The organism is Neobacillus bataviensis, assembly GCF_019969725.1.
This window is the reverse complement of record NZ_JAHXYW010000014.1, coordinates 57672-115342: the sequence shown is the minus strand read 5'-3', so window position 1 is coordinate 115342 and position 57671 is coordinate 57672. Positions and strand designations below refer to the sequence as shown.

At 40.2% G+C, this 57671-nt stretch carries 51 protein-coding genes, 4 tRNA genes and 1 pseudogene (1 of these 56 only partly in view); 45 read left to right on the top strand and 11 right to left on the bottom strand.

The window, feature by feature from the left end; all coding sequences use genetic code 11:
- Positions 1-488 precede the first annotated feature (488 nt).
- The 7 genes from mnmE to LC455_RS26030 all read left to right on the top strand — a co-directional run bounded on the left by mnmE (position 489) and on the right by LC455_RS26030 (position 8440).
- Entirely contained in the window at positions 489-1874 is a 1386-nt protein-coding gene (gene mnmE, locus LC455_RS26060; RefSeq protein ID WP_223595385.1) for a tRNA uridine-5-carboxymethylaminomethyl(34) synthesis GTPase MnmE, read from the top strand.
- A gap of 221 nt (positions 1875-2095) precedes the next feature.
- Positions 2096-3985 carry a tRNA uridine-5-carboxymethylaminomethyl(34) synthesis enzyme MnmG gene (gene mnmG / locus LC455_RS26055; protein ID WP_223595383.1) on the top strand — a complete coding sequence of 630 codons (1890 nt, stop codon included), beginning with the start codon at positions 2096-2098 and terminating at the stop codon, positions 3983-3985.
- 138 nt (positions 3986-4123) lie between these two features.
- Positions 4124-4840 (top strand): 16S rRNA (guanine(527)-N(7))-methyltransferase RsmG, encoded by a 717-nt coding sequence (gene rsmG, locus LC455_RS26050; RefSeq protein ID WP_223595381.1) that lies wholly within the window; start codon positions 4124-4126, stop codon positions 4838-4840.
- Positions 4841-4941: 101 nt separating this feature from the next.
- Positions 4942-5823: a nucleoid occlusion protein gene (gene noc, locus LC455_RS26045; RefSeq protein ID WP_223595379.1), complete on the top strand. Its 882-nt coding sequence runs from the start codon at positions 4942-4944 to the stop codon at positions 5821-5823.
- Positions 5824-6031: 208 nt separating this feature from the next.
- Complete coding sequence (locus LC455_RS26040; RefSeq protein WP_223595378.1) at positions 6032-6793, top strand: ParA family protein; 762 nt, start codon at positions 6032-6034, stop codon at positions 6791-6793.
- A complete protein-coding gene (locus LC455_RS26035; protein WP_223595376.1) occupies positions 6786-7634 on the top strand; it encodes a ParB/RepB/Spo0J family partition protein in 849 nt (282 codons plus the stop codon). Before LC455_RS26040 ends, LC455_RS26035 begins: the two co-directional genes overlap by 8 nt.
- Before the next feature lie 89 nt (positions 7635-7723).
- Entirely contained in the window at positions 7724-8440 is a 717-nt protein-coding gene (locus LC455_RS26030) for a DUF554 domain-containing protein (RefSeq protein WP_223595375.1), read from the top strand.
- A gap of 35 nt (positions 8441-8475) precedes the next feature.
- Here LC455_RS26030 and yyaC read toward each other — a convergent pair whose 3' ends face one another.
- The gene (yyaC, locus tag LC455_RS26025) at positions 8476-9090 is read right to left on the bottom strand and encodes a spore protease YyaC (RefSeq protein WP_223595373.1); all 615 of its coding nucleotides are present in this window, start codon (positions 9088-9090) and stop codon (positions 8476-8478) included.
- Positions 9091-9242: 152 nt separating this feature from the next.
- Here yyaC and LC455_RS26020 point away from each other — a divergent pair, with 152 nt between their 5' ends.
- The 25 genes from LC455_RS26020 to rlmH all read left to right on the top strand — a co-directional run bounded on the left by LC455_RS26020 (position 9243) and on the right by rlmH (position 31862).
- Entirely contained in the window at positions 9243-10127 is an 885-nt protein-coding gene (locus LC455_RS26020) for a mechanosensitive ion channel family protein (protein ID WP_223595372.1), read from the top strand.
- Positions 10128-10142: 15 nt separating this feature from the next.
- Positions 10143-10340 (top strand): DUF951 domain-containing protein, encoded by a 198-nt coding sequence (locus tag LC455_RS26015; protein ID WP_223595370.1) that lies wholly within the window; start codon positions 10143-10145, stop codon positions 10338-10340.
- Between the two features lie 68 nt (positions 10341-10408).
- Entirely contained in the window at positions 10409-12406 is a 1998-nt protein-coding gene (locus LC455_RS26010) for a molybdopterin-dependent oxidoreductase (protein WP_223595368.1), read from the top strand.
- 126 nt (positions 12407-12532) lie between these two features.
- Positions 12533-13633 carry a redox-regulated ATPase YchF gene (gene ychF / locus LC455_RS26005; RefSeq protein WP_223595366.1) on the top strand — a complete coding sequence of 367 codons (1101 nt, stop codon included), beginning with the start codon at positions 12533-12535 and terminating at the stop codon, positions 13631-13633.
- Between the two features lie 157 nt (positions 13634-13790).
- Positions 13791-14078: a 30S ribosomal protein S6 gene (rpsF, locus tag LC455_RS26000; RefSeq protein ID WP_223595416.1), complete on the top strand. Its 288-nt coding sequence runs from the start codon at positions 13791-13793 to the stop codon at positions 14076-14078.
- Between the two features lie 71 nt (positions 14079-14149).
- Positions 14150-14680, top strand: coding sequence for a single-stranded DNA-binding protein (ssb, locus tag LC455_RS25995; protein WP_223595364.1), 531 nt, complete (start codon positions 14150-14152; stop codon positions 14678-14680).
- Positions 14681-14730: 50 nt separating this feature from the next.
- A complete protein-coding gene (rpsR, locus tag LC455_RS25990; RefSeq protein WP_223595362.1) occupies positions 14731-14970 on the top strand; it encodes a 30S ribosomal protein S18 in 240 nt (79 codons plus the stop codon).
- 116 nt (positions 14971-15086) lie between these two features.
- Entirely contained in the window at positions 15087-16019 is a 933-nt protein-coding gene (locus LC455_RS25985; protein WP_223595360.1) for a YybS family protein, read from the top strand.
- A gap of 24 nt (positions 16020-16043) precedes the next feature.
- Positions 16044-18017: a DHH family phosphoesterase gene (locus LC455_RS25980; protein ID WP_223595358.1), complete on the top strand. Its 1974-nt coding sequence runs from the start codon at positions 16044-16046 to the stop codon at positions 18015-18017.
- Complete coding sequence (gene rplI / locus LC455_RS25975; RefSeq protein WP_223595357.1) at positions 18014-18463, top strand: 50S ribosomal protein L9; 450 nt, start codon at positions 18014-18016, stop codon at positions 18461-18463. The genes LC455_RS25980 and rplI overlap by 4 nt, the downstream gene beginning before the upstream one ends.
- Before the next feature lie 171 nt (positions 18464-18634).
- Entirely contained in the window at positions 18635-19993 is a 1359-nt protein-coding gene (dnaB, locus tag LC455_RS25970; protein ID WP_223595355.1) for a replicative DNA helicase, read from the top strand.
- A 227-nt stretch (positions 19994-20220) separates the two neighbouring features.
- The gene (locus LC455_RS25965) at positions 20221-21513 is read left to right on the top strand and encodes an adenylosuccinate synthase (protein ID WP_223595353.1); all 1293 of its coding nucleotides are present in this window, start codon (positions 20221-20223) and stop codon (positions 21511-21513) included.
- Positions 21514-21697: 184 nt separating this feature from the next.
- A tRNA-Lys gene (locus LC455_RS25960) sits at positions 21698-21773 on the top strand.
- A gap of 13 nt (positions 21774-21786) precedes the next feature.
- Positions 21787-21858, top strand: a tRNA-Glu gene (locus LC455_RS25955).
- Between the two features lie 69 nt (positions 21859-21927).
- Positions 21928-22004, top strand: a tRNA-Asp gene (locus LC455_RS25950).
- Between the two features lie 6 nt (positions 22005-22010).
- Positions 22011-22083, top strand: a tRNA-Phe gene (locus LC455_RS25945).
- Between the two features lie 393 nt (positions 22084-22476).
- Positions 22477-23916 (top strand): peptidoglycan DD-metalloendopeptidase family protein, encoded by a 1440-nt coding sequence (locus LC455_RS25940; RefSeq protein ID WP_223595351.1) that lies wholly within the window; start codon positions 22477-22479, stop codon positions 23914-23916.
- A gap of 184 nt (positions 23917-24100) precedes the next feature.
- Positions 24101-24811 (top strand): response regulator YycF, encoded by a 711-nt coding sequence (gene yycF, locus LC455_RS25935; protein WP_223595349.1) that lies wholly within the window; start codon positions 24101-24103, stop codon positions 24809-24811.
- A 7-nt stretch (positions 24812-24818) separates the two neighbouring features.
- Entirely contained in the window at positions 24819-26645 is a 1827-nt protein-coding gene (gene walK, locus LC455_RS25930; RefSeq protein WP_223595348.1) for a cell wall metabolism sensor histidine kinase WalK, read from the top strand.
- On the top strand, positions 26642-27964 hold the full coding sequence (locus tag LC455_RS25925; protein WP_223595347.1) for a YycH family regulatory protein: 1323 nt from the start codon (positions 26642-26644) through the stop codon (positions 27962-27964). The genes walK and LC455_RS25925 overlap by 4 nt, the downstream gene beginning before the upstream one ends.
- Entirely contained in the window at positions 27951-28748 is a 798-nt protein-coding gene (locus LC455_RS25920) for a two-component system regulatory protein YycI (RefSeq protein WP_223595346.1), read from the top strand. Before LC455_RS25925 ends, LC455_RS25920 begins: the two co-directional genes overlap by 14 nt.
- A 6-nt stretch (positions 28749-28754) precedes the next feature.
- A complete protein-coding gene (locus LC455_RS25915) occupies positions 28755-29549 on the top strand; it encodes an MBL fold metallo-hydrolase (RefSeq protein WP_223595344.1) in 795 nt (264 codons plus the stop codon).
- A gap of 187 nt (positions 29550-29736) precedes the next feature.
- The gene (locus LC455_RS25910) at positions 29737-30999 is read left to right on the top strand and encodes a S1C family serine protease (protein WP_223595342.1); all 1263 of its coding nucleotides are present in this window, start codon (positions 29737-29739) and stop codon (positions 30997-30999) included.
- Positions 31000-31122: 123 nt separating this feature from the next.
- Positions 31123-31281 (top strand): CxxH/CxxC protein, encoded by a 159-nt coding sequence (locus LC455_RS25905; RefSeq protein ID WP_223595340.1) that lies wholly within the window; start codon positions 31123-31125, stop codon positions 31279-31281.
- A 101-nt stretch (positions 31282-31382) separates the two neighbouring features.
- A complete protein-coding gene (gene rlmH / locus LC455_RS25900) occupies positions 31383-31862 on the top strand; it encodes a 23S rRNA (pseudouridine(1915)-N(3))-methyltransferase RlmH (RefSeq protein ID WP_223595339.1) in 480 nt (159 codons plus the stop codon).
- A gap of 105 nt (positions 31863-31967) precedes the next feature.
- Here the strand turns inward: rlmH and LC455_RS25895 are convergent, their stop codons facing one another.
- Together LC455_RS25895 and LC455_RS25890 are read right to left on the bottom strand one after the other, a co-directional pair.
- On the bottom strand, positions 31968-32825 hold the full coding sequence (locus tag LC455_RS25895) for a dimethylarginine dimethylaminohydrolase family protein (protein WP_223595337.1): 858 nt from the start codon (positions 32823-32825) through the stop codon (positions 31968-31970).
- A gap of 300 nt (positions 32826-33125) precedes the next feature.
- Positions 33126-35063 carry an electron transport protein gene (locus tag LC455_RS25890; protein WP_223595335.1) on the bottom strand — a complete coding sequence of 646 codons (1938 nt, stop codon included), beginning with the start codon at positions 35061-35063 and terminating at the stop codon, positions 33126-33128.
- Between the two features lie 191 nt (positions 35064-35254).
- Between LC455_RS25890 and LC455_RS25885 the strand changes: the two genes are divergently transcribed.
- Positions 35255-36145 carry an SDR family oxidoreductase gene (locus LC455_RS25885; protein WP_223595333.1) on the top strand — a complete coding sequence of 297 codons (891 nt, stop codon included), beginning with the start codon at positions 35255-35257 and terminating at the stop codon, positions 36143-36145.
- Positions 36146-36261: 116 nt separating this feature from the next.
- Positions 36262-36618 (top strand): nucleotide excision repair endonuclease, encoded by a 357-nt coding sequence (locus tag LC455_RS25880; protein ID WP_223595331.1) that lies wholly within the window; start codon positions 36262-36264, stop codon positions 36616-36618.
- Positions 36619-36774: 156 nt separating this feature from the next.
- Here LC455_RS25880 and rluF read toward each other — a convergent pair whose 3' ends face one another.
- Positions 36775-37551 carry a 23S rRNA pseudouridine(2604) synthase RluF gene (gene rluF / locus LC455_RS25875; protein WP_223595330.1) on the bottom strand — a complete coding sequence of 259 codons (777 nt, stop codon included), beginning with the start codon at positions 37549-37551 and terminating at the stop codon, positions 36775-36777.
- A 67-nt stretch (positions 37552-37618) separates the two neighbouring features.
- A complete protein-coding gene (locus LC455_RS25870) occupies positions 37619-38809 on the bottom strand; it encodes an MFS transporter (RefSeq protein WP_223595329.1) in 1191 nt (396 codons plus the stop codon).
- A gap of 224 nt (positions 38810-39033) precedes the next feature.
- On the opposite strand from LC455_RS25870, the gene LC455_RS25865 reads away from it, so the two are divergent.
- Positions 39034-39792 carry an amidohydrolase gene (locus LC455_RS25865; RefSeq protein WP_440446428.1) on the top strand — a complete coding sequence of 253 codons (759 nt, stop codon included), beginning with the start codon at positions 39034-39036 and terminating at the stop codon, positions 39790-39792.
- On the opposite strand, the pseudogene LC455_RS25860 reads toward LC455_RS25865, so the two are convergent.
- Both LC455_RS25860 and LC455_RS25855 read right to left on the bottom strand, forming a co-directional pair.
- Positions 39784-39906: pseudogene (locus LC455_RS25860) on the bottom strand (amidohydrolase); the annotation flags it as partial. The gene LC455_RS25865 and the pseudogene LC455_RS25860 overlap by 9 nt on opposite strands.
- Before the next feature lie 17 nt (positions 39907-39923).
- Positions 39924-41384: an aminotransferase-like domain-containing protein gene (locus LC455_RS25855; protein ID WP_223595328.1), complete on the bottom strand. Its 1461-nt coding sequence runs from the start codon at positions 41382-41384 to the stop codon at positions 39924-39926.
- 118 nt (positions 41385-41502) lie between these two features.
- Here LC455_RS25855 and LC455_RS25850 point away from each other — a divergent pair, with 118 nt between their 5' ends.
- On the top strand, positions 41503-42123 hold the full coding sequence (locus LC455_RS25850) for a LysE/ArgO family amino acid transporter (RefSeq protein ID WP_223595327.1): 621 nt from the start codon (positions 41503-41505) through the stop codon (positions 42121-42123).
- Positions 42124-42156: 33 nt separating this feature from the next.
- On the opposite strand, the gene LC455_RS31570 is transcribed toward LC455_RS25850, so the two are convergent.
- Both LC455_RS31570 and LC455_RS31565 read right to left on the bottom strand, forming a co-directional pair.
- Positions 42157-42588: a COX15/CtaA family protein gene (locus tag LC455_RS31570; RefSeq protein WP_317851482.1), complete on the bottom strand. Its 432-nt coding sequence runs from the start codon at positions 42586-42588 to the stop codon at positions 42157-42159.
- Positions 42589-42623: 35 nt separating this feature from the next.
- The gene (locus LC455_RS31565) at positions 42624-43094 is read right to left on the bottom strand and encodes a COX15/CtaA family protein (RefSeq protein WP_317851481.1); all 471 of its coding nucleotides are present in this window, start codon (positions 43092-43094) and stop codon (positions 42624-42626) included.
- Between the two features lie 246 nt (positions 43095-43340).
- Between LC455_RS31565 and LC455_RS25840 the strand changes: the two genes are divergently transcribed.
- The 3 genes from LC455_RS25840 (at position 43341) to LC455_RS25830 (ending at position 47864) form a co-directional block, all read left to right on the top strand.
- Complete coding sequence (locus tag LC455_RS25840; protein WP_223595326.1) at positions 43341-44891, top strand: flavin monoamine oxidase family protein; 1551 nt, start codon at positions 43341-43343, stop codon at positions 44889-44891.
- A gap of 136 nt (positions 44892-45027) precedes the next feature.
- The gene (locus tag LC455_RS25835) at positions 45028-46077 is read left to right on the top strand and encodes an LLM class flavin-dependent oxidoreductase (protein ID WP_223595325.1); all 1050 of its coding nucleotides are present in this window, start codon (positions 45028-45030) and stop codon (positions 46075-46077) included.
- 155 nt (positions 46078-46232) lie between these two features.
- Entirely contained in the window at positions 46233-47864 is a 1632-nt protein-coding gene (locus LC455_RS25830) for a sensor histidine kinase (protein ID WP_223595324.1), read from the top strand.
- 44 nt (positions 47865-47908) lie between these two features.
- Here LC455_RS25830 and LC455_RS25825 read toward each other — a convergent pair whose 3' ends face one another.
- Positions 47909-49228 (bottom strand): hypothetical protein, encoded by a 1320-nt coding sequence (locus LC455_RS25825; RefSeq protein WP_223595322.1) that lies wholly within the window; start codon positions 49226-49228, stop codon positions 47909-47911.
- Positions 49229-49508: 280 nt separating this feature from the next.
- Here LC455_RS25825 and LC455_RS25820 point away from each other — a divergent pair, with 280 nt between their 5' ends.
- The 4 genes from LC455_RS25820 (at position 49509) to LC455_RS25805 (ending at position 55096) form a co-directional block, all read left to right on the top strand.
- Positions 49509-51263 (top strand): L,D-transpeptidase family protein, encoded by a 1755-nt coding sequence (locus LC455_RS25820; RefSeq protein ID WP_223595320.1) that lies wholly within the window; start codon positions 49509-49511, stop codon positions 51261-51263.
- A 667-nt stretch (positions 51264-51930) separates the two neighbouring features.
- Entirely contained in the window at positions 51931-52155 is a 225-nt protein-coding gene (locus LC455_RS25815; RefSeq protein ID WP_223595318.1) for a hypothetical protein, read from the top strand.
- A gap of 1146 nt (positions 52156-53301) precedes the next feature.
- A complete protein-coding gene (locus LC455_RS25810) occupies positions 53302-54480 on the top strand; it encodes a ParM/StbA family protein (RefSeq protein ID WP_223595316.1) in 1179 nt (392 codons plus the stop codon).
- 13 nt (positions 54481-54493) lie between these two features.
- A complete protein-coding gene (locus LC455_RS25805; protein ID WP_223595315.1) occupies positions 54494-55096 on the top strand; it encodes a hypothetical protein in 603 nt (200 codons plus the stop codon).
- 40 nt (positions 55097-55136) lie between these two features.
- Here LC455_RS25805 and LC455_RS25800 read toward each other — a convergent pair whose 3' ends face one another.
- Entirely contained in the window at positions 55137-55262 is a 126-nt protein-coding gene (locus LC455_RS25800) for a DUF4023 domain-containing protein (protein WP_223595313.1), read from the bottom strand.
- A 144-nt stretch (positions 55263-55406) separates the two neighbouring features.
- Here LC455_RS25800 and LC455_RS25795 point away from each other — a divergent pair, with 144 nt between their 5' ends.
- Together LC455_RS25795 and LC455_RS25790 are read left to right on the top strand one after the other, a co-directional pair.
- Positions 55407-56984: an FMN-binding glutamate synthase family protein gene (locus LC455_RS25795; RefSeq protein ID WP_223595311.1), complete on the top strand. Its 1578-nt coding sequence runs from the start codon at positions 55407-55409 to the stop codon at positions 56982-56984.
- 88 nt (positions 56985-57072) lie between these two features.
- On the top strand, positions 57073-57671 hold the 5' portion of the coding sequence (locus LC455_RS25790; RefSeq protein WP_223595310.1) for a phosphotransferase. It continues 355 nt past the right edge of the window; only the first 599 of its 954 coding nucleotides appear in the window; it begins with the start codon at positions 57073-57075; its stop codon lies beyond the right edge, outside the window.

The window sequence follows — 57671 nt, the reverse complement described above, 5'->3', positions numbered from 1 at the left end:
CGAGTCTGCAATAAGAGCTATTGAGAACATGGGAGTCGAAAAGTAAAGGAGCCGAGTCCACTATAAGAGCAATAGAGGACAATGGAGTCGAAAAATCAGGGAATCAAGTCCGCAATTAAGCTTATAGAGGACTCGTAATTCGGAATAACAACCGTCCGAGTCCGTAATTCGAAACATTTTTTGTGGGGCTCTTTGTTTACACTCTAAACCAATCAATTTCCCCGAAATTTGTTTTTGATTTTCTCAAAAACGAAATTTCACTGATCTTTATAAAAATTTTTTAACTATACACAACAATGTTCCCTTATTTTTGTTTTATTGTTATTCACATGTGGATAAGTTAAAATAATAAATGGACAATACTGTACTGTGGATAATTTTTAACGAAGTGGTTTGCTTTTTTAACAGATATCGATGTGGTATTCTAATGTTTTGGATAAAAAAATAATTTTCATATATAAATATGGTTTTTAAGTGAGGTGAAGTAGATGGAGTTTGATACAATTGCGGCGATCTCGACGCCAATGGGTGAGGGAGCTATCGCCATCGTCCGGTTGAGCGGGGATGATGCCATAAAAATAGCTGATAAGCTTTTTAAAGGAATTGGCGGGAAGAAGCTGTCTGAACAACCGACCCATACAATTCATTATGGCCATCTAATTGTTGCAAAGAGTGGCGAAGTGGTTGAAGAGGTAATGGTTTCTGTGATGAAGGGGCCAAAAACCTTTACAAAAGAGGATGTAGTGGAAATTAACTGCCACGGCGGAATAGTGTCAGTCAATCGAGTCCTCCAGCATGTTTTAAAAAACGGAGCAAGATTAGCAGAGCCGGGTGAATTTACAAAACGGGCATTTTTAAATGGTCGGATCGATTTATCGCAGGCAGAGGCAGTCATGGATTTGATCAGAGCGAAAACAGACCGGGCCATGAATGTCGCCCTTGGGCAGATGGAAGGGCGCTTATCGAAGCTAATTAAACGACTGCGTCAGGAAATTCTAGAAATCCTGGCCCATATTGAAGTAAATATTGATTATCCGGAATATGACGATGTTGAAGAGATGACTCATAATATGCTGCTCCCAAAAGCTCACATTGTTAGAGAGGAAATAACCAAGCTTTTGCAAACATCTCAGCAAGGAAAAATTTTAAGAGAAGGCCTCTCCACTGTTATTGTCGGCCGGCCGAATGTTGGGAAATCCTCTTTATTAAACAGTCTGGTGCAAGAAAACAAGGCGATTGTCACTGATATACCAGGGACTACCCGCGATGTGATTGAAGAGTATGTCAATGTACGGGGTGTACCACTTCGACTATTGGATACGGCGGGAATCAGGGAAACAGAGGATATCGTAGAACGGATTGGTGTCGAGCGTTCGCGACAGGTATTAAAAGAGGCAGATTTAATTTTGCTCGTGTTGAATTACTCGGACAAGCTGACAAAAGAGGATGAAAATCTATTCGAAGCTGTTAAGGGAATGGATGTCATCGTCATCGTTAATAAAACAGATTTGCCGCAGCAAATTGATTTGGAACGGGTGGAGGAATTAGCGAAGGAATATAAGCTAGTAACAACTTCACTTTTAGAAGACCGCGGTGTGGATGAACTGGAAGAGGCAATTTCCTCTTTATTCTTTGCAGGTTCGCTTGAAGCGGGAGATATGACCTATGTTTCGAACAGCCGTCATATTGCGTTATTGAATCAAAGTTTAAACTCAATCGAAGAAGCTATTGAAGGTGTAGAATTGGGTACTCCGATTGATATTGTACAAATAGATTTAACAAGAACATGGGAACTGCTTGGGGAAATCATCGGCGACAGCGTCCATGAAAGCCTCATTGATCAGTTATTCTCACAGTTTTGTTTAGGAAAATAGAAAAGCGGAAGTGCCTTCGGAACAAGCGGAGCTTGTTCCTGCGATGATTATTCGAAGTAGAATTCCTTAGTGCTCAGGGGCGACAAGCATAAGACAACCGGCGGGAAGGTTGCTTTTTAACCTTCTCGACGGATTGGCTGTAGACCTGCGAGCCCCAAGGCGCTGGAGCTAGACAATTGTAGGAATGTTTCCGCTTTTACGAGTGGAAAAGGAGGATCAACATGCAATACGAAGCAGGCAGTTACGACGTTATTGTCGTCGGTGCCGGTCATGCTGGCTGTGAGGCTGGCCTCGCGGCGGCAAGACTTGGTGCAAAAACATTAATGATTACAATCAATCTCGATATGGTTGCCTTTATGCCATGTAACCCATCGGTAGGTGGTCCTGCCAAGGGCATTGTCGTAAGGGAAATCGATGCATTAGGTGGAGAAATGGGCAAAAACATCGATAAAACCCATATCCAAATGAGAATGCTGAACACAGGTAAAGGGCCAGCCGTACGGGCATTAAGAGCACAGGCGGATAAATTTGCCTATCAGCATGAAATGAAAAAAACAATTGAAGATGAGCCGAATATGACGTTAATCCAAGGCATGGTCGAGCGGTTAATTGTCGAAGACGGAAATTGCAAGGGTGTAATTACCAAAACAGGTGCCGTCTATCGTTCAAAAACGGTTGTCATTACGACGGGTACCTTCCTGCGCGGGGAAATCATCCTGGGTGAATTAAAATATTCGAGCGGTCCGAATAATCAGCAGCCCTCCATTAAGCTTTCAGAGCATTTAGAAGAGCTTGGCTTTGATTTAGTCCGATTTAAAACAGGAACGCCGCCAAGGGTAAACAGTCATACGATTGATTACAGCAAAACGGAAATTCAGCCTGGTGATGAAACGCCAAGGGCTTTTTCCTATGAAACAACGAAATATATTACCGATCAGCTGCCATGCTGGTTAACCTATACCAATGAACATACACATGAATTAATTGATAATAACCTGCACCGCTCCCCGATGTATTCCGGGATGATTAAAGGAACAGGACCGCGTTACTGCCCATCGATTGAAGATAAAGTCGTGCGTTTTAATGATAAGCCGCGCCACCAAATTTTCCTTGAACCAGAGGGCCGGAATACGCAGGAAGTATATGTTCAAGGTTTATCAACAAGTCTTCCTGAAGACGTACAGCAGCAAATTCTTAAAACCATTCCAGGTCTTGAAAACGTACAAATGATGCGATCCGGTTATGCGATTGAGTATGATGCGATTGTCCCTACACAATTATGGCCAACCCTTGAAACAAAGGTCGTGCAAAACTTGTATACGGCGGGGCAGATTAATGGTACATCTGGATATGAGGAAGCGGCAGGACAGGGCTTAATGGCCGGAATTAATGCAGGGCTTAATGCACTTGGCCGGGAACAGTTAGTGTTAAGTCGTTCCGATGCCTATATCGGAGTATTAATCGATGATTTGATTACAAAAGGAACAAATGAGCCTTACCGATTACTAACGTCAAGAGCGGAATACCGCTTGCTGCTGCGTCATGATAATGCCGATTTGCGTTTAACTGAAACCGGTCATGAAATTGGCTTAATTACCGATGAACGCTATCAGAAATTTTTAACGAAAAAAGACGCGATTGAGACAGAAAAGGAACGTTTACGCTCCATTATTTTAAAGCCTTCTGCTGAGGTACAAGAACTAATAAGAAGCATCGGCGGCAGTGAACTAAAGGATGGAATCCGTGCCTCTGATTTGTTAAAAAGACCAGAAATGACGTATGCATTGCTGGAGACTCTAACTAAATCTGATGCTCCGCTTGATGACGAAACAAAGGAACAGGTGGAAATTCAAATTAAGTATGAGGGATATATTGAAAAATCTCTGCAGCAAGTCGATCGCTTAAAGAAAATGGAGAATAAGAAAATCCCTGATAACATCGATTATGATGCGATAACAGGATTGGCAACAGAAGCAAGACAAAAACTAAAGCAAATCAAGCCGTTATCTCTTGCCCAAGCCTCTAGAATTTCCGGGGTAAACCCTGCGGATATCTCGATTCTTCTTGTATACTTAGAACAAGGCCGGGTAGCGAGAATCTCAAATGAATAACCAGAAGAGCGGAAGCGCCTTGATCAGCCCCGACAAGCATAAGACAAGCCGGTGAGAAGGTTGCCCTTAACCTTCTTGTCGGATTGGCTTAGACCAAAGAGGGGCTAGGCGCTGGAGCTGGACAGCGAGGATTTTTAAATGAATATTGAACAATTTAAAGAGAGTCTTCAGGAAAAGGGCATTACCCTTACCGACAGGCAGCTTAACCAGTTTGAAAAATACTATGAGACATTAGTGGAATGGAATGAAAAAATGAATTTAACGGCCATCACCGATAAGGAAGATGTCTATTTAAAGCATTTTTATGATTCCATTACAGCAGCATTTTATTTTGATTTTACTAAACCCTTCCATCTCTGTGATGTTGGGGCGGGAGCCGGATTCCCAAGCATCCCACTAAAAATAGTTTTCCCGGAAATAGAAGTAACGATCGTCGATTCATTGAATAAGCGAATTTCATTTTTAACCCATCTTGCAAACGTTTTGGAATTAGAGAATGTTCATTTTGTCCATGATCGCGCGGAAACCTTTGGGGTGAATCCGGAATATCGCGAAAACTTTGATGTTGTGACAGCAAGGGCCGTTGCAAGGATGTCAGTTCTGAGTGAGTTCTGTCTTCCGCTGGTCAAAGTCGGCGGAGACTTTATTGCCATGAAGGCAGCATCAGCCAAAGAAGAATTAGCAGTGGGTCAAAAAGCAATAACCACACTCGGCGGCAAGCTGGATAAAATGTTTACTTTTACATTGCCATTTGAAGAAAGCGAAAGAAGTATTTTAATTATTAAAAAAGAAAAACAGACGCCGAAGAAATATCCGCGAAAACCAGGGACACCAGGTAAAGCACCAATCGAGTAATGGAAGGCTCGCAAATTTTGTGAAAATTACCTCGTTAGGCAGGAAGATATTATTCGTTTATAGAATTAGTAATAGGGAGTTTCGTAAAGGTGGTGTTGGGGATGAAAAATTCATTTACACGCTTTTTTGGCTTTGGCGATAAAGGGGAACAAGAGGCAGCGGTGGGTCTTGAGGAAGAAATAGAAATAGAAATAGAAGTGGAAAGAAATGAAGAAATTAAAAAAATTCCAATTGACCAGATAGTGCCTAACCGTTTTCAGCCGCGAACAGTATTTGATGAAGATAAGATTGAAGAACTATCACGAACGATACACATACATGGTATCATTCAACCGATTGTAGTTAGAGAATTTGCAATTGGCAAATATGAGATCATTGCCGGTGAGCGCCGCTGGCGGGCCATGAAAAAACTAGACTGGACAGAAGTGCCAGCAATTGTAAAAAATTTATCAGATACCGAAACGGCTTCTGTGGCATTGATTGAAAATTTGCAGCGGGAAGAGCTATCGCCGATTGAAGAAGCGATTGCGTACGGAAAACTGCTCGAACTGCACAACCTGACGCAAGAGGCACTAGCACAGCGGCTTGGCAAAGGCCAATCGACTGTCGCCAATAAATTGCGGCTTTTAAAATTACCGCAGCCGGTACAGGAAGCCTTATTAAATAAAATCATTACTGAGCGCCATGCACGTGCCCTGATTCCACTTAAGGATCCAGAAAAACAGGTGGCCCTCATGGCTGAGGTCATTGAAAGGAATTTGAATGTTAAGCAGACCGAGGATCGCGTTGTCAGGATGCTTGAACAAAAAAATGAGAAACCAAAGCCGAAACGTAAAGCATTTAGCAAGGATATGAGAATCGCCGTCAATACCATTCGTCAATCGCTGACAATGGTAACCGACAGCGGGATTAATCTTGACGCTGAGGAAGAAGAATTTGATGAATTTTACCAATTCACAATTCGGATACCAAAGAAAAAATAGCCCTCTTAAAGAACCAAACAAAAATATTGTTTGGTTCTATTTTTTTGGAAAAATTAACTCATTGGAATATTTTTAGAAAAAAAACAAAAACCTATCAATTTCATGTTAAAATATAGGAATGAAATTTTACTTTCTTTCTTTTATAGAGGATAATTTTTAATAGATTCTGAGAATAAAATTTTTCAAGATATAAAGGGTAGGTGACATCGTGGGCAAAGTTCTTGCGATCGCGAATCAAAAAGGTGGAGTTGGCAAAACGACTACCTCTGTCAACCTAGGCGCCTGCTTAGCACACATAGGGAAACGTGTCTTATTGGTAGACATTGACCCGCAGGGAAATGCAACAAGCGGGATTGGAATTGAAAAGGCAGAAGTTGAACAGTGTATCTATGATGTTTTAGTAGACGATGTCGAAGTAAAAGAAGTTATTAAACCATCATCTGTTGAAAATTTATACGCACTTCCAGCAACCATCCAGCTGGCTGGAGCAGAAATTGAACTCGTTCCGACGATTTCCAGAGAGGTCCGTTTAAAACGCGCTCTCGGAGAGGTGAAGGATCAATTTGACTATATCATTATAGATTGTCCGCCATCTTTAGGTTTATTAACCATCAATGCTTTAACAGCTTCCGATGCAGTTTTAATCCCAGTACAATGTGAATATTATGCGCTTGAAGGCTTAAGTCAGCTCTTGAATACCGTAAGACTGGTGCAAAAGCATTTAAATCAAGAATTAAAAATTGAAGGAGTATTACTAACAATGCTTGATGCAAGGACTAATCTTGGCATTCAAGTCATTGAAGAAGTAAAAAAATACTTCCAAGATAAGGTTTATAAAACAATTATTCCTAGAAATGTGCGTCTAAGTGAAGCTCCAAGTCATGGGGAACCGATCATTACCTATGATGCAAAATCCCGCGGAGCAGAAGTCTATTTAGATTTAGCGAAGGAAGTGGTCTCAAATGGCTAAAGGATTAGGAAAAGGCCTTAATGCATTTTTTGCGGATGTCGGCAAAGAAGAAACAGTCCAAGAAATTAAACTTAAGGAGCTGCGGCCGAATCCCTACCAGCCACGTAAAACCTTCCACCAAGATACGATCGATGAATTAAAAGAGTCGATTTTAGAGCATGGAATCCTACAGCCGCTTGTTGTCAGAAAAACGATTAAAGGCTATGAAATTGTTGTCGGTGAACGCCGTTTCCGAGCTGCTAAAGAAGCGAAGCTTGAAACGGTCCCAGCGGTTATTCGCGAGCTTTCTGAACAGCAAATGATGGAATTGGCCGTCCTCGAAAATCTCCAACGAGAAGATTTAAATCCGATTGAAGAGGGACTTGCCTACCAAACATTAATGGAAAAGCTGAAGCTGACACAGGAGGAAGTAGCGAAACGTTTAGGCAAAAGCCGCCCGCATATCGCCAATCATATCAGGCTGCTTTCCCTTCCTCCCCATATTCAAGAGTTAATTTCAACAGGGAAAATATCAATGGGTCACGGCCGTGCCTTATTAGGACTAAGACAAAAAGCTAAGCTGCCTGTTTTAATCGAAAAAATTATCAATGAAGCGTTAAACGTCCGCCAGTTGGAAAAATTAATTCAACAATTAAATGAAAATGTTTCACGTGAAACAAAAAAGCCTGAGAAGAAAAAGGATGTTTTCATTCAGGAACGCGAGCATTCGTTGCGTGAGCGTTTTGGTACGACAGTGAATATTAAGCAAAATAACAATAAGGGGAAAATAGAAATTGAATTTTTCTCGCAGGAAGATTTGGAACGGATTCTTGAAATGCTTGGCCAGGAAGAATCATTTTAAAACCATCCAAAGGATGGTTTATTTTTTTATCTTAATATGATAGTTTAGTAATATTAATTATTTCGAAAGGCTAAATAAGGTGAAACATCATGTTTTTACTAGGAACAATAGTTAACGGACTATTAATAGTGATTGGTACTCTTCTCGGTAAGCTGTTAAACCGAATTCCAGAGGGAATGAAAGTTACGGTCATGTATGCCATTGGCTTGTCCGTTATGGTTTTAGGATTGCAAATGGGCTTAAAAAGCGAAAATTTCCTAATTGTCATTATAAGTCTAGTAGTTGGTGCGGTAGTCGGTGAGCTGTTAAGACTCGAGGATAAATTAAATGATTTGGGCGGCTGGCTGGAAAAAAAGGTCGGTTCCAATGGGAAAGGCAGTATTTCAGAGGGTTTTGTCACGGCGACTCTAATCTTTGTGATTGGTGCCATGGCAATTATCGGAGCCCTTGACAGTGGTATTCGCGGCGATCATGATGTATTGTATACGAAATCTTTGATTGACGGATTCACTGCGTTAATTTTAACGACGACACTTGGAATTGGCGTCATTTTTTCAGCGATTCCTGTTGTGCTTTATGAAGGTTTGATTGCCTTATTTGCCACACAAATTGACCGTTTTGTCCCCCAAGCCTTAATGGATCAATTTATCGTGGAAATGACAGCGACAGGCGGTATTATGATTTTTGCCATCGGTCTTAATCTTACCGGAATGGTGAAAATAAAGGTCGCAAACCTCCTCCCTGGCATCGTAATCACGGGAATCATTGTCACTGGTATGTATCTTTATCATTCCTCCTTACAATAAATGGAATTGCAAAAAGAGCACCTATGTGCTCTTTTTTAATTTGTTTTCTCTTCATCTAACCATTTTAAATCATTCCAGCGTTGCTTTGGATACAAGAGGCTGGCTTCGTAAATTCCGCCGGCAATCGTTTTCGCCATTTTCATCACTAGATTTAACCGTGTATTTTGTAATACAAAGAATTCCATAAACCCGCTGACATTGACAATCCCAGTGATATGGATGTCGCCTACAGCAGGAAGCTCCTTGTTCACCCCGGCGCCTGGCTTGACTGGACCATGCCCAAGCTGAATCACGCCGACATTTTTCATCCTTCCCAGACAAGCATCGATTCCGATAATAAACGGGTCTACATGCTTAATATGAATTTCCTTTAGCTTTTCTGCTAAATTTACTGCATGGATCGGCTCATCTAATGTCCCATATACATAAAAGGATTTCAGGTTTTTTTCTTCAAGCAATGTTCCGACAAGTGGTCCTAATGAATCTCCGGTGGAGCGGTCTGTACCAATACAAACAAATACGATCGGGCGGCTAGTCACTTTTGGAATGGTGGCCAGCAATTCCTCCGCTAAATTTTCGGATGCCTGATCATCATCATGAATGATGCGGGTCTTGCCCCTCCTGTCAAAAAAATTCGTTTTTAGACTCATTAATCCCACTCCCTACTCTAAGTTTTATTAGTATACGGAAAATTCAGTAAATCTATACATGAAGTGGATAGAAAATGAAAAAATCATAATGCTACAATGTAAGGAAGAAAATTGTTAAAATAGATGTGGTTTAGATAAAGGAAGGTGGATATATGAGTCTAACTGAAAAAGGCATGGAAAAATTGATTAATAAATTTCAAAATGAAGATACGTGGTTAAACCTTGGCGAAGGACTGTTAAAGATTATCGCCATTATTGTCATTGCCAATATATTAATCCGCATTGGAAAATTGGCCATTCATAACATATTTAAAATTAGAAACCTCTCTCCGCTCAGTACTTCCGAACGACGCGAAGAGACCCTCTCAAAACTTTTAGATAATATCCTTTCGTACGTGGTTTATTTTATTGCCTTTATGATGATTCTTTCCGTATTAGGAATCGATGTGAAGGCCCTTCTTGCCGGTGCAGGGATTGTCGGCTTGGCTGTAGGTTTTGGCGCCCAAAGTTTGGTTAAAGATGTGATTACAGGATTCTTTATCATTTTTGAAGACCAATTTTCGGTCGGTGACCATGTCCGTATCGGACAATTTGAGGGAACGGTTGAGACAATTGGTTTACGGACGACCAAATTAAAAAGCTGGACTGGGGAAGTCCATATTCTGCCAAATGGCAGTATTATGGAAGTAACCAACTTTTCCCTTAATAATAGCATTGCAATAATCGATGTCGGAATTGCTTATGAAGAAGATATTGATAAGGCTGAGACAGTCATTAAAGATTTACTTGAAAAAATGCCGGAACAATATGAGGAATTAGTAAAAGCTCCGGAGTATTTGGGTATTCAAAATTTTGGACCATCAGAAGTAATAATTAGAATTATTGCTGAAACACAGCCAATGAAGCATGCTGCAGTTACGAGGAAAATAAGAAAAGATATCAAACTTGAACTAGATGCCCATGGAATTGAAATTCCATATCCACGCATGGTGATGTTCTCGAAGGATTCAAATAATGTAAAAGAACCAAGTGTTTAAAGGATGGTGAGTCGGGTGGAGGAAAAAGAATTTGCTTTAAACGATGTGGTTGAAATGAAGAAGCAGCATCCGTGCGGGACGAACCGCTGGAAGATTATCCGCATGGGGATGGATGTCCGCATTAAATGTGAAGGCTGCGGCCACAGTGTTCTTATTCCAAGAAGAGAGTTTTCAAGAAAAATGAAGAAAATTTTGGTTAAGCATGAAGAATAATTTTCATGCTTCTTTTTTTGGGATGCTGTATTATTTTTATTAGATAAAAAGATTTGGGGGGAGTTCGTGTGGCAAAGATTATACAGTCGGCTTGTCCGTTAAATTGCTGGGATAGCTGCGGTTTAAATGTAACAGTAGAAAATAATAAAGTAATAAAAGTCGACGGCGATCCATCCCATCCGATTACAAAGGGAAAAATTTGCGGCCGCGGCCGTCAATTGGAAACAAGAACAAACTCGTCAAAACGGTTATTGCACCCCTTAAAAAAGATAAACGGTCAATTCGAACCAATAACTTGGGAGCAGGCCCTTGGTGAAATCGCTGCGAAATTAGTAGAAGTCAAAGAACAATATGGTACTACAGCGGTTCTTCACAGCCATGATTATGCCAATAATGGGATATTAAAAAATTTGGATCAGCGCTTCTTTAATGCCTATGGCGGAGTAACAGAACTGTATGGCTCTCTATGCTGGGGAGCGGGGATTGAAGCACAGAAATGGGATTTTGGCAGTGCGTACAGCCATGGACCGGATGATATTTTTAACAGCAAAAACATCATTGTTTGGGGAAGAAATGTGGCGCGGACGAATATGCATTTCTACGAAAAGCTATTAGAGGCGAAAAAGCGGGGCGCAAACCTTTATGTGATTGACCCCCTGTTCAATGCGACAGCCAAAATTGCCGATCAGCATATCACGATTAAACCTGGAATGGACGGATTGCTGGCTGCTGGCATTATGAAAGAAATACTCCGATTAGGTTTAGAGGATCAATCCTTTATTAAACAGCATACACACGGTTATAAAGATTTAGAAGGGCTGCTGGACAGCATTTCCCTTGAAAAAATAAGTGAAATGACAGAGGTGGCGAAAGAAACCATTACGCAACTGGCTAGGATTTATGCGGAAAAACCCACTTCCACTTATATGGGCTTAGGTTTGCAGCGATATCGAAACGGCGGGAACACCATCCGCTTGATTGATGCCCTTGTTGCCGTCAGTGGGAATATTGGAATAGCGGGCGGCGGTGCCAATTATGCCAACCTTCAAGTAGGGCAAAGCTTTGCCTTTGAGGAAGTAACCCTTGCCGGCCGCAGACAAAATCATCGGCAATTTTCAATTATGAAGCAGGCGGAAGAAGTACTCAAGGCGGCAGACCCTGAAATCCAAATGATTATCGTGACATGCGGGAACCCGTTAACTCAGGTGCCTGACACCCATGCGGTTAAAGAAGCCTTTTCTTCAGTCAAGACGCTGGTTGTTATTGACCAATATATGACCGATACGGCACGAATGGCTGATTATGTATTACCAACGACAACTTCATTTGAAGAGGAGGATTTTTACTACTCCTCGATGTATCATCATTATGTCAATTATGGTCCAAAGCTTGTCGACCCACCGGGCGAAGCAAAATCCGATTTATGGATTTGGACGCAATTAGCGGAAAGACTTGGATTTGGGGAGGAATTTGCCTTTTCCAGAGAACAATTCCTTGAGATGACGTTAAAGCCATTGGCGCATTACGGGATCACACTTCAAAAATTAAAAGAAGCACAAACGCTGGAACTGCCAGTTGAGTATATTCCCTGGCAGGAGATGAATTTTCAGACACCAAGCGGCAAATTTGAATTTACCTCTGTGCTTAAAGGTGAGGACGGTCTCTTGAAATTAGCCGTACCGGATGAGTCTAAATGGACAAATCCTACTCTGGCAGAAAAATATCCCTATAGCCTGCTGACGATTCACCCAATGCGCTCTAATCATTCGCAAAACTATCATCTTTTCGCCTCAAAGCCGCAATTGAAGGTAGAAATTGCTAATAATATTGCAGCTGATTTGTCATTAAACAATGGTGATTATGTGCGGGTATGGAACGAACGCGGTGAAGTAAAAGGTTATATTTCTATTTTAGCCAATGCCCACCCGGACACGATTAATATTGATGAAGGGATTTGGCAGGAATTTGGCGGGTCTGTTAATCAGCTGACATCTAGCATGGAATCTGATAATGGACTGGGCAGTACTTTATATGATTGTTTAGTAAATCTTGAAAAAATAAACTAACTGCCGCCTCTAAAGCGGCAGTTGTCTTTTTTCAGACATATGCCTATAATTGTGAAAGGCTTGTCTTTTTAATTGAGGAACTAATTTTTTTAAAATAGATTTATTTTTCTAGAGGAGTGAACGTGAATGGCTTTAACAGCTGGTATTGTAGGTTTGCCGAACGTGGGTAAATCTACATTGTTTAATGCAATAACTCAAGCAGGGGCGGAGTCGGCAAACTACCCTTTCTGTACGATCGATCCGAATGTTGGAATTGTAGAAGTTCCAGATTACCGTTTACAAAAATTAACTGAGCTTGTCCAGCCAAAAAAGACCGTACCAACGGCTTTTGAATTTACCGACATTGCCGGGATTGTGAAAGGCGCAAGTAAAGGTGAAGGTTTGGGGAACAAATTCCTTTCCCACATTCGCCAAGTGGATGCCATTTGCCAAGTAGTTCGCTGCTTCGCAGATGAAAACATTACACACGTTTCAGGCAAAGTGGATCCAATCGATGATATTGAAACGATTAATTTAGAATTAATCCTAGCTGATATGGAATCCGTAGAAAAGCGCATCGGCCGTGTAGAGAAATTGGCCAAACAAAAGGATAAAGAAGCAGCAGCTGAATTTGAGGTTCTTGCGATGCTTCGCGATGCGTTTGAGGCAGAAAAACCTGCTCGTACCGTGGACTTTACGGAAGAACAGATGAAATTGGTCAAAGGGTTGCATCTATTAACGATCAAGCCTGTCCTTTATGTAGCCAATGTGAGCGAAGATGATATTGCCGATCCTTCAGAAAATGAGTATGTTCAAAAGGTTCGGGAATTTGCCAAGGCTGATAATGCTGAGGTTATTGTAATTTGTGCCAAAATTGAAGAGGAAATTGCTGAGCTTGAAGGCGAAGAAAAAACGATGTTCCTTTCTGAGCTTGGCATTGAAGAATCCGGTCTTGACCAGTTAATCCGTGCTGCCTATAGCCTGCTTGGTTTAGCTACTTATTTCACAGCGGGTGTTCAGGAGGTTCGTGCTTGGACGTTTAGAAACGGCATGAAAGCACCTCAATGTGCAGGGATTATTCACTCTGATTTCGAGCGCGGCTTTATCCGTGCTGAGACCGTTTCCTTTGATGATTTATTAGCTGCAGGCAGCCACAATGCAGCGAAGGAAGCCGGTAAAGTACGTTTAGAAGGTAAAGATTATATTGTGAAAGATGGAGATGTAATCCACTTCCGCTTTAATGTCTAATTAATTCGGCTCTGCAGCTTATGCAGAGCTTTTATATTGGCGAAAATGTGAAGGTCGTTGCTTTTCTTTTTTTCTTGTGCTATAATTTCAACTTGTGAGTAATGAATAATTGCTCCTTGCCCATTCGGGCCGTTTAGACCAAAAGGAGGTGACTGTGATGAATAAGTACGAAATCATGTACATCATCCGCCCAAATATTGAAGATGAAGCGAAGAAGGCTCTTGTTGAGCGTTTCAACACAATTCTTCTTGATAACGGTGCGGAAACTGCTGAAACAAAGGATTGGGGTAAGCGCCGTCTAGCTTACGAAATCAACGATTTCCGTGACGGATACTACCAAATCGCTAAAACTACATCTTCAGCTGCTGCAGTACAAGAATTTTCTCGTCTTGCAAAGATCAGCGAAGATATCATTCGCCATATCGTAATTAAAGAAGAAGAATAAGATTTATATATATTTCTTGGTAAAAATGTTCCACGTGGAACATCTTTCCAAAAGAAAAGGAGTTGATTCTGATGATGAATCGTGTCGTGCTTGTTGGCCGTTTAACAAAAGATCCTGATTTGCGTTATACACCAAATGGGGTTCCTGTTGCTACCTTTACTTTAGCAGTTAATCGACCATTTTCTAGTCAGTCTGGTGATCGTGAAGCAGATTTTATTAACTGTGTTGTTTGGCGAAAACCGGCTGAAAATGTGGCGAACTTCTTGAAAAAAGGAAGCCTGGCAGGTGTCGATGGCCGCATTCAAACCCGCAACTATGAAGGACAAGATGGTAAACGTGTATACGTTACAGAGGTTCAAGCAGAAAGTGTTCAATTTCTAGAGCCTAAATCTTCTTCTGGCGGCGGTGCGGGAAGAGGCAACGATTATTACGGTGCTCCTCCAATGGAACCACAAGGTAATCCATATGGCAGCAGCAATCAGAATCAGCGTCCTAACCAGAATCAAAACCAAAACCAAAACAGAGGTTATACCCGCATGGATGAAGATCCATTTGCAGGAAATGGTCAAATTGACATCTCTGATGACGATCTTCCATTCTAAGATAACCTTTCTGAACGATATTATAAAAACTAATGAAGGAGGGAATTTTCATGGCAGGAGGACGTAAAGGCGGTCGCGCAAAGCGTCGTAAAGTGTGTTACTTCACTTCAAACGCAATCACAAAGATTGACTATAAAGATGTGGATTTACTAAAAAAATTCATCTCTGAGCGTGGAAAGATTTTACCACGTCGTGTAACTGGTACAAGCGCTAAATACCAACGTAAACTAACAGTTGCAATCAAACGTGCACGTCAAATGGCATTATTACCATTCGTTGCAGGTGAATAATAAAGCATAAGGCAGCAGGGGCTCTCCCCTTGCTGCCTTTTTTATAAGGTTGAATACCACCGAATATCTAGCTAAAATAAAGAGATGGATTTCCAGAAAATTTTAGGGGTGAAGTAGTGAAAAATGTACGTAAACTAACAGAAGGTGCCATCCTTTTAGCTGCATATACGGTGCTTTTATTAATAACCATTTATATACCGCTCGTTGGTTCCATTATAAATATTGTACTTCCAGCACCATTTATCATATTTACAGCTAAAAATAATCTTAAAAATATCGCAGCCTTTTTTGTAGCCAGTATCATTATTTCATTTATCGCTGCGTCCTTTATGGGCTTAGCTATGATGCTGATTTATGGAACAACTGGTGTTATCATTGGATATATGCTGCAAAGAAATAAAAGCAGGTCTGCAATTTTAATTGCTAGTTCCCTGACCATAATGGCGGGCATGATTATTTTTTATGTGGTAACTTCCGCTTTTATGAAAATGGACATCACCCATGAACTACAGGCAGCTTTAAATCAATCCTTGAAACAGTCAGAGGAAATGGCTAAATCAGTGGGAAAAGAAAGCCAAATTGAACAGCTGAAAAAACAGGTTGATATGGTCATAACCCTTTTACCAAGCGTTCTAATTTTGGGGTCTATAGTTGCTTCCTTTATCATTCAGTGGGTTTGTTTTCCTATAGCTAAGAGATTTGGTGTAAATGTTGAGCCATGGGGAAGTTTGAGAAATCTATCTTTACCAAGAAGCATGCTGTGGTATCTTTTAATAGCTTTGGGAGCAAATTTAGTCGTAAGACCAGAAGAGGGTACCTATTTATTTTCAGTTCTAACGAATGCGATTTACATATTAGGGACGTTTATGGTTGTCCAGGGACTCGGATTTTTATTTAATATTTTCCATCAAAAGTCCATTCCTAAGGGAATTCGTGTCCTTGTGGTAATTCTTGCTTTCATGATACCAATTATTCATTATATAATAATGATATTAGGAATAACCGATATAGGATTTGATTTACGAAAACGTTTTACCAAAAAAGAGTAAGACTTGCGTTTAGGAGCTGAAATAATGCCTGCATTTTTAGAAAAGCGATCGATCCGTTACCCATTTTATGGGTTAATAGGCGTTACAGTGGTATTGCTTATAATCCTGTCCTTATATAATTGGATATTAAGCCTGGCAGGTCTTTTATTTATGTTCATCCCCCTCTACTATATGTTTGTCATCGAACGGGCTCAAAGAAAAGAAATGTCCGAGTATATCTCCACTCTTTCCTACCGGGTAAAAAAGGTCGGCGAAGAAGCATTAATGGAAATGCCGATTGGGATTATGCTCATTAATGATGAATATTATATTGAATGGACAAATCCATTTCTTACTTCCTGCTTTGATCAAGACACACTAGTGGGAAGGTCCCTTTATGATGTGGCTGACACCCTGATTCCACTAATAAAACAAGAAGTAGAGACAGAAATCATTACGCTCCATGAAAGGAAATTTCGAGTCATACATAAACGTGAAGAACGGCTTCTATACTTTTTTGATGTAACCGAGCAAACGGAAATTGAGAAAAAGTATCAGGATGACCGGACCGTTATTGCCACCATCTTTTTAGATAATTATGATGATCTGACTCAAGGCATGGACGACCAAATGCGCGGGAGCATCAATAACTTGGTCACATCTATATTAAATAAGTGGGCTCAAGACAATGGGATGTTCCTAAAGCGGGTATCCTCTGAACGATTTATCGCTGTTTTCAGTGAAAGAATCCTTCATATTCTGGAAAAAGGGAAATTTTCCATTTTGGATGAAGTTAGGGAAATGACCTCAAAGCAAAATGTTTCCTTTACTTTAAGTATTGGTGTCGGTACCGGTGTTTCCTCACTGCCGGAGCTGGGGACGCTTGCCCAATCCAGTCTGGATTTAGCCCTTGGCAGGGGTGGGGACCAGGTAGCCATTAAACTTCCGAATGGAAAGGTGAAATTCTTTGGGGGGAAAACGAATCCAATTGAGAAACGGACAAGGGTAAGGGCCAGAGTCATTTCCCACGCCTTAAAGGATTTGATTACAGCTAGTGACAAAGTCATTATTATGGGTCATAAAAATCCAGATATGGACTCTATTGGGTCCAGTATCGGAATTTATAAAGTAGCGCAAATGAATCAAAAGGATGCCTATATCGTTTTAAATTCAATGGATATGGACAATGGTGTCGGACGTCTTATGAATGAAATCCGCAGCCAAGAGCACTTATTTTCTCATTTTATCGGGTCAGAAGAAGCGCTTGAAATTGCCACTGATAAAACTTTGCTAGTTGTGGTTGATACTCATAAACCATCGTTGGTTATGGAAGAACGGTTATTGAACAAAATTGATAATGTTGTTGTTATTGACCATCATCGCCGCGGTGAGGATTTTATTTCGAATCCGCTGCTTGTTTATATGGAGCCATATGCCTCTTCGACTTCTGAGTTGGTGACGGAATTTCTGGAATACCAGCCAAAGCGCGGGAAAATTGAGATGATTGAAGCGACTGCCCTTTTAGCAGGTATAATTGTCGATACAAAGAGCTTTACACTAAGAACAGGTTCACGGACATTTGATGCAGCCTCCTACCTGCGTGCACATGGTGCCGACACCATCCTGGTCCAGAAGTTTTTGAAAGAAAATGTTGATACATATATCAGAAGGTCTAAGCTGATTGAATCGGTTACCTTCTATCATGAAGGAATTGCGATTGCCAAAGGAAATGAACATGACCTATATGATCAAGTCATTATAGCTCAGGCTGCTGATACGTTATTGACGATGGACGGAGTGATTGCGTCGTTTGTTATTTCGAAACGAAACGAAGGTTTGATTGGCATCAGTGCCAGATCATTAGGAAATATCAATGTCCAAGTCATCATGGAAAGCTTAAAGGGCGGCGGACACCTCACCAATGCTGCTACCCAGCTGTCTGGCATTACCATTGCGGAAACAGAAAGCAAGTTGAAGCAGGCCATTGATGACTACTTTGAAGGAGGAAAAAAAGAATGAAGGTAATTTTTCTAAAGGATGTAAAAGGTAAAGGAAAAAAAGGCGAAGTGAAAAATGTAGCCGACGGTTATGCTCATAACTTTTTAATTAAGCAAGGCCTGGCAGTTGAGGCCAATAATGCAAATATCAGTTCATTAGATGCCCAGAAGAAAAAGCAGGAAAAAGAAGCGGCAGAAGAGCTTGCTGAAGCCAAAAAGCTTAAAGAAACAATCGACCAAATTACGGTTGAATTAACCGCTAAAGCGGGCGAAGGCGGCCGCTTGTTTGGTTCGATTACCACAAAACAAGTTGCTGAAGAGCTGCAAAAGAAGCACGGAATCAAAATTGATAAACGTAAAATGGAATTAAATGATGCCATCCGTACACTTGGTCATACCAAAGTGCCTGTAAAACTTCATCATGAAGTAACGGCGACGTTAACGGTTTCGGTAAAAGAAGTAAAATAGTAGACTGTAAAAAATTTGCCAGTTCAATTTTAAATTAATCATGATAGAATATAAAAAGTAAGCAATGGGACGTGATCGGTTATAACTGGTCACTTTTTTTCTTGATTGGAACTCGAATATGATATGATGGATTTGAATTATTTCCTCTTCATTAGGAGGTTTTGAATATATATGAGTAATGAATTATTAGCAGACCGCATGCCCCCGCAAAATATTGAAGCTGAACAAGCTGTATTAGGGGCTATTTTTTTAGAGCCGTCTTCCTTAACTATGGCATCTGAAATTCTGATTCCAGAGGATTTCTACCGGGCAGCCCACCAAAAAATCTTTAATGTGATGCTGAATTTAAATGATCAAGGTAAAGCCGTTGACTTAATTACGGTAACGGAGGAATTAGCTGCGGCAAAACTGATTGAGGATATCGGCGGCGTCAGTTATTTGAGCGACCTCTCCGGGGCTGTTCCTACAGCAGCTAATATTGAGTATTATGCTAGAATCGTAGGTGAAAAATCACTTTTAAGAAGATTAATTCGTACGGCTACCAATATTGCTCAAGATGGCTATACCCGCGAGGACGAGGTGGATGCCCTTTTAAGTGAAGCGGAAAAAAATATTATGGAAGTAGCGAATCGGAAAAATGCCGGTGCCTTTCATAACATTAAAGATGTACTCGTTCGAACTTATGATAATATCGAAGTTATGCATAACCGTGTCGGTGATATTACTGGACTTGAAACAGGGTTCGTTGACCTTGACCGGATGACAGCAGGCTTTCAGCGTAATGACCTGATCATTGTTGGGGCCCGTCCTTCCGTGGGTAAAACAGCCTTTGCCTTAAATATTGCCCAAAATGTTGCCAAAAAAACGGGCGAGAATATTGCCATCTTCAGTCTTGAGATGGGCGCTGAGCAGCTGGTCATGCGTCTCCTTTGTGCTGAAGGGAATATCGATGCGCAAAGGCTTCGTACCGGTTCCCTGACAGAGGAAGACTGGGGTAAGCTGACGATGGCAATGGGGAGCTTGTCAAACACGGGGATTTTTATTGATGATACCCCAGGTGTACGTATCAGTGACATTCGTTCAAAATGCCGCCGCTTAAAGCAGGAGCATGGTTTAGGCATGATTTTGATTGACTATTTGCAGCTTATTTTAGGAAGCGGCCGTTCCGGCGAAAACCGTCAGCAGGAAGTATCGGAAATATCCCGCTCTCTTAAGCAGTTAGCCCGTGAGCTTCAGGTGCCTGTTATCGCCCTATCCCAGCTTTCTCGTGGTGTCGAGCAGCGTCAGGATAAGCGTCCGATGATGTCCGATATCCGTGAATCCGGGTCTATCGAGCAGGACGCCGATATTGTTGCCTTCCTATATCGTGATGACTATTATGATAAGGAATCTGAGGCGAAGAATATCATTGAAATTATTATTGCGAAACAGCGTAATGGTCCAGTTGGCACTGTGCAGCTGGCGTTTGTTAAAGAATATAATAAGTTCGTCAACATCGAGACGAGGTATGATGCCCCGCCAGGAGCATAAGGAAGAGTCAGCCATTTTTTGGGCGGGCTCTTTTTTTGCTAGATTAATAGTATGAGTACCTTTAAGGCGGCTCGTGAAACTAGAATCCTATTTTAATATTTTACGAACATATTTTAATAGGTTGATATAAAATGTTCGTGTTTCGTTTGATTTTTGTGCGCGTAATTGATAAACTATGATGGTGTGATAATAAATTAATGGACGTTAAAATTTTGGAGGTGCCTTACATGTCATCAGTAGTGGTTGTTGGTACGCAATGGGGAGACGAAGGAAAAGGGAAAATTACGGATTTCCTTTCAGAAAATGCTGAGGTCATTGCACGTTATCAAGGCGGTAATAATGCTGGACACACGATTAAGTTCAACGGAGAAACCTACAAATTGCACTTGATTCCATCAGGGATTTTTAATAAAGAAAAAATTAGTGTCATCGGAAATGGCATGGTTGTCGATCCGAAAGCTTTGGTTACCGAGCTTGCCTATTTACATGAAAAAGGAATTTCAACCGAAAATCTGCGCATCAGCAATCGTGCTCATGTCATCCTTCCTTACCATTTAAAATTAGATGAAGTGGAAGAAACACGGAAAGGTGCTAATAAAATCGGTACAACGAAAAAGGGTATCGGACCTGCATACATGGATAAGGCAGCCCGCGTTGGTATCCGTATCGCTGATTTACTAGACCGTGAAATTTTTGAAGAAAAATTAGTACAAAATCTTGAAGAAAAGAATCGCTTATTTGAACGCATTTACGAAACGGAAGGCTTTAAGAAAGAAGATATTCTAGATGAGTATTATGAATATGGCCAGCAAATTGAGAAGTATGTTTGCGATACTTCTGTTGTCCTAAATGATGCTTTAGATGAGGGCAAGCGAGTATTATTTGAAGGCGCTCAGGGAGTTATGCTTGATATCGACCAAGGTACTTATCCATTCGTAACCTCCTCAAATCCAGTGGCTGGAGGCGTAACGATTGGATCTGGAGTAGGTCCATCTAAAATTACTCATGTTGTCGGCGTTTGTAAAGCCTACACTTCCCGTGTTGGGGATGGTCCATTCCCGACTGAGTTAAATAATGAAATTGGAAATCGCATCCGTGAAGTTGGCCGTGAATATGGTACGACAACAGGCCGCCCTCGCCGTGTCGGCTGGTTTGACAGCGTCGTCGTCCGCCATGCCCGCCGTGTCAGCGGTTTAACTGATCTATCTTTGAATTCCATTGATGTATTAACTGGCATTGAGACATTAAAAATTTGTACATCATATCGTTATAAAGATGAAGTCATTACCGAGTATCCAGCAAACTTAAAGGTTCTATCACAATGTGAACCAATTTACGAAGAGCTTCCAGGCTGGACGGAAGATATTACTGGCGTTAAATCATTAGATGAACTGCCAGTAAATGCCCGTCACTATGTGGAGCGTGTAACACAGTTGACTGGTATTCCGTTATCGACCTTCTCAGTCGGTCCGGACCGTACGCAAACAAATGTTGTTCGCAGCCCTTGGAGACAGATCTAACTTTGTGTGGGAAGCCCGCTGTTTGGCGGGCTTTTTGTTTTTATTTTTTAAAAAACAAATATTTTTTTAAAAAAGTATTGCATAATTTATGATATCTTGATATTATAAAAAGCGTCGTCACAAACGATCCTTATATAAAGGCATCTGACGACGAAATAAAAGATTAGTGAATCATTTTAAGTACGAGCCATTAGCTCAGTCGGTAGAGCATCTGACTTTTAATCAGAGGGTCGAAGGTTCGAGTCCTTCATGGCTCACCATTTTTAATATGATGGCCCCTTGGTCAAGCGGTTAAGACACCGCCCTTTCACGGCGGTAACACGGGTTCGAATCCCGTAGGGGTCATCGGCATTTGGCGGTCGGCAAAAGGCTGGCAAGGACGGTCTCCTTGCTGACTGCCATTAATATAATTTTGGTCTGGTAGTTCAGTTGGTTAGAATGCCTGCCTGTCACGCAGGAGGTCGCGGGTTCGAGTCCCGTCCAGACCGCCATTAGTTGGCTCAGTAGCTCAGTCGGTAGAGCAAAGGACTGAAAATCCTTGTGTCGGCGGTTCGATTCCGTCCTGAGCCATCCCAAAAAGAAGCTTGCAAGCGCGCAGGCTTCTTTTTTTATCCTTAAAACGCTTTCTATGTAACAATACTGCAATATTTGCCCCCTGCTTTTTACAAATCCTTGTTACAAAGTTCGTTCTATACTATCCTACTCCAGTACTACTATAACCCTTGATTTTATAGGATTTTCTACCTGTTAAATTAATGATCCATAAAATAAATTCGTGGAAATTTGACTAATACATTTCAAGTAAATGTCGTAAAATGTCAGCTATTATACATTTTTGTTACATTATTAAGACTATTAATCTATTTACAAAATCTTATGGTAAAGTTAAGAAGGCTTAAAATTCTGGAAAATTCATTACTAGATTAATAGGGTTTTACCGTGGTTTAGGAGGAAAAAATGTTTTTGTTAAATACAATTTCCAAAACAAAAAAGTTAATCATAAAGACAACCATTATTACGACCTTAGCAGCCTCTGTCGTGGCTTTAAGCAATGGGCCTATTGCATTAGCGACATCACCTCAGCTAACAACCGATTACCATGTATATCTTAATGGTACATACATTGGAAACGTTACTGATAAAGCTGTAGTAGACAGAGTAATCAATGAGAAGATCGACGAATTTAAAAAATCCAATAAGGATCTAAATTTAGGTTCCCAGGTTGAATACATACCAGAACAGGTTTTCAACTCATCTGCAAATAACCTTGATACCATCCAAAATTTCAAAAACACCTTCCAGCTTCAAGCAGAAGCAGCAGCGATTGTCATCGACGGAAAGCCAGCGGTTTATGTTGCCGATAAAAATACTGCCGAGGAAGTCATTAAAGACCTTAAACTGAAATATGTTTCTGAAGATCAACTAAAGGAACTTGAGGCTAGAAAAGCACAGGCGGATACAAATCTCCCGCCATTAAAAGAGAATGAAACACGTTTATTGGATGTTCACCTGTCTAAGAACGTCACTATTGAAGCTGAAAATATTGAACCAGATCAAATATTGTCAGCTAATGATGCCGTTACTTTGTTACAAAAGGGAACATTACAGGAAAAGAAATACGCAGTTCAAGATGGCGATGCTCTTGAATCAATTGCACATAATTACGGCTTAAAGGTTCCTGAGCTTTTAGCTTTGAATCCAGGATTAACAGCGGATTCCCTCTTAAAAGTCGGCCAGGAAATTAACGTTACTGTGTTAAAGCCATATGTTGAAGTAGTCGTAGAAAAGGAAGTCAATCAAAAAGAAGTGATTGCTTATACAAATCAGGTAGTGGAGGACTCCTCTATTCCTAAGGGCGAGACGAAGGAAAAGCAGCAAGGACAAAATGGCTCCCGGACGGTCACTTATTTCATTTCAGAACAAAGCGGTGTTGCTGTTAAAAAGACGCAAACAAGCGAACAAATTCTTCAGCAGCCAGTTAATCATATTGTGATTAAAGGAACCAAAGCGATTCCTTCCCGTGGTGAGGGCAGCTTTGCCTGGCCAACTGTAGGCGGCTATGTTTCCAGCCAAATGGGCTATCGCTGGGGCAAGATGCACAAAGGAATTGACATTGCCAGACCTAGCAACAAAACCATTAAAGCTGCCGACAACGGCGTTGTTGTATCTGCCGGATACGATAATGGGGGATATGGAAATAAAGTAATAATCGACCACAAAAATGGCTTTCGCACACTTTACGGCCACATGTCATCGATCAATGTAAAAGTAGGCCAAACGGTTTCAAAAGGCACTGCCATCGGAATTATGGGGGCTACAGGTGATGCAACAGGTGTCCATCTTCATTTTGAAGTATTTAAAAACGGCAGCTTGGTAAACCCGCTTAGCTATTTAAGAAGATAACATGATGAAGTCTCTAGTACCTTCTAGAGACTTTTTTATTTTTTCAAAGATTTACCTTGCCAATCTTGACAAATGCTACTAATAGATGAATTTAAGCTGAAACAATGGTAAAGTAAAATAGAATAGGTATGACTTCTAGTGATTCTTTGATTGAATAGATTACTTTTAAAAAAGGAGAAATTGTATGGAAAAGAAAATTCTCGTTGTTGATGACGAAAAGCCAATTGCAGATATTTTGCAGTTTAATCTCAAAAAAGAAGGTTATGCTGTCTATTGCGCTTATGATGGAAATGAAGCACTTCAATTAGTAGAAGAAATTCAACCAGACTTAATTCTCTTAGATATTATGCTACCGCTTAGGGATGGCATGGAAGTTTGTCGTGAGGTCCGCAAAAAATATGAAATGCCGATCATTATGCTGACAGCTAAGGATTCAGAAATCGATAAAGTTCTTGGACTTGAGCTTGGTGCGGACGATTATGTAACAAAGCCGTTTAGTACAAGGGAATTAATTGCCCGTGTGAAGGCGAATTTACGCCGTCATCAGCAAATCCTGGCTCAGCCGGATGCTGAAGCGGAAACGAATGAAATTGAAATTGGCTCTCTTGTGATTCATCCTGATGCCTATGTGGTGTCAAAGCGTGGCGAAACGATTGAACTAACCCATCGGGAGTTTGAGCTTCTTTACTATCTGGCAAAGCATATTGGCCAGGTTATGACGAGAGAACATTTATTGCAAACTGTGTGGGGTTACGATTATTACGGAGATGTCCGAACTGTCGATGTAACCGTAAGGCGTCTGCGTGAAAAAATTGAGGATAGCCCAAGCCACCCAACATGGATTGTTACGCGCCGCGGTGTTGGCTACTATTTGCGCAATCCTGAACAGGAGTAAGGCCTTGATGAGAAAGGTTGGATTCTTTCGCTCCATACACGTTAAATTTGTCATCATCTATGTCCTCCTTATATTAGTTGCGATGCAAATTATCGGTGTTTATTTTGTCAGGCAGCTGGAAGAAACATTAAGAACGAACTTCCAAACGTCCTTAAAAGAACGCGTTAATTTGCTTGGCTATAATATTGTTCAGGAAATGGAAAAGGAAAGAACTACTGAAGATCCGAGTCTCGAGGATGATATTAAAAAGACCTTAAAGGATTTTGTGACCGGTGATATTTTGGAGGTTCAGGTGATTGAAAACGGCTCACTTAAAATCCTTGGTGCCTCTCCTTCCAGCAGTCAAGGTGTGGTCGGCCAAAGGACAACAGAGCTCCGGGTAAAACAATCGATGACCTTGGAAGAGGAACAAAGTGCCATCAAGATTGACCAGAAAAACGGTTATCGGATTTGGGTCCTCTCCACCCCCATTAAGTCGGGCAAAAAAGTGATCGGCGCCATTTATCTTGTTGCAAAAATTGAAAATGTGTTTGAACAAATGAAAACCATTAATGGCATTTTTGCAACCGGGACAGCCATCGCTTTATCGATTACGGCTGTTCTGGGCATATTACTCGCCCAAACCATCACTAGGCCAATTGCGGATATGAAGAAGCAGGCGTTAGCGATGGCGAAGGGGAATTTTTCGAGGAAGGTTAAAGTGTATGGCTATGATGAAATTGGCACACTCGCCATCACCTTTAACAATTTAACAAAAAAGCTCCAAGAGGCCCAGGCCATGACAGAAGGAGAACGAAGAAAATTATCCTCCGTCTTGTCTTATATGACAGATGGGGTTATTGCTACAGACCGTAAAGGCCGGGTTATTTTAATTAATGAACCTGCTGCAGAGATGCTGAATGTTTCACGTGAAACAGTTTTGTCCCAACCGATTGTGGAGTTGTTAGATTTAGATGATGCGAATACCTTTGAGGACTTATTAGAAGAAAAGGATTCCTTAATTCTAGATTACAGCACCAAGAAAAAACGCTATATTCTCCGCGCTAATTTTTCAGTGATTCAAAAAGAAACGGGTTTTGTAAACGGACTTATTGCCGTTCTGCATGATATCACGGAGCAGGAAAAAATTGATGCTGAACGACGAGAATTTGTTGCCAATGTTTCACATGAACTAAGGACTCCTTTGACAACAATGAGGAGTTATTTAGAGGCGCTGGCAGATGGTGCATGGCAGGATGAAGAAATTGCTCCTAATTTTCTAGAGGTAACGCGGACGGAGACGGAAAGGATGATCCGCCTGGTTAATGACCTCCTTCAGTTATCAAAAATGGATAGTACCGATTACAAGCTGACAATGGAATGGGTTAATTTTGTCGATTTCTATGACCGTATTATTGATCGGTTCGAAATGTCCAAGGAACAAAACGTCACCTTTAAACGAAAGCTGCCAAACGAGGCTATCTTTGTTGAGGTCGATGAAGATAAGATGACGCAAGTGTTGTACAATATCATTTCCAATGCTTTGAAGTATTCCCCTGAAGGCGGTCTGGTGACCTTCTCGATTGAAGAAGAGGAAGACCGAATCATTGTTAGTGTATCGGACCAAGGAGTGGGAATTCCAAAAGAGAATATTGGAAAGATATTTGACCGTTTCTACCGTGTTGATAAAGCGAGAACCCGGAAATTGGGCGGTACGGGTCTTGGGCTTGCCATTGCAAAAGAAATGGTGAATGCCCATGGCGGAGCGATTTGGGCAACCAGTCAAGAAGGGAAAGGTACTATTATCTCTTTTTCTCTGCCGTATGAGCGTTCAGAAGAGGATGAATGGTCATGAGATACGAAAATATTAAATCAGTGATTTTAACGATTTTGGTTTTGGTTAGTATTTTGTTAACGTGGAATCTTTGGACCTATCAGCCTAATTACGACAAAATGGAAAAAAGTAATTATGTTGCCGAAGTCACCGTTCGTGAAAAACAAGAGGTTCAAAAAATTGTCAGGCCTGATCAGATTCTTTTCCATATTAAAGGGCAGCATTATGGAATCAATAACACAGGTGAAATTGACAAAGTGATTAAGGAATTAGGTCAGTGGACCTTTTTTGATGTGAAAAATGTAACGGAAAAAATCGAAAATATTGAGGAACTAAGCCATAATAGCGGCAATACTGAAATTCAGTTTCCAGGGGAAGTTCCCATCGAGTTATATCGCAGTGTCTTGAACATTGAGGGGAAAAGAATACCTGCTTTCAATTTTAATCGCATTATAATTAATGTTGAGGGTTCTGATAAGGATAATGGTATTGTTTATTTTGTCTCAACTGAAAATCAGCAGGTTTATATCAGTCATATTTCCTCAAACAATTTAAACGATTTTAATCAAAGCTTTTATAAAAATGCAGCGAGTCTGCCACGTTACTTTGGATATAAGGCATCTGAAAAACGGACGCTGTTCCTGCCCGAAGGGGATCAGGAAATGATGAGGTATAAATATTTGCCAAAAGACCTTAATTCCGATGAGTTTAAAGAAGCGCTTTTTAGTAATCCAAGCTTCGTCCAAAAAAGCCCGCTGCCTGCAGGTGAAGAATATACCGACGATTCTAGCAAAATGACTGTGAATTTTGATAGCAATATACTCCTCTATGTCAATCCAACCGCAGAGGAACGATATATTGCCAGTTCGTATGATCTAGTGAAACGGAGTATTGATTTTGTTAATGAGCACGGCGGCTGGACAGACCCTTACCGCTTCGTTTCCAAAAGTGAATATAACCGCTCGGTCACCTTCAGAATGTACAGCAGGGATGGCTATCCTGTTTTTAATGATAGAGGACTATCGGAAATTACAGAAGTTTGGGGACGGGATGAAATCAACAAATATATTCGTCCAAACATTGCTTTAGAACTCCCATTAACAACTGAAATTCAAAAGGTTACCCGTCCTTCCGGCCATGATGCCTTGAAGTTTTTACAAAACAAAAAGAACTTTAAGCCAGAGCTTCTGCAAGAAATGGTATTAGGCTATCGGATGGAAAGGGATAATGAAGAAAATATGCTGATCCTTTTAGAACCAGCCTGGTTTTATCGCTATGATAATACGTGGGAAGAGATCACGATGGATGACCTGGGAGGACTGAAGCATGGATTGGAGTAAAATAAAAACGATATTTATTTTAACGTTCCTGATACTGGATGTGTATCTCCTATTTCAATTCATGAAGATCCGGGATGCCAATAAATATGAGGTTTTAACAGAGGCATCGGTTGAGGAAAAATTGAAAGTGGATGAAATCAAATATGTAGAACTGCCGAAGAACCCAATTAAGGCTCAATATCTTAGCGCTAAGCCGAAAACCTTTACCAAAGGGGATATTGAAAAACTAAAGGATCAGTCTGCTTCTCTTAAGGGGCCGGGGACGACACTGCAGTCGACGCTGGAGAAGCCTTTGCAGCTAAATTCTAAGTTTGAACCAGCAGAGCTTTCGTCTTTTTTAAACGAAAGTGTCCTGTACGGTGACCATTATCTATTTTGGGAGAAAAATGATAAAAAAAATACAATCACCTATTTTCAGCAAAGTAACAATATGCCTTTGTATAACAATATTAACGGGATGATCACCTTCAATTATAATTCCAGTAATCAAATTGTTTCCTATCAGCAAACCTATCTTGAAGGAATTGATAAGCTGGCGGAAAAAGAAGAGATCCTCCGTCCGTTAAAGGCGATTGAAACGCTTCATCAAAAGGGAGTCTTGAAACCGAAGAGTAAAATTACGAAGATCGAGCTTGGCTATTCGACTCTTGTTCCGCTGTCGGCCTCCCAATTATTAGCGCCAACCTGGCGCTTTGTGGTCGATAATAAGGAGAGTTTGTTTGTAAATGCCTTTGAAGGTGAGATCATTGATTTTAACAGCGAAGAAAAATTAAGTGTGGAGTGAAACTGTATGTCTTTACGATATAGCATTCTAGCAAGCGGGAGTACTGGGAACGCCCTTTATGTAGAGTCAGACGAACATTCCTTTCTAGTGGATGCCGGCTTTAGCGGCAAACAGATGGAGACGCTTTTTCAGCAAATTGACCGCGATATTAGCAAGCTATCTGGTATCTTTGTCACTCATGAGCACAGCGACCATATTAAAGGGATTGGCATTCTCGCACGAAAATATAAATTGCCTGTATACGCGAACGAAAAAACGTGGCAGGCGATGGAAACAAATGTAGGAGTAATTCCTACAGAGCAAAAGTTTGTTTTTAACATGGAAACGGTGAAGACCTTCGGTGCCGTAGATATTGAATCGTTCGGCGTGTCCCATGATGCTGCGGAACCGATGTTTTACGTGTTTCATAATGGAGGAAAAAAGCTTGTTCTCATTACGGATACAGGGTATGTCAGCGACCGCATGAAGGGGACAATCTCCAATGCTGACGTGTACATTTTTGAGTCCAATCATGATGTGCAAATGCTTCGTATGGGACGCTATCCGTGGAACATTAAACGAAGAATCCTCAGCGATGTCGGCCATGTCTCTAATGAAGATGCGGCCTTGGCAATGAGTGATGTGATTGGCGATCGGACGAAGAGAGTCTACCTCGCCCATCTAAGCCTTGATAATAATATGAAAGACCTAGCGAAAATGTCTGTAACGCAGACATTAGAGAGTCGAGGCCTGATTGTCGGAGAACAATTCGATCTTTACGATACAGACCCGAAAATACCGACTATTTTAACAGCAGTATAGTGTTTTTTCTAAGAGCGAAGAGCAATCTTCGCTCTTCTTTTATAAGTATGAAAAATCTATGAACAAAGTCGTAAATTTTATGGAATAATTGTCAAATTTTTTTAAATTTAGGGCTGGGAGAGTATAATTGTTATTATAAGCCAAAATAAAAGATAGAAATCATTTCGAGAGAGAGGAATGGTGTCCAGTGGGTTATTATGATGATCATTCACAGGGGCGTTATCGGGAACAGAAAGGGAATCGGGGCGGAATTTTTATTGCCAGCTTAGTCGGTGCTATCCTTGGAGCGATAATAGTGATCGTTGCTCTTCCAGCCCTGTCTAATCGAGGGGTACTCCCTTATAAAATTGAAACCAATCAAAATACGGCTACCAATACAACAGATAATACAAATCAGCAGAACGTCATTCACCAGCAGGTATCCTATGACGTTAAAACAGATACCACTGATGCCGTTGATAAAACAGCTGCAGCAGTTGTTGGCATCAATAATATCCAGTCAACGGGATTTTGGTCTGACAATGGGAATGGCAATGGTAATGGTAATGGCGATAACTCTGAAGAGGCAGCGGGAACAGGCTCCGGTGTTATTTATAAAAAAGACAACAACCGGGCATTTGTTGTCACCAACCATCATGTTGTTGAGGGTGCGACCAAACTAGAAGTAAGCCTGACAGATGGAACGAAGATTCCTGCAAAGCTGCTAGGAAGTGATATTTGGACAGATTTAGCAGTCCTTGAGATAGATGCCAGCAAAGTAAAGAAAGTTGCGGTATTTGGAGATTCCGATAGTTTAAAAATGGGTGAACCAGTCATTGCGATTGGAAATCCACTTGGTGCAACTTTTTCAGGATCAGTTACACAAGGAATCATTTCAGGTCTTAAACGGACCATCCCTGTTGATATCGACCAAAATGGGGTTGTCGATTGGCAGTCAGAGGTTCTGCAGACAGATGCCGCGATTAATCCGGGAAACAGCGGCGGCGCGTTAATTAATATGGCCGGACAGGTGATTGGGATTAACTCCATGAAAATTTCCCAGGAGGCGGTTGAAGGAATAGGATTATCAATTCCAATCAATTCAGCTAAGCCGATCATTGATGATCTCGAGCATTTTGGCTCTGTCAAACGTCCATATATGGGTGTGGATTTAAAATCAGTATCTGAAATACCTGCTTACTACCAAGCGGAAGCATTGAAATTACCGAGCGATGTTAATTACGGCGTAGCCTTAAGACAGGTAGTTCCCAATTCTCCAGCAGCACAAGCAGGATTACAAGAGCTGGATGTCATTGTTGAGATGGATGGCCAAAAAATAAATGACGTCATCGACTTGCGCAAGCACTTATATCAGAAAAAGAAAATCGGCGAGAAATTGAAAGTCAAATATTATCGCGATAGCAAGCTTAAAGAAACGACACTGACTCTGTCGGGAGAAAGATTACAATAAGGATGAAGAAAACAGGATGGCGGAAGCTGTCCTGTTTTTATTATGATATGATAGTGGTCGTATGAGAGGTATATGGAACGTAAACACTAGGATTAAAAGAGTTAGGAAAGGTGAAGATGAAAGATGATTTATAGTTGTGAGGAGCATGTGGATAGTGCTTTAGATACGGTTGTGGATGAAACAGAAACTTTCCCGGTTTTATCAAAAATTGGTGTGGATAATTTATCAACAACCTGTGAATATTGTCGAAACCCGGCTGTATATATTGTGGCGAACAAGTGATTCCATACTAAATGTGGATAAAGATGTGGATAATGTGGATAACTTCTGTGGATATGTTGTTTGTAACCTGTTTGTAATCTGAAAATAAAGGGCTGTGGATTGTGAATATCTCGATTGTGACGGTTGGTAAATTAAAAGAGAAATATTTGAAGCAGGGAATTGAGGAATATTTGAAGAGATTATCGGCCTATGCAAAGGTCGAAGTCATCGAAGTTGCCGATGAAAAGGCGCCGGAAGAATTAAGCGATACGGAAATGCAGCAGGTAAAGCAAAAAGAGGGCGAAAGAATTTTAGCAAAGATTAGCCAGGATACATATGTGATCGCCTTAGCGATTCAAGGAAAATTACAATCATCGGAGGAACTTGCGGATACATTAGATAAGCTAGCTACATACGGAAAAAGCAAAATTGCCTTTATTATTGGGGGATCCTTGGGGCTTAGCGATGAGGTGTTGAAGAGGTCGAATGAAAAGTTGTCCTTTTCAAAGATGACCTTCCCCCATCAGTTGATGAGGTTGATATTGGTTGAGCAGATTTATCGGTCTTTTCGGATTAACCGCGGTGAACCTTACCATAAATAAGAGGCAGTTTTTATATAGCTAAATTATGTATCTAATGACTATATAAACAACCACGCTCTTTAGGGGTTTGGGGGTTGTTTATATGGTCATTTTTATATTTTTATTTTACGTTTCTCGTAAAATAGGAAGGGTGCAACAACGGAAGGAACCGCCAGATTTAATGATTTCTGTGATATCCACCTCAATAACTTCAAATCCCCGGTTACGAAGCTGTTTGTTTACCTTCCTATTGACCGGCAGACTAAATACCCGTTTGTTGCCTATACTTAATACATTTGTGCCCAATTGAAATTGTTCTTCTTGCGAAACTTCAATTAATTCATAGCGTGAAGCAAAAAACTCGATGTTTTTTTTCGTTAAGGCATTTGGGTAAATAAGGGCCACTTCAGGTGAAACGACATTAAATATACAATCTAAATGCAGGTATTTATCTTTAAATGGGATGGTAATGACATTGAATTGAGTCAACAGACTCTGTAAATGTTCAGCTGCTTTTTGGTCTGTCCGATTGCTGAGCCCCACGTAAATTGTTTCTCGATCAATCACAACATCTCCGCCTTCAATTCGTTCCTCGTATAAATTATAATAAGAGATTTCTTCATCCTCCAGCCATTGTTTTAAAACGTTTTCCTCCCCTGCACGAACATCTGTTGCCATCTTGGCAACAAAGATTGTTTGCCCTAGTGTAAAACCAATATCCCGAGTAAATACTTGTTCAGGATATTTTTTATGGTAAGGCAATAAAATAACTTCGATACCATGTTTCTTTAGTGTTTTGACAAATTCACCGTGCTGTTCGAGCGCACGTTCAATATGGATACCTTCATTTTTAAAATGCTCTTGCGTTTCATTAATTACTTCGCGGATTGTCATATATTGAGGCTGACAAAGGATTACTCGTCTTAATACATCGTATTCACTCATGCAAAAAGTCTTGTTGTTTGTTATTGGGCTTTCTGTCATTTTTTCGCCCTCCTGTATTCTCTCTTTAATCTAGGTTTTCCTAAACGTTCGTTATTATTTACAAACGAACAGTAGGAAAATCTCTTTCACTATAGAATCTTTGATGAAAGGATTTTTTTGTTCAATAATTTAACTGATGGGAAAGAGAATAATAGCAAAAAAACCGCCATTTTAATAGGTGCGGTGAACCGTACCTATTAAAATGGCGGTTTTTAAATTATTTACTCTAATATTTTCAGCCTAAATAATTTAAACCTTTTAAAGACAGGCGTTGATTATGACTGCCTGTCTTTAAAAGGTTTATTTCAATGTTAGTAAATATTTTATTAAAGCATCTTGTTCTTGCGGAGAAAAACCTGTTGAAGCATCTATCCAATATTCATGCCCTTGTCCTGTCACATTTGATTTCCTTAGACTTTCCGAAGTCTGATTTGCTTTTATGACTTGAGTTCTCAAGCTTTTATCTACTAATGCACGTAAACTGTTGTACGGGTCAGGTAAAATACTTTTATTTAATGTTCCTTCTGGTCCTAACTGAGTTTTAATATTTGCTCCAACTGCAACCCCTCCGTCATGTAGATATGGCGCAGACCAATAAAGGCCAATAAGACTAGGAACTTTATATCCTCCATTTGTATTGCCAATTCCAAACGCAAGATTGATTTGCCCAGGGTTTAGGCCTTGAGTCGGAACTTTTAATACTAATGCACCTTTTGGTACAGGCACAGGTGTATCAGGTGAATAAATCACGGGATCTATCAAAAACTCGCCTGCCTTTTTTAAACCAAGCGCACGCGTCGGTTCCGTACCAATTTTTTCTACGGATATAATTTGATTATTGGTATAAAAGCTTCCTGCATGGCACGATATACAAGAACCCTGTGCAAAAACTCGTTTGCCTAATTGCTTTTCCTTATCAGTTATCTTTACGGGTGCTTTTGGAGGAACGAGAGTATTTTGAAATGCTGACATAGCATTGTTTTGTTCCCCTGCTTTTGTTCCCGGAGAGCCAACTATAACCCCATTCGGTGATACAAGTGAAGACCTCGGAAAGGTGGGCAATTTAATCGCTTGGTTTACACCAGGAGCATCTGGGGTAGGATCAACCTGTGCAAAAAACTCTGAAGGCTTCTTTCCTTGTGTTGGATCAAATCGATATTTCGGATTCGCCGCATTCTGCAGAATGGTTCCTAAATATACCTCTTTGTCGATGCCAAGAAGAGCTTGACTGGCTTCGGCAATCGTCGTCAAATCAGAACCTTGGGCGTGAACGGCATTATTTAACGTACTTAAACCTTTAAACGGTCCTGCCATGGCAAAACCACTCCAGCTGTAAGGATGATCCCCTAAAGTGAAAGAATCCGGGATCTGCGTTGGATTACTAATAAAATCACTGGAAATATCAAAATTTCCCTTAGGCCATTTGATTACACTATCATCAACAGCCGCTTCCAATCCCCTTGAATCCGGTAAGGGTTCTTTTTTTCCTTCGCTTGTTACAACAGTTTTCTCTAAGTTATTAATATAATCCTTTAAAGATGCAATGTCAGTACGTGCAAAATAAGCTGATGTGTTGGTGCCTAATGCAAGGAGAAGTCCGAAATTAGCATCTGTATTAACGGCCCCCTCAATCACTCTTTGATTAACTGGATCAACAGTGGCATGGCATGCTGCACAACTAAGTCCAACTTTTAACCTTCCCTCTGATTTTACTAGCGGCAAACCCAGGACTTCGTCAGAACCTTTTGCCACATCAAAACCAGTATCCACTTTTGTTCCTTTTTTATATGTTTTTCCTCCAATTGTTATGGTTTCAGCCAATTCGACCTGTAAATTTGTTGTCCCCTTACCGTTTAATTCTTTTATTGCTTGTTGGAAATTTTCAATGGTAAGCGGTCCGTTAAAAGCTCCAAGAATATCGGATAAAAAGACTTCATTCCCAAATGTTTCTTCATAAAATGACTTTCTTCCTAAATCCAAGAGGGCTTGATCAATTTTTACTGCACCGTTCTTGGGAGATAATACCTTTCTTCCTTTTGCTGTTTTCATTAATTCATGAGCCTTTTTATTGGATATGGTTCTTCCCCAGAGGTCGAATGCTGGTTTGTCCTCAACCTTCTCCCCTGTCACCTTTTCAGGTTCTACAATTTGATTTTCTGAAGGAATAAAGGCATAAACTGTTATACCTAAAGCTAAAATGAAAGCTAAAATAATACCAAGACAATACATCCATTTCATCCTATTACCGCCTTTATAAGAACTAAGTACAAAAAACCACCCTTAATTTTCCGCCTTTACGGAAGAAATATACTTATCTAATCCCTGTTTCGAAACAAAGTATTAGATAAAAACCTGACCCCTTAGGCATTCACCTATCTCTATTTTTAAGAATATGCTATAAAACAAATAACAGAAGGAGGCATATATGTATGTATCACCATTTTGGGTATATAAAAAGATGTGAAACCGTTCCTGTCACATATCCTCCACAATACCAACCCCAACATCCGGGGATTGAATCCTTTATGATTCCAAGACCTATATCCGAAAACCCTTATTATTCTGGAAGCGGAAAACTGCGGAACAAAGCAGCTATCATAACCGGCGGGGACAGTGGGATCGGAAGGGCTGTCGCCATTGCCTTTGCAAAAGAAGAAGCAGATGTGGTGATTGTCTATTTAAATGAACATGGTGATGCATTAGAAACAAAAAATAGAGTAGAGCAATTGGGAAGAAAATGCCTAACGATTGCAGGCGATATCGGGGATGAGAAGTTTTGTCAATATGTGGTTCAGAAAACAATGGAGGCATTTGGACATCTTGAAATTCTCGTTAATAATGCTGGAGAGGCAACTACCCAGGCAAGTATCAGTGACATAACCCCGGCACAACTAAAACGTACATTTCAAACAAACATTTTTTCATTTTTTTATCTCACACAAGCAGCCATTCCCTATTTAAAAACAGGAAGCTCTATTATCAATACAACTTCAATTGCTGCCTACACTGGAGATGAAGACGCGATCGATTATGCTGCTTCCAAGGGAGCAATTGTCTCTTTTACCCGCTCTTTAGCATTATCCGTCGTTTATCAAGGAATTCGTGTGAATGGGGTTGCTCCGGGACCTGTATGGACTCCTCTTATCCCTTCAAGCCTCCCACCAGAAATTTATGCAACATGGGGAAGCAACACCCCAATGAAACGTGCTGCCCAACCTTTTGAACTAGCCCCTCTTTATGTTTATTTGGCGTCGGACGACTCCTCATATGTAACAGGACAAATTCTTAATATAGACGGAGGAACCGCTATAAATGGATAAAAATAAAACATTTATTAAACGAGCAAGAAACCGCTAGAATTGATAGTTTCGGGCAAATTGCTAAAGTATGATATGATAGCATTTACTGATATATTTGAAGGAGGAAGTGAGCGTAAGTGATAAACATAACCATTCCAAAACCAACTGTTACTATTACCAAACAGAATAATCCTGAGCTAAGTAATATTTATGGGTTTACAGAATTCCATCTTATCCCTAGGGATAAGGGGGGGATTTTTATGTTCTATAACAATAATCAAGAGTTACTATTCGTTGGTAAAGCGAGGAAGTTGCGACAAAGAATTAAAAAGCATTTTGAGGATACTGTATCCCCAATCAAAATGCATAGAGATGAAGTCACTAAAATTGCGGTTTGTGTTATCGAAGACCCTGTATATAGAGAAATTTACGAAACGTATATTATTAATGAACTCAAGTCAAAATATAATATAGACAAGGTGTTTTTTAGGTGAAATTTATGATTTTTTGTATTTAAAAAGGAAAACAGAAAAATCAAGGCCTTCCTGACCCCAAATTTGAAATCCGTAATCTCCGTAATACTAAAATCAAATATAAATATAAAAAGAGTGTGGACCGAAATTTTTTTTGATTCGGATCACACTCTTTTTTTACCATTTTTTTGGCTCATAATTAAGTTCGTTAAATAATTGAGTTCGTTCTTTCTTTGATAAATCTCTCCATTGGCCAATAGGAAGGTTCCCTAAATGGATATTCATGATTCGTGTTCGTTGCAGTCGACAAACCTCATATCCCAAGGCAGAACACATACGGCGAATCTGTCGGTTTAAACCCTGTGTTAAAATGATTTGAAAAACATATTTAGAAAGCTGTTCTACTTTACAAGGCAGCGTTTTTGTATCTAGTATTTCTACGCCTCCTGCCATTCTTTTTAAAAACTCTGGAGTGATTGGCTTGTCTACTGTAACGATATATTCCTTCTCATGCTTATTTTCAGCACGCAGAATTTCATTAACAATATCTCCGTCATTAGTCAGGAGGATAAGACCCTCTGAATCTTTATCCAGTCTACCTATATGAAATATTCTTAATGGATGGTTGACTAAATCAATAATATTTCCTTTAATATGTCTTTCTGTTGTACTAGTAATGCCAACAGGTTTATTTAGGGCAATATAAACGTAATTTTTATCCACTTTAACCGGATTTCCACCAATACGAACATCATCCCCTGGTTCGACTTGGCTCCCTAATGTGGCAACTTTTCCATTAATGGACACTTTTCCTTCACTAATCAACTTATCTGCACCGCGTCTAGATGTTTTTCCAGACTCGGAAATATATTTATTTAATCGCAGGTTAAACACATCCTTAAAAGGAGATTGTGCTTTAAGAATAACCAACCAGTCCCGTATTTTCAAGCACATATTAAAACCTCATTTAGAAGAATAGCGGTGAATCTTATCATAAGTAAAAGTATACGCAGATTCTCGCTTATGCGGGTTTTGTTTGTTTTTGGTCCAAATGATGGCTTAGAAAAGTTAGAAGACTGGCAAAGATTGCAATCAACCCGCCGACCAATGTCACACTCATCAAATTCCCTTGATGGTAAACCATTCCACCTACTGCGGAACCCAAGGCAATACCTACATTGCTTGCGACTGGCATCAGTGAAGCAGCGAGTCCTGTCGCTTTTGGTTGATAAATGCCTGCAAGGTCGATCAAATAAAGCTGGGTAGATGTTGTTAAAAGGATGGCCATTAATGACATCAAGCCAATATTAATCAATCCAAAGAGTAAATTATTTGTCGTCCAATATAAACTGACCAGAACAATTGCTTGAACAAGAAAGACAATGCGAAGGCGTCCGATTGCATTGAAGCTGGCAATTTTACCAGCGAGTATGTTGCTGAAAATCGAAATAAATCCGTATCCAAACAATATCAAACTAATTGAATTACTCGGTGCTTCCATTCCATTCAGGATCGGAACAAGGTACGTATAAACGGCATATGTCGCTCCAAATCCTAATGATGGAATGAAAAACGCCATTAAGATTCGCGGGTGTGTCAACAAAGAAAATTGATCACGCATGGAACTGCGAAATTGGCTGAGCTTATTAGGCAAAATGAAGAAAGATGCCAAAAACGCAATTCCACCCAGAAAAGTCGTTAACAGGAAGGTTGCATTCCAGTTGTACCATTCAGCGATGGCAGTGCCAATTGGTACTCCAACCACGTTTGCAAGAGTAAAACCACCGAAAACAAATGATATAGCAAGTCCCCGTTTGGCGCTTGGAATGGTCTCACTTGCAACAATCATGGCAAGGGAGATTAAAACTCCTGTTACAATCGCCGTCATCATCCGAAGTGCAAGGAGCATGATGTAGCTCGTCGAAATCACACACAAAGCATTCAGGATGATGAACAATCCTATTAAAAACAACATCCATTTACGCTTAGGAAAATGGCTTGTTGCGCTCATTACGAGTGGTGTGGCAATGGCAAACGTAATGGCAAACGCAGAAACGAGTGTGCCTGCTTTTGCATTGGTTATATGGAGACCTGAGGAAATATCAGTTAAGATCCCGACGATAACAAATTCGCTTGTTCCGAGAACAAATGTTAATAAAGAAAGTGTAAAGATGAGCAACCAATGTTGCTTGGATAATTCAGTAGAGTACATAAATACCTCTTTCCTAGATGAATGTAAATGTGATACAAGGTAGAAAACAATTTAATCATCATACCATGGTTTCACGTGGAACAAAAGAGGCTTATTTTTTATAAAACTGCTGCTTAAAGAGGTGCGGTGAACCGTATCATAAGTAAATGAGGTTTTAAGTATATCCATAGGTACGAGCTGACCATGGTTTGGGAGGAATAAAATTGAGAAAGCAATTAAAGAAAATGTTAGAAGCACGGAAAGACGAAATAATCCATATTCGCCGGTATTTACATGAAAACCCAGAGTTGTCTTTTAAAGAAGAACAAACAGCTCAATATATTTTAGATTTTTATAAAGGCAAGGATGTTGAAATTCAATCCAATGTCGGAAATGGACATGGAATCATCGTGACGATTAAGGGCGGAAAGCCGGGAAAAACGATTGCACTTCGGGCCGATTTTGATGCCCTTCCGATTTTGGAAGAAACAGGACTTCCTTATAAATCAAAGAATGAAGGAGTCATGCATGCGTGCGGGCATGATGGACATACGGCCTATTTAATGGTTCTTGCGGACTGCCTGATTCAATTAAAAGATGAAATCCCAGGTACCATCAAAATTATTCATCAGCATGCAGAAGAAGTACCGCCTGGCGGTGCCAAAAGCATTGTTGATTCTGGGAAGTTGAATGATGTTGAAAATATTTTTGGGATTCATTTACTTCCAATGGCGAAAGCCGGAAATGTAGGCTATCACAGCGGTTATTCATTTGCAGGAAGATCATATTTTAAACTCGGGATTCAAGGTGTCGGCGGTCACGGCTCTTCCCCGCATTTAGCAAATGATGCGATTGTTGCGGGCTCATATTTTGTAACAGCTGTTCAAACCATTATCAGCCGCCGGCTAAATCCAATGGATATGGGAGTTATTACGATTGGTTCCTTTTCATTTGTACTTTCTAGGATTTCTTTCACCATTGCCGTCACATCCGGGTTATTCTAATCCATAGTTTCCGCAAACTACATAACCTACTGATTTTGCAGCAACGATCAATGCATCCTCGTCAATATCAAATTTCGGGTTATGGTTGAAATAAGGCTTTTCTACACCTTTTGGTCAGTATACTTTTTAGGTCACATATGTCTATTAGAATGATATTTAATAAGCTTTGCTAAAAGGATCAGCCCTTTTTCAAGGTGTTCTATTGAAGCGTAAGAATATGAAATCCGAAGGTGCTGATAATCAGTTTTTTCATACACGCTTCCTGGATTTAATAAAATCCCTTCTCGAAGGGCTAAATCAAATAGTTTTCGAGTGGAAACTCCTGACTGCAGCTTCAGCCAAATATAAAATCCGCCTTTTGGTTCGCTCCAGGCAGCTATTTCAGAAAAATACTTCTTTAATATTTGAATGGTGAAATCCCTTCTGAATCTTAATTCAACCCTTAGTTCCTTTAAGAAATCCTCGTACAAACCACTACAAAGCCACTTTTCTACAGCATATTGGGAAATAGAACTCGATCCATAATCTGTTTGCATTTTAATATCTGCCAAACGTTCAATGACAGGTTGTGGCCCTACAATCCATCCAATTCGTAAACCAGGGCTCAATGTTTTGGACACACTTCCGATATATAATACATTCCCTTGTGTGTCATGAGCTTTCAAAGGCTTTGGCGGCGAGCTTTCAAACCATAGATCACCATAAACATCGTCCTCAATGATAGGAAGGGATTCTCTTTGACAAACCTTTAGTAATTCAATTCTTCTTCTCTCAGACATTAAAGTGCCTGTTGGATTGTGAAAGTTAGGTATCGTATAAAGCAACGTCCCATTATGCTGCCGCTTTATACGTCCAATGGAATCACATCTAATCCCCTCATCATCTAAAGGAATCCCAAATAAATTCATACCTGCAGATTGGAATACGTGTACGGAGTTCAAATAGGAAGGTGTTTCATGGAAGATGGTCGAACCTCTTTCTAACAGTCCAATTGATATCAATTGCAGTGCTTGTATCCCTCCGGAAACAATTAATATTGATTCAGGCGAGGCTTCAATTCCTTTTGATTGTAAATAGTCGCTTACCGTTTTTCGCAAAGATAGACTTCCTTTAGGCTCGATGTATCCAAGTGATAAAAAATGTCCATTTTCTATTTGCAGTATTTTTTTCATCTTTTCGGTTGGTAACAAATCTGGTGAAAGTTCGCCCGTTCCAAGCCGAGTAAAGGCAGGGTCTGCTTCAGCCTTATTGATTTCTTGAATGATCGATATATTGGGCCTATGGATACCGGATTTTACATAACTAATCCAATCTGGTAGAGGTGTTGACGAAAGCAGGCCCCAGGTATTATTAATCACCCTTGTACCGCTTCCAATCTTAGATTCAATGAGTCCATCAGCAGTTAGTTCTTCTAGTGCGATTACAATTGTACTGCGATTTACTTGAAATAGTTTTGCTAAATTTCTTTGTGGAGGGATTTTAGTCCCTATGGTCCACTCACCGTTCATTATTTTCATTTTCATATAGTTATAGATTTGCTGATGCAAAGGAATTGCTGAGTTTTTTTGTGGTTTCCATTCTATATCAGACATAGGCTATCTCCGTTTTTTTCTTTTATTATAACCAAATGGTTGGATTAAATCCCATCCAATTGGTTGGAGACATCGAGCCCATCCTCCGTTATCCTAAATAGGAATAGGAGGAATTATTGTGGAACCATTCTTTCATGGAGTCATATTGGCATTTGGATTAATTATACCTTTAGGTGTCCAAAATGTATTTGTATTTAATCAAGGAGCGACGCATAGAAAGTTCACAAATGCTTTACCTGCCATTTTAACAGCAGGGGTTTGTGATACAATTCTTATTTTTATGGCTGTGGCCGGTGTATCCATTATTGTTTTTAGTTTTGAATGGTTAAAGATTTTACTATTTTTAATTGGCTTCATTTTCTTAGCCTATATGGGATGGGTTATGTGGAAAAATACACCTGAAGTTAGCACTGATCAAGAGCAAAGCCGTTTTTCTGCACGTCGTCAGGTTACCTTTGCTGCGTCTGTGTCCTTACTTAATCCTCATGCCATAATGGATACTATTGGAGTTATTGGAACTAGCTCAGTGGCTTATACAGGATATGAAAAATGGATATTTGCTATAGCCTGTATATTGGTGTCTTGGCTTTGGTTCTTCTCCCTAGCAATCATAGGTAGAAAAATGGGTCAAATTGATAGAAGTGGGAAGCTCTTAAAACAAATGAATCAAGTTTCCGCCCTGATTATATGGGTTATGGCTATTTATATGTTATTTCAATTGTTCTCTCCCCTGCTGTGAAAAAGGTGCCCTAAAAGGGCACCCTTGCTATTTCTACACATCTGTTTTATTTAAAATCGGCTGATTCGTTGCAATGCTTAGCCTTGTTTTCAAGAAGGCTGCCGTGCCTAAAAATACCCGTGCCTCCACTACAAGTGCGAATAAGAGGGTGCCTGTTGCAAGGTGAAGCATCGCCCACGAGATATCAATAACCTTCATAATCGTCAGAACTCCTAATACTAATTGAATGAAAACCGTTATAGCCGAAAAAATGAGCCGATTCTGCAGTTTATCTCCCCATCTGTTTTTGAAAGACAAATAGACAAGAAAAAAGATGTACAAGGCTGAGACGAAGGCTAATCCCCTATGAAGGGTTTGAAGCATTTCTGGAACTGTCATTGGCAAAACTGAATCCCTACAAGCAAATGCACCACATATCATTCCCAAAGAATCGTGCTTCACATAGGCCCCTAAACCAAAAATCACTAGCAAAAGAAACAGGACAATATTGAAGTGTCGTTTTATTCCTTTTGTTTTTCAGATTGAAAAGCAGGCTGGTGTCGAATATCGCCCTTTTCTTCTGTTCGCCGCCAAATCCAGATGAGACTTGTCAGAAAGAGTAAAGCAATGATTAAGTGACCTGCAATGACACTCGTCGGCAAATCTTTTAACACTACGATTGCCCCCAGCATGACTTGAATGATAAGCAAAACAATCATCCAATATCCAACAGTTCGAGCTGATTGATTTGCATTCGTCCGTAGAATTTTGGCGAATAAAATAAAAGAAACAATCCCAAGAATGGCACCAATAACCCTGTGCGTGAATTCAATCAACGTGTCCCCATGTAAGGTTGGTACAACATCGCCATTACATAAAGGCCATTCAGGTCCACATCCCATCCCAGATTTTGAGGAAGCCACATAGCCTCCAAAAACAATTAATAAATATGTGAGCAAAATCGTTAACAAAGCTAATCGCTTTATTGTCACGCTCACCCCTCTTTAATTAGTAGCTTATTACGAAAACATCCCCATGCTTCGCATTAGCATTATTGCCTGATTTTCCTGATGTTAAGGAGGATGCTTGTGAACATTTTGTGAACTAATTTATGAAAAATAAATGAGAAACCAATTTCCTGCCTAAAGCAAATAAAGAAGGTCATGCATATTTTATGGATAGATATTTACTATCGTACGATAGTTTATCGATCAATGTTGCATAGGGAGGGTAGGTTTTTGGCACGAACACCATTAGCAAGCATCCTGCAGAAATCCTTTGCGCTGGCTAGTGCTGAACTGGAAAAACAAACAAGCACTGGACAAGCCATCACATCACAAAAAGCTGCTCCAGAAACACAAAAGAAGCAGGCTATTAAATATAACCGCGATGGAAAAAATAATCCGAAAATCGTTATTGTCGGGGCTGGATTGGCGGGCCTCACAGCCGCCTATCGGCTAAAGCAGGAAGGGATTCTATCAACTGTTTATGAAGCGACAGACAGGGTTGGTGGACGATGTTGGACGAGAAGGGGCTTCTTCAAGGACGGGCAAATTGTCGAACGGGGCGGAGAATTAATCGATACGGGTCATAAGGAGATTCAAGAGCTGGCAAAGGAATTTGGCTTGGAATTAGATCATTTAATCAAGTCAGAATCCATGGGCACGAAACCTTTTTATTTCTTTGACCAATCCTCTTATTCTTTTCAAGAGGTAACAAATGACTTTTTGAGCATCTTGCCAAAATTGCAAAGAGATCTAGATGAAGTAGGTGAAACGACCCTTTATAATCGTTTTTCGGAACGTGGATATGAACTGGACCATATGTCAATTGTCGATTATATCAATGAAATTGTGCCAGGTGGAATTGAATCGAAATTTGGGAAATTACTAGAGGTTGCCTATACCCTTGAATTTGGAGCGGATGCTAATTTGCAGAGCGCATTAAATCTCCTTTATTTGCTAGGATTTACTCAAAAAGATCAATTTCAAATGTATGGCGACTCTGATGAATGTTTTCATATTAGGGGTGGTAATGATCAGCTCCCCACAATGCTCGCAAAAAGTTTAGATGATGGTCAAATTCAATTTCATTCCCAGCTGGTAAAAATTGAGCAATTTGCTGAAAATGAAATCAAGCTTGTTTTTCGAAATCGCGAAAGGGATTGGGAAGTTGTTGCGGACAAAGTGATTCTAGCTATTCCTTTTAAAATTTTAAAAACAATAGATTTTGAGAATGCCAGTTTTCGAAAGTTAAAAAAACTAGCAATTGAAGAGCTTGGAATGGGAGTCAACACGAAGCTCCATGCGCAATTTGTCGAACGGTTCTGGAATGATATCGGCAATAATGGTGAGACTTTTACGGATACTGGCTATCAGCAGACGTTTGAGTCAACCAGGGCTCAGCAAGGTAATTCCGGCATATTGGTTAATTTTACAGGCGGCAAAACAGCGGCTAAGCAGTTTGCTTTAACTGAAGCGGAAATAAATGAGACTACGAAGCAATTTTTGGACAAGTTAAACCATGTTTTGCCGGGAAGTGTCAGCAATTGGAATGGCTTAGCGACTGTTGATCACTGGCTTAGCAATCAATGGACCAAGGGCTCTTATTCATATTGGAAGGTTGGCCAATATACGAAGTTTGCCGGGGTTATGGGGGAACGGGAAGGCAATATATTCTTTGCGGGTGAGCACACATCCATTCATTATGCTGGTTATTTAAATGGAGCGGTTGAGTCTGGAGAAAAGGCAGCACGAGAAGTCATCGATGATATCTTTAATAAGGAGTAATTTAGGGAAGGAGTACCATCTAGATTTAGGGTGCTCCTTTTTATTATGCGGCGGGCAATTCAAGAAACTTGAATTTATAGGAGGAAAGTCTCAAAATAAAGATATTATTTTTTGATGGAAATTGGAGGAATAGTCAGTGGAGATAGGTATTAGTACATTTGTTGAAACAACACCAGATGTTCAAAATGGCGAAGTGATTAGTCATGCCCAGAGAATACGGGAAGTGGTGGAGGAAATTGTCCTTGCTGATCAGGTAGGATTGGATGTTTTTGGTGTCGGTGAACACCATCGAGAAGATTTTGCTGCTTCTTCCCCGGCGGTGTTGCTTGCAGGAGCGGCATCACAGACAAAAAGGATCAGGCTGACAAGTGCAGTAACAGTGCTATCTTCGGCAGACCCAGTCCGTGTATTCCAAGATTTCGCTACGCTGGATGCCATTTCAAATGGACGCGCAGAAATTATGGCGGGACGCGGTTCGTTTATCGAATCCTTTCCATTGTTTGGTTATGATTTGCAAGATTACGATGAACTGTTTGAAGAGAAGCTGGAGTTATTGTTGAAAATACGGGAATCTGAAAAAGTAACCTGGAGAGGAGGATACCGTCCGGCGATTAACAATCTGGGTGTATATCCAAGACCAGTGCAAAACCCTCTTCCTGTTTGGATTGGAAGCGGCGGTAATACCCAATCTGTCATCCGTGCAGGAATGCTTGGATTGCCGCTTGTTTTAGCCATTATTGGAGGCAGTCCAATGCAATTTGCGCCCCTTGTTAAGCTTTATAAGCGAGCGGCAGCACAAGCCGGACACGATGTATCTAAGCTGCCTGTTGCGTCACATTCACATGGTTTCATTGCTGAGGATACCGATACAGCAGCGGACAAATTTTTCCCTCCTACCCAGCAGGTCATGAACGTGCTTGGACGTGAACGCGGCTGGGGTCATTACAGCCGTGCAAGCTTTGATGCCGCACGAAGCTTTGAAGGAGCGCTGTACGTTGGCGATTCAGAGACGGTGGCAGAGAAAATTATACACCTCCGCAAGAACGTAGGAATCACTCGCTTTATGCTTCACGTACCGGTGGGGTCCATGCCGCATGAAGATGTCATGAAAGCAATTGAGCTGCTGGGGACAGAGGTGGCGCCGCGGGTTCGGGAGGAAATCTCACGATGGGAAGCGGAACAGTAAGCCCTAGTTCGGCCGGAACATAGTCTTTTATCAATGTTCCTACAAACAGGAGAAAAATCAACAAAAATTGTTCTAATGTCAATTGTTAACAAAAGGATTCTCCTTCAGGGCTGTCGAATTTTCACCTTATGAAGCTTCTGAAAGGACTATTACCTATGTGTAAAAAGCATGTGAATGACTTACCATTTTATCGAAAAATTCTATTACTTTCTTTTCTTATCACCTTTGTGGCAGTTGTTTCGACAGCGGGGTTTACATTCTTTTATGAATCGAAGCAGCTAACGAATCAGTTAACAGATCGGGCCAGAGGCGTTGCCAGTCTTTGGAGTGTCACGATCCCAGCTGAAGAAGTGGAAAAAGCCATCGACTCCCATGATCCTAAAGCTCCATCCATACAAAGGTTGAATTACTCAGTCGGCTTGATTCAAACAAGAAACGCTAAATATCTAGAAGGATATATCATGGAAGCAAAGATAGAAAAAGAGAATGAATTGGAATTTTTAGCAGTTTCAAAAGCAGATCAAACCTCTGAGATTAACAGCTTTAGCAAGTATAAAGCAGGCAAAGAATTTCTTATGGCCTTTAAACGTGCCATTTCCGAAAAAAAGGTAACAAGCAGCGGTCATTATCATGATCGTTATGGTGGATGGATTACTGCCTTCCAGCCTATTTTAGATAACGATGGAAAAGTGATTGCAGTATTAGCAGTAGATGTTGATGCATCGACAATTGATCACTTTAAAAGGAAAATCGGGGTGTATTTATTATCTTCATTGTTAATTATCACAATGTTGATTTATTTTATATTGAGATGGGGGCTAAGCAAAGTTTTGAAGCCCGTACATGAAATCATTTCCGGAATTGATGCAGTGAGTTCAGGTAATTTTGATGTTAAGGTTGGGATATCAAATCAGTCTGACATGGGGAAATTAGGAAAAAACTTTAACCATATGACCGCACAGTTGACGGAACTGTTTGAAAGGCTATCAGAAACTTATAAAGAATTTGGCTCAATACCAAAAAATATCGGCAATGTCCATCGTGTGGAAGAAGCCATTTGTGAAATGGAAAAAATTATTGCTAAAACGAAAATCCAAAAGGAATTGCAGCGGGCTGAAAAAATGAATGCGATTGGGCAGCTTGCGGCCTCTGTTGCTCATGAAATCCGTAATCCAATGACGGTTGTGAGAGGTTTTTTGCAAATTTTTTTATCGCATGAGCAATTGAGTGAATCGGAATTGTCTTATATTCAATTAATGCTTGATGAGATAAACCGGGCTGAGAAAATTATTAATGATTATTTGTCGCTTGCAAAACCTGATCTAGATCATATTGAGATGGTAAATGTAACGGATGTTGTCATAAAAGTAGCTGATTTAATGAACACCTTTGCCTTTATGTCGAAAAACATTTCTTTGAAAACCAATTTGGATGAAGCAGTGTTTGTAAGAGGTAATAAAAGTGAATTAAAACAAGTGATTATTAATATTGTCAAGAATGGTATTGAAGCCATGCGATCAGGCGGTATTTTATCCATTAACGTTAAGAGTTTTAAAACCTATGGATTGATTGAAATTAATGATACCGGTATTGGCATGTCGGCTGAGGAAATGGAACGACTAGGGACGGCTTTTTATTCATTAAAGGAAAAAGGAACGGGTATCGGGCTAATGGTTTGTTATCAAATCGTAGAAAGAATGAAAGGCAGAATTGAAGTGGAAAGTGAAAAAGAGGAAGGAACGACCTTTAGAGTATACATTCCATTATGGGTAGAAGGAAATCTATAAAACAAAGGCTGTCGAAACTGACAGCCTTTGTTATTTTCATTTTATTATTTTCTCCAGGCACCATCCGGTCCTAATCTGTATTTTCCAATCCATGTATTATAAGCCATTGCCCCGTTTGGATAGAGGTAATACCATTTGCCGCCTGTATAGATCCAGCCAGTTTGCATTGCCCCGCTAGCCGCTAAGAAATACCAATTGCTGCCCCATTTCAGCCAGCCTGTTTTCATCGCTCCGCTTCCAGTCAGGTAATACCAGGTACCCCCTAATTTGATCCATCCTGTTTGCATTTCTCCATTTGAATTGAAATAGTACCATGGCCCATTAATTTTACTCCATCCCGTTACTTTTCCCCCGGAAGGCAGATAATAAGACCATTTTCCATCAACTAAATCCCATCCCATTTTTACAGTCAGCATGATTTGATCTTTCGTCGTGGCATTTTGTGCAATGTCTTGGGCAGTGAGGGAAACTGTATAATCGTCTTTTTCTAAATTCGTTAATGGTATTGAGAAACTGCCATCGTCTTTTAAACTAACAGAATTAGAATTGTAGATATTTCCATTTTTCTTCTTTATGACATAAGTCAATTTTAGATATTTATTTACATCATAAGGTACTCCATATTGATTTGCTAAAGCCTTATAATCTACGAATTTATCAGTAACAGTACCCGTTAAATTGTAGGCTGCACCTTTGGCAGTATGCTGGCTGTCGATGTTAATGACAGGTTTTGTCCTTTTCACAAAAAGCGGATAGAGATTCACTTCGTAGCCAGAATCATCAACTTCGTCAGGTGTATAGGATTCAATTCTAAAAGCATAAAGTCCATCAGGCAGCGTCCGATAATCTAATATATCAGGGTGGTAGTCAAAATATTGCCCATCGAAAATTCCAGTTTGAACTCCGACTGAATCCAATCCGTCTTTATAATAAACATCTCCCAGCCAGCCATACTCATCAATTCCTGAATCTGGGTTGGACAAATTATAGACATAGATAGTGGTTAAACTGCGTTCTACTTTATTTTCATACTTGATAACGGCTGTGTCCCCTCTTCCATCACCATCTGGGGAAATGGCACTATTACTGACAGAGAACATCTTAAATACATCATTTTCTTGGATTGGGTCTGTTGGAACAGGAGCGATTGGCAGCGGTCCCCCAATGACAGGCGGTAGCAAGGATGTGGTTACTTTTGCAAGACGATTTTTAGCAGACCGTTCTTTAAGGATGGAAGACAGAGGGCGGCTTTGCTTCAGCCCATCAAGTTTAGATGCCGCCGACACAGCGGGCGCAAATAGAGGGAATACTAATGTCATAGATAATAAACTACTTAAAACCAAACGGGGTTTTCTCTTTTTCAAAGGACATCCTCCTTTAGCACTAAATAATATGTAACTTTATCATGGTAAAAGATGGGTGTAAATAAATACCATTCAACATATTTTTTAACGTAAATAGACATAGTTTGAAGAAATAGATGGTGACTATTTTTTAAAAAGGTATTGTCGAGAGATAAAAAGACTATTATTCTAATTTTTTTGAAAAATTATTAAAATATTACAAGTTTCTCACCAAATTATGACAAAAACCTCCCGTTTGACATGTTACTGTAATAATAACTACATTTATGGGGAGAGAGATATGATAAAAAAATTATCAATTGTTTTTGTGTTCCTATTAAGTATCTTGTTATTTAATGGCCAAGCAGACGCAGCAAGTTCTCAGTTGATCATTATTAACAAAAAGACTAACACTCTAGCATTTTATAATGCTGGCAAGTTAGTCAAAACCTTTAGTGTTGCTACAGGGAGATCAAGAGATTTAACTCCTGAAGGCACATTTAGGATTGTAAATAAGATTAAAAATCGTCCCTACTATACAAAAAATATTCCTGGGGGCGACCCGCGCAATCCGTTAGGTGACCGCTGGATGGGACTAGAGGCAAGGGGTACATATGGTACAACATATGGGATTCATGGAAATGCCAATGAAAGCTCAATTGGTAAATACGTAAGCTCGGGCTGCGTGCGCATGCATAATACCGAGATCCGTTGGCTGTTTGACCAAGTCCAATTGTATACTCAGGTAATCATTACTTACTCTAGCAGCAGCTTTGACGCAATTGCAAAAGCAAATGGTTTTTCAGTGAATACGGATGGCTGGGTGCTATCAGGCGGTAAGTGGTACTACTATGTTAAAGGGGTTGCCCAAAAAGGATGGCAGAGCATAAACAGTAAGTGGTACTATTTTGATGGCTCTGGCGTAATGAAGACTGGCTGGCTTTCTTATAAGAACCAGTGGTACTATTTAGATAAATCCGGTGCAATGAAAACCGGCTGGGTCTATGATAAAGCAAAGTGGTATTATCTAGATCAATCGGGAGTCATGAAAACGGGCTGGCTGTCATACGGCGGCAAGAAATACTTCCTTGAACAGTCTGGTGCGATGAAAACCGGATGGCTTTTATCAGGAAATGATTGGTATTACTTCATGCCTGATGGTTCAATGAAAACGGGCTGGGCCTTAGTTAAAGGAACTTGGTATTACCTCGAAGGCAGTGGAATCATGAAAACAGGCTGGCTAGACCTATCTGGACAGAAATACTTCCTCAACAGTGATGGCGGGATGGTTATAGGCTGGAAGGAAATTGAAGGAAAATGGTACTTTTTCAAAAATGACGGTCTAATGGCTTTCAATACGGTGGTTAAGGGTTATAAACTAGGTGCAGACGGGGTCTGGATCCAAGTTGAATATGTTGCCTTAGGAGATTCCCTGGCAGCAGGTATGACCCCAACTGGCGATGATCGTCATGATGCAAATGGAAAAGATTTAGATTTAGGATATCCAGATTATATTGCAGAAAACTTTGCAGGAGCTTATCAATTGCTTGATTTTGATAACTTTGGTGTTTCAGGATATACAACTGATAATGTAATCGCTCAATTAAGTAATCCAGATGTTCAAAAAGAAATAAAAGAAGCTACACACGTTACTCTTGATATTGGTGCGAATGACCTGCTTAAAGCTCTTCCAGACATTCAGGCAGACCCAACTAAAGCGCCTGCGGCAATTGGAACTATTGCAGCAAAGATAAATGCAATTCTTGGCACAGTTGATCAGTTGAATCCAAATGTAAAGGTTTATGTAATGGGCTACTATAACCCATTCCCATATGAGACGGATCCAATTAAGACTGCACAATTAAATCAATTATTAACAGCATTTAATAGCCAAATACAAGTACAGGCTACAGCTCATGGAGATACATTTGTCCCGACTGCTCAAGTAATTAATGTAGAGAACTTTCAAGAATATCTTCCTATTCCAACTAGCATTCATTTAAGCCTTGCAGGCTATCAAGTAGTGGCTGGGGAGTTTTGGAAAGCAATAGACTAATAGAAAAATAAATATATCAATTAACAGGGCACCCTCCACAACGGGTGCCTTTATTTTATTGTGCCTATCGATACTAACTGGGGAAATGGCGGAAATAATGGATTATGGTGTCCACTATAAAAATAATGCAGTTTAAAGATTACGACAGGCTGTATTGACCATCAACGCACCAGTAGCGAATGAGGAAGTGATAATTTTAGAACCTGAAAAAGATAATTGGTCTAGTTGTTGGGATTTTATTCAGTTATTGGGAAGCTTTGCGGCAACGGTAAAAGGATGAGAGTAGACAGAATAACGTTGGTGGTTTTCATAATGTAGATGGTGCTTTAGGTTTTTTGTTTTTTTACGTAGACAAACACGTTTACTTGTTTACTTTGTTGTATGCATGGTGTTTACAAATATGTAAACAAGTAAACAATTCGGTAAACAAAATTGTAAACAAGTATACAAACCCGTACACATCTAGTAATGACACCATGTATACAGGTTTGTCCTATATGTTTACAAATTTGTATAATAAATCATTACGAACGCAAAGGTATATTTTTTGGGTCTATTAATTCTACAATAGATTTTTTTAATTTGGTGAAAACAATTAAGGAATCCAGATTTTCAAAAAGAAATAAAAGAAGCTATACACGTTACAATTGATAATGGTGCGAATGACTTGCTTGCAGCGCTTCCGGCCATTCAGGCTGACCCAACTAAAGCGACGACGGCCATTGGAACTGTTGCTGCTAAGATAAACATAATACTAGGTACAATTAATCAACTAAATCCAAATGCAAAGGTTTATGTAATGGGCTACTATAACCCATTCCCATATAATCCAGCACTGCAAGATCAATTAGCTCCATTATTAACAGCGTTTAATGGCCAAATTCACGCATAGGCAGCAGCACATGGCGATACATTTGTCCTGACTGCTCAAGTGATTAATGTAGAGAACTTTAAAGAGTATCTTCCAATCCCAATGAGCATTCATTTAAGTCTTACAGGCTATCAAGTAGTGGCTGGGGAGTTTTGGAAAGCAATAGACTAAAAAAATAATCATATCAATTAACAAGGCACCCTCCACAAAGGGTGTCTTTATTTTATTGTGCCTATCGATACTAACCGGTGAAATGGCAGTATTAATGGATTATGGTAATGTAGATGTTGCTTTAAGGTTTTTAATTTTTTGCGTAAACAAATACGTTTACTCGTTTACTTTGTTGTATACTTGACGTTTACAAATACGTAAACTTGTAAACATTTTGGTAAACAGATATGTAAACAAGTATACAAAGCCGTAAACATCAGTAATGACGGTATGTATAAAGGTTTGTCGTATATGTTTACAAATTTGTATATTTAATCATCATGAACGAATAGTATATTACTTGAATCGATTAAAACTACCACGGTTTTTTAAATTTGGCGCAAACACAACCTGGAGTATTCATTTACGCAGGTTTTAGGAGATTCCTGTTTGGCAGGGCCAATCCCAATGGAGAATATAGTTGGAAGTAATCGATGGTACTCAGAATAGCAGAGTACAGCCAGAGTACAGCGATTAATATGAATCAATTTCTTAACTTGTTCTTTGAAAGAATTTATGGTTCTGCATGAGCAATCATGAAGCTATACGAATAGTGTTTCTTTGTGTCAACTTTAACTATAGATAAACAGGAGTTGCACCACTTATATCCAAAGTACTAGTAGTCTAGTTTTTTATTGTAGTTCCTCTCGTATACAAAACCGTATACATGTTTACATGATTGTTTACAGAGAATGTATACACGTAAACGGAAATGTTTACAAGTCTACAAAATTGTACACTTAGCATGCTTAAGCATTGTATACACTATTGTAATCAAGGTTTACAAAAATGTTTACTCTTTGCCGTTGTTTACAGAATGTTTACTTCTTTACACTTGTATTTCGTTTCTGTTGGACTATTGAAGAATCTATTAATCTCCTATAACCTATTAGTACATGCTAGTTTTACATATCTATATTTGAAATTAAATCTATTAAAGAAAAAGGAATGATGTATATGACAAAGTCCAGAATTGCTGCCATTGATGTAGGTAATGATTCGATAAAAGCTATTTTCGGGGAATTAGAGTATGAATTAAATATTCCTAATATTATTGCAAGGGACACTGAGGATCGTCCTGTAATTGGGATTGAAGAACTTGATAATAAAAATCCATTAGACGGAATCCATGTAAAAATCCACTCCCCTGCCTTGAAAGAAAATAACGTAATCTATCGTGTAGGTAATTTAGCCACTAAGAGTAATAATGCTACCGAATTAGATCCGGGCAGCAGCAAGTCAGAAGAAGACCAAACCTTAATTATGCTATTTACCACATTAGCGTTAGATGCAGTAAAAGATGATGCCACTTTCCTAAAGACAAAGAATATCATTGATGCCAATTATACATTAGGCACTGGCCTCCCCCTTCGCGAAGTAAAGGAAGGAAAAGATGCCGGATATCGTTCGAAATTAATGGGCTCTGTCCATCAAGTTGAATTTTTAGTAACTCCAAAATACCAAGGCTTAAAGGTGAACATTAAGTTCAATGAAGTAAAGGTCTATCCGGAAGGATTTGCAGCTTACATTAACCTTGTAATGGATAATAACTTAAAAATTATCAATAAGGACTTAATTGATAGACGCATTCTCATTCAAGATATCGGCGGTTTATCAACAGATATTGCTGTCATCAAAAATCGAAATGTTGATGATGATAAAGCCCAGGGCTTTAACCTAGGTGTTTCTGAATCATTAGAGGCCATTCGTGAGGAAATTAGAACGAAGCACGGTGTGGAACTGGATAGCCGCCGTGACGTAGTTGAAATCATCACACGAAAGAATGACCGGAACCACATTATGGTAAAAGGAAGCAGAACAAGTGTCCATGATATTACTGATCGAATTCTGCTTGATCTAGCAAAAAAACAGTATCGTTTATTACGAAATGTATGGTCAAAGAACTCACAAACGGAAATCTGCTATTTTGTTGGCGGCGGGGCCCATGTATTGAAGGATTACATTAAAACATTAAATAATAATCTCGACGGATATAATCTGGAATTCTTTGAAGACGATAAAGAAAGTATTTGGATGATGGCAAATGCCTATTATAAACTCATCATGGATTTTGCCAGAAAAACTGATAAACAAAACAATGTTAAACAACCACAACCACAACCTGTAAAAAGCTAAATAAGGTGATGAGATGAAAAAGGCTGCGACCAATGATATAACAAGGGGCCAGGCAATATCCTTCCGGGTCCCTTCCGATACACCTGACCATATTGTCAAGCATCTTCAAAAATTGAAGGAAACCGAGCGCAGAAATTTTTCAAGTAAAATTGCGGAATTCGTCATGCAGGGAGTCAGCAGTTCGGTTTCACGTGAAAAAGAAACCATTACGATTCCCCTCCCCCAGAGGCTGACGAAAGCACAGCGGGATTGGCTAAAGCATGAGCACTCTGAGGCATTGCTTGGGAGTATCCTTTTTCAACTGATTTCTGACCCAGTTCGTGCAACCTCCCTTTTAGCATCTTTAAATAGTAAATCTTTGGATATAGATGAGGCTTTATACCTTCAGGAGAAAGTATTTCCTGAGGAACTTTCTGCTAGCTATCAAGAGGTGTCTGCCGGGATTGGGGAGGATACTGTCCCTGTTGATCTAAATGATTTAGAGGACGATTTAGATGGGTTTGATTGGGATAGGGCGGAAAAAGTGCAGCCGACCATTACAGAAGTGGTTGAGGGTGAAGGAAAAGATGAAGTAGAGGACCTGCTTGGCGGGTTTTTGGCGAATATGAATAAGTAAGAAAAACAAGCCATGATATAAAAGTCATGGCTTGTTTCCATTAATGACTATGGTTCGGCAATTTTTTGGCAGGGCGATTATCCCCTTGATGTTCTTTATTTTTCCTGTCCTTTTCCTGCTTTTCGCGCAAATCCTCTACAAATTCATGCGTACTTTTGTTATCCATTCCACAACCCTCCTTACGATTAGAACAATGGTTAATGTATCCATTCCATCCTAAAAACATACAATTTCTCCCCTCCTTTAACAGATATTGGATTTAAAATTTACTTACCGTACATAAGTATTAAAGAATGGAGGAGGAGTTTGAATGTTATTAACGATTCTGATCATTCTTTTGACTGTATTTATCGGCGGTCCGCTTTACTTTTTCCTCTGGCTGCGCAGCTTGGCAAAAAAGCCGCAGCATTCCATTATCAGGGCCTATCCCTATTTTGGCTGGATCCGTTATGTTCTCGAAATGATGGGACCGAAGCTGAGGCAATATTGGTTTGACAGTGATAATGGAACGGGACCATTTTCCCGTGCTGATTATTTAGGGATTGTTTTTTCAGCGAAATATCGCAGCGATCTGTTGAGCTTTGGCTCGAAACGGGATTTTGAACAGCCCGGTTACTTTATCGCAAACGAGTTATTTCCTCTCTTAAATGATGAATTAATGGTTGATAATCAGGAAAAAGTCCATGCGATGAAATATAAAATAGACCATGAGGGATTGTTCACACGACGAGAGCGCCTTGAAGAGGATGAGATTACTCGCTGGCTTTTTCATGAGGAGGATACGATTGTCGTCGGCCCGGAACGACGGGAGCCTTGGAGGCTGCGCGGGCCTTTTGGTGCCTCCGCAACCTCCTACGGATCTGTTGGGGAACATTACATTCTTTCAACGGGACATGGAAGCAAGATGGCAGGCGGTTCATGGATCAATACGGGTGAGGGAGGAGTGGCGCCGGAGCATCTGGAAAGCGGTGCTGATGTCGTATCCCAAATTGGTCCTGGATTATTTGGATATCGTGATGATGAAGGCCGCTTTTCACTTGCTGAATTCAAGATGAAAGCAGCAGAACCAATGATTAAAGCCTTTGAGCTTAAGTTCGGCCAAGGGGCAAAAATCCGCGGCGGCCACCTTGAGGGGGCAAAGGTCACAGCAAAGGTTGCCCAAATTAGAAAGGTTCGGGAAGGTCAAACGATCAATTCACCGAATCGCTTTTCCTTTTTGCAAAATGCTGCGGAAGCGCTGCAATTTATCAAAACACTGCAAGAAGAGGGCGGAAAACCAGTTGGAATAAAAATCGTTGTGGGCCATCACTCGAAACTGGATGAATTGTTTGAAACGATGAATCGGCTGCAGATTTATCCTGATTTTATTACGGTTGATGGCGGTGAAGGAGGTACAGGTGCGACCTTTAAATCGATGGCAGACTCGATGGGGCTTCCCCTTTTTCCTGCTTTAATTGCAGTTGTCGATAAAGCGTGCAAATATGGGGTCCGCCGTAAGTTCAAGATTTTTGCGTCAGGAAAGTTAATTTCGGCTGATAAAGTAGCGATTGCTTTGGGAATAGGTGCTGATGCGGTGAACTCAGCCCGCGGTTTCATGATTGCAAATGGCTGCATTATGGCCCTGCAGTGCCATACAGGTAAATGTCCGGCAGGCGTTACGACAACGGACCCGAAACATCAGGAGGCCTTGGTGCCTGAGGAAAAAAAGTGGCGTGTGATGAACTATATTATTAATGTCCGCCAGGGACTGTTTGCCCTATCGGCAGCCTGCGGTATTGATACGCCAAGGAAATTTACCCGTGACCATATTGTTTTTAAAGCTAGTGATGGTCAGGTGAAGAAGCTGTCTGAGCTTTTTCCCTTGCCTGAATCGGAAAACTTGCGATGATTTAGAGTTAGCATTATATTCATAGTGGAAACTTTTTCTATAACAATAAATCTATTATCCTACTAATCTAGACTGGGTGGTGGGACCTTTGGGGCTGCCGAATGATATTGTTCTCGAAAACGGTATTTTAAATGAAAAGTTAATTATGAAAAGGGAGATTCTTTATAAGGGCATGAACGGCAGGCTTGTCGAACGATTTTATTTGTCCTTGGCGGAAAGCTATATTTTTAAGCCTCTGACCAATAACGATCAATTAGGTAAGGAAGCGTGGATCCATGAGCAGGTACTCCCCCATTTCCCTGCTATTTTTCCTAGAATACTTTCTTATTCGGAAAGTGATAATCCGGAATTGAGCTGGATGATTCTAGAGGACCTCGGCCAGCTTACGCATAAATTTAATGAGGAAACCGTGTTGGGCGTGGTAAAGTGGGTGGCTTGGTGGCATTCCCTCCCAGTGGGGAAGCTTGGGAATCTCCCGGTTAAAGGGCTAAAGCCGCAAATTGGTGAAATTGTTGCAGAAATTTGTGATAGACGGGAGTCGTTTTATCAATTACTGCCGCAATTACAGATTGACGAAAAACTTATTCAGCATATTTATGCTTTGCTCGGCGAGGTGGAATTTTCAACGCATCAGGTTTTGTCACATGGGGATTTACATGTCGGAAACTATGCCTTCGTGGATAATAA

What these genes read in the sequence shown, in the direction of transcription:
- LC455_RS26020 (WP_223595372.1), top strand. Translation starts at nt 9,243, where the DNA reads ATGAGTCTAACTGAAAAAGGCATGGAAAAATTGATTAATAAATTTCAA.
- LC455_RS25965 (WP_223595353.1), top strand. Translation starts at nt 20,221, where the DNA reads ATGTCATCAGTAGTGGTTGTTGGTACGCAATGGGGAGACGAAGGAAAA.
- LC455_RS25885 (WP_223595333.1), top strand. Translation starts at nt 35,255, where the DNA reads ATGTATCACCATTTTGGGTATATAAAAAGATGTGAAACCGTTCCTGTC.
- yycF (WP_223595349.1), top strand. Translation starts at nt 24,101, where the DNA reads ATGGAAAAGAAAATTCTCGTTGTTGATGACGAAAAGCCAATTGCAGAT.
- LC455_RS25865 (WP_440446428.1), top strand. Translation starts at nt 39,034, where the DNA reads ATGTTAGAAGCACGGAAAGACGAAATAATCCATATTCGCCGGTATTTA.
- LC455_RS25920 (WP_223595346.1), top strand. Translation starts at nt 27,951, where the DNA reads ATGGATTGGAGTAAAATAAAAACGATATTTATTTTAACGTTCCTGATA.
- LC455_RS25890 (WP_223595335.1), bottom strand. Translation starts at nt 35,063, where the DNA reads ATGAAATGGATGTATTGTCTTGGTATTATTTTAGCTTTCATTTTAGCT.
- LC455_RS25795 (WP_223595311.1), top strand. Translation starts at nt 55,407, where the DNA reads ATGTTATTAACGATTCTGATCATTCTTTTGACTGTATTTATCGGCGGT.
- mnmG (WP_223595383.1), top strand. Translation starts at nt 2,096, where the DNA reads ATGCAATACGAAGCAGGCAGTTACGACGTTATTGTCGTCGGTGCCGGT.
- ychF (WP_223595366.1), top strand. Translation starts at nt 12,533, where the DNA reads ATGGCTTTAACAGCTGGTATTGTAGGTTTGCCGAACGTGGGTAAATCT.
- LC455_RS26035 (WP_223595376.1), top strand. Translation starts at nt 6,786, where the DNA reads ATGGCTAAAGGATTAGGAAAAGGCCTTAATGCATTTTTTGCGGATGTC.
- LC455_RS25915 (WP_223595344.1), top strand. Translation starts at nt 28,755, where the DNA reads ATGTCTTTACGATATAGCATTCTAGCAAGCGGGAGTACTGGGAACGCC.
- LC455_RS25925 (WP_223595347.1), top strand. Translation starts at nt 26,642, where the DNA reads ATGAGATACGAAAATATTAAATCAGTGATTTTAACGATTTTGGTTTTG.
- LC455_RS25820 (WP_223595320.1), top strand. Translation starts at nt 49,509, where the DNA reads ATGATAAAAAAATTATCAATTGTTTTTGTGTTCCTATTAAGTATCTTG.
- mnmE (WP_223595385.1), top strand. Translation starts at nt 489, where the DNA reads ATGGAGTTTGATACAATTGCGGCGATCTCGACGCCAATGGGTGAGGGA.
- rpsF (WP_223595416.1), top strand. Translation starts at nt 13,791, where the DNA reads ATGAATAAGTACGAAATCATGTACATCATCCGCCCAAATATTGAAGAT.
- dnaB (WP_223595355.1), top strand. Translation starts at nt 18,635, where the DNA reads ATGAGTAATGAATTATTAGCAGACCGCATGCCCCCGCAAAATATTGAA.
- walK (WP_223595348.1), top strand. Translation starts at nt 24,819, where the DNA reads ATGAGAAAGGTTGGATTCTTTCGCTCCATACACGTTAAATTTGTCATC.
- noc (WP_223595379.1), top strand. Translation starts at nt 4,942, where the DNA reads ATGAAAAATTCATTTACACGCTTTTTTGGCTTTGGCGATAAAGGGGAA.
- rluF (WP_223595330.1), bottom strand. Translation starts at nt 37,551, where the DNA reads ATGTGCTTGAAAATACGGGACTGGTTGGTTATTCTTAAAGCACAATCT.
- LC455_RS25980 (WP_223595358.1), top strand. Translation starts at nt 16,044, where the DNA reads ATGCCTGCATTTTTAGAAAAGCGATCGATCCGTTACCCATTTTATGGG.
- rsmG (WP_223595381.1), top strand. Translation starts at nt 4,124, where the DNA reads ATGAATATTGAACAATTTAAAGAGAGTCTTCAGGAAAAGGGCATTACC.
- LC455_RS25800 (WP_223595313.1), bottom strand. Translation starts at nt 55,262, where the DNA reads ATGGATAACAAAAGTACGCATGAATTTGTAGAGGATTTGCGCGAAAAG.
- yyaC (WP_223595373.1), bottom strand. Translation starts at nt 9,090, where the DNA reads ATGAGTCTAAAAACGAATTTTTTTGACAGGAGGGGCAAGACCCGCATC.
- LC455_RS25805 (WP_223595315.1), top strand. Translation starts at nt 54,494, where the DNA reads ATGAAAAAGGCTGCGACCAATGATATAACAAGGGGCCAGGCAATATCC.
- LC455_RS25830 (WP_223595324.1), top strand. Translation starts at nt 46,233, where the DNA reads ATGTGTAAAAAGCATGTGAATGACTTACCATTTTATCGAAAAATTCTA.
- rplI (WP_223595357.1), top strand. Translation starts at nt 18,014, where the DNA reads ATGAAGGTAATTTTTCTAAAGGATGTAAAAGGTAAAGGAAAAAAAGGC.
- rpsR (WP_223595362.1), top strand. Translation starts at nt 14,731, where the DNA reads ATGGCAGGAGGACGTAAAGGCGGTCGCGCAAAGCGTCGTAAAGTGTGT.
- ssb (WP_223595364.1), top strand. Translation starts at nt 14,150, where the DNA reads ATGATGAATCGTGTCGTGCTTGTTGGCCGTTTAACAAAAGATCCTGAT.
- LC455_RS25905 (WP_223595340.1), top strand. Translation starts at nt 31,123, where the DNA reads ATGATTTATAGTTGTGAGGAGCATGTGGATAGTGCTTTAGATACGGTT.
- LC455_RS26030 (WP_223595375.1), top strand. Translation starts at nt 7,724, where the DNA reads ATGTTTTTACTAGGAACAATAGTTAACGGACTATTAATAGTGATTGGT.
- LC455_RS25870 (WP_223595329.1), bottom strand. Translation starts at nt 38,809, where the DNA reads ATGTACTCTACTGAATTATCCAAGCAACATTGGTTGCTCATCTTTACA.
- LC455_RS25855 (WP_223595328.1), bottom strand. Translation starts at nt 41,384, where the DNA reads ATGTCTGATATAGAATGGAAACCACAAAAAAACTCAGCAATTCCTTTG.
- LC455_RS25810 (WP_223595316.1), top strand. Translation starts at nt 53,302, where the DNA reads ATGACAAAGTCCAGAATTGCTGCCATTGATGTAGGTAATGATTCGATA.
- LC455_RS25895 (WP_223595337.1), bottom strand. Translation starts at nt 32,825, where the DNA reads ATGACAGAAAGCCCAATAACAAACAACAAGACTTTTTGCATGAGTGAA.